At 40.3% G+C, this 57,671-nt stretch carries 58 protein-coding genes and 1 riboswitch (1 of these 59 running past the window's edge); of the genes, 23 read left to right on the top strand and 35 right to left on the bottom strand.

Features of this window, described 5'->3' with window-relative positions; genetic code table 11:
• The 17 genes from E4T71_RS00285 to E4T71_RS00210 all read left to right on the top strand — a co-directional run.
• Positions 1 to 8 carry the end of a V-type ATP synthase subunit A gene (locus E4T71_RS00285; RefSeq protein WP_135035125.1) on the top strand. The gene continues 1,774 nt to the left of window position 1, outside the view, so the window shows 8 of its 1,782 coding nt (coding positions 1,775-1,782); its start codon lies off the left edge, out of view; its stop codon occupies positions 6 to 8.
• On the top strand, positions 5 to 1,387 hold the full coding sequence (locus E4T71_RS00280; RefSeq protein ID WP_135035122.1) for a V-type ATP synthase subunit B: 1,383 nt from the start codon (positions 5 to 7) through the stop codon (positions 1,385 to 1,387). Before E4T71_RS00285 ends, E4T71_RS00280 begins: the two co-directional genes overlap by 4 nt.
• 19 nt (positions 1,388 to 1,406) lie before the next feature.
• Positions 1,407 to 2,024, top strand: a complete 618-nt coding sequence (locus tag E4T71_RS00275; RefSeq protein WP_135035119.1) for a V-type ATP synthase subunit D — start codon at positions 1,407 to 1,409, stop codon at positions 2,022 to 2,024.
• 663 nt (positions 2,025 to 2,687) lie between these two features.
• Positions 2,688 to 3,539: a ribosome biogenesis GTPase YlqF gene (ylqF, locus tag E4T71_RS00270; protein ID WP_135035116.1), complete on the top strand. Its 852-nt coding sequence runs from the start codon at positions 2,688 to 2,690 to the stop codon at positions 3,537 to 3,539.
• Entirely contained in the window at positions 3,526 to 4,284 is a 759-nt protein-coding gene (locus E4T71_RS00265; RefSeq protein WP_135035113.1) for a ribonuclease HII, read from the top strand. Before ylqF ends, E4T71_RS00265 begins: the two co-directional genes overlap by 14 nt.
• A gap of 42 nt (positions 4,285 to 4,326) precedes the next feature.
• A complete protein-coding gene (dprA, locus tag E4T71_RS00260) occupies positions 4,327 to 5,172 on the top strand; it encodes a DNA-processing protein DprA (RefSeq protein WP_135035110.1) in 846 nt (281 codons plus the stop codon).
• 82 nt (positions 5,173 to 5,254) lie between these two features.
• On the top strand, positions 5,255 to 7,348 hold the full coding sequence (topA, locus tag E4T71_RS00255; protein ID WP_135035107.1) for a type I DNA topoisomerase: 2,094 nt from the start codon (positions 5,255 to 5,257) through the stop codon (positions 7,346 to 7,348).
• The gene (gene trmFO, locus E4T71_RS00250) at positions 7,348 to 8,685 is read left to right on the top strand and encodes a methylenetetrahydrofolate--tRNA-(uracil(54)-C(5))-methyltransferase (FADH(2)-oxidizing) TrmFO (RefSeq protein WP_135035104.1); all 1,338 of its coding nucleotides are present in this window, start codon (positions 7,348 to 7,350) and stop codon (positions 8,683 to 8,685) included. The genes topA and trmFO overlap by 1 nt, the downstream gene beginning before the upstream one ends.
• A gap of 221 nt (positions 8,686 to 8,906) precedes the next feature.
• On the top strand, positions 8,907 to 9,737 hold the full coding sequence (locus tag E4T71_RS00245) for an alpha/beta hydrolase (protein WP_135035101.1): 831 nt from the start codon (positions 8,907 to 8,909) through the stop codon (positions 9,735 to 9,737).
• 15 nt (positions 9,738 to 9,752) lie between these two features.
• On the top strand, positions 9,753 to 10,493 hold the full coding sequence (locus tag E4T71_RS00240; RefSeq protein WP_135035098.1) for an esterase family protein: 741 nt from the start codon (positions 9,753 to 9,755) through the stop codon (positions 10,491 to 10,493).
• 14 nt (positions 10,494 to 10,507) lie between these two features.
• Positions 10,508 to 11,674 (top strand): acetyl-CoA carboxylase biotin carboxylase subunit family protein, encoded by a 1,167-nt coding sequence (locus tag E4T71_RS00235; protein WP_135035095.1) that lies wholly within the window; start codon positions 10,508 to 10,510, stop codon positions 11,672 to 11,674.
• A gap of 139 nt (positions 11,675 to 11,813) precedes the next feature.
• The gene (locus tag E4T71_RS00230; protein ID WP_135035092.1) at positions 11,814 to 12,782 is read left to right on the top strand and encodes a thiamine pyrophosphate-dependent dehydrogenase E1 component subunit alpha; all 969 of its coding nucleotides are present in this window, start codon (positions 11,814 to 11,816) and stop codon (positions 12,780 to 12,782) included.
• A gap of 16 nt (positions 12,783 to 12,798) precedes the next feature.
• On the top strand, positions 12,799 to 13,791 hold the full coding sequence (locus tag E4T71_RS09735) for an alpha-ketoacid dehydrogenase subunit beta (protein WP_167758447.1): 993 nt from the start codon (positions 12,799 to 12,801) through the stop codon (positions 13,789 to 13,791).
• Positions 13,792 to 13,800: 9 nt separating this feature from the next.
• Positions 13,801 to 14,844: a dihydrolipoamide acetyltransferase gene (locus E4T71_RS09730; protein WP_167758444.1), complete on the top strand. Its 1,044-nt coding sequence runs from the start codon at positions 13,801 to 13,803 to the stop codon at positions 14,842 to 14,844.
• Between the two features lie 12 nt (positions 14,845 to 14,856).
• Positions 14,857 to 16,557: a dihydrolipoyl dehydrogenase gene (lpdA, locus tag E4T71_RS00220; RefSeq protein ID WP_135035089.1), complete on the top strand. Its 1,701-nt coding sequence runs from the start codon at positions 14,857 to 14,859 to the stop codon at positions 16,555 to 16,557.
• Between the two features lie 8 nt (positions 16,558 to 16,565).
• On the top strand, positions 16,566 to 17,555 hold the full coding sequence (locus tag E4T71_RS00215) for a lipoate--protein ligase (RefSeq protein ID WP_135035086.1): 990 nt from the start codon (positions 16,566 to 16,568) through the stop codon (positions 17,553 to 17,555).
• Between the two features lie 82 nt (positions 17,556 to 17,637).
• A complete protein-coding gene (locus E4T71_RS00210) occupies positions 17,638 to 17,937 on the top strand; it encodes a bacteriocin immunity protein (protein WP_135035083.1) in 300 nt (99 codons plus the stop codon).
• A gap of 24 nt (positions 17,938 to 17,961) precedes the next feature.
• Here E4T71_RS00210 and xerS read toward each other — a convergent pair whose 3' ends face one another.
• The 8 genes from xerS to E4T71_RS00170 form a co-directional block, all read right to left on the bottom strand.
• Positions 17,962 to 19,032: a tyrosine recombinase XerS gene (gene xerS / locus E4T71_RS00205; protein ID WP_135035081.1), complete on the bottom strand. Its 1,071-nt coding sequence runs from the start codon at positions 19,030 to 19,032 to the stop codon at positions 17,962 to 17,964.
• Positions 19,033 to 19,374: 342 nt separating this feature from the next.
• The gene (locus E4T71_RS00200) at positions 19,375 to 20,199 is read right to left on the bottom strand and encodes a hypothetical protein (protein ID WP_135035078.1); all 825 of its coding nucleotides are present in this window, start codon (positions 20,197 to 20,199) and stop codon (positions 19,375 to 19,377) included.
• 134 nt (positions 20,200 to 20,333) lie between these two features.
• On the bottom strand, positions 20,334 to 21,086 hold the full coding sequence (gene ldcB, locus E4T71_RS00195) for an LD-carboxypeptidase LdcB/DacB (RefSeq protein ID WP_135035075.1): 753 nt from the start codon (positions 21,084 to 21,086) through the stop codon (positions 20,334 to 20,336).
• A 12-nt stretch (positions 21,087 to 21,098) separates the two neighbouring features.
• Positions 21,099 to 22,883, bottom strand: coding sequence for a hypothetical protein (locus tag E4T71_RS00190; RefSeq protein ID WP_135035072.1), 1,785 nt, complete (start codon positions 22,881 to 22,883; stop codon positions 21,099 to 21,101).
• Positions 22,884 to 23,108: 225 nt separating this feature from the next.
• Positions 23,109 to 23,804: a LemA family protein gene (locus E4T71_RS00185; protein ID WP_135035069.1), complete on the bottom strand. Its 696-nt coding sequence runs from the start codon at positions 23,802 to 23,804 to the stop codon at positions 23,109 to 23,111.
• Positions 23,805 to 23,817: 13 nt separating this feature from the next.
• Positions 23,818 to 25,383 (bottom strand): signal recognition particle protein, encoded by a 1,566-nt coding sequence (gene ffh, locus E4T71_RS00180; protein ID WP_135035066.1) that lies wholly within the window; start codon positions 25,381 to 25,383, stop codon positions 23,818 to 23,820.
• Positions 25,384 to 25,393: 10 nt separating this feature from the next.
• The gene (locus E4T71_RS00175; protein ID WP_135035063.1) at positions 25,394 to 25,726 is read right to left on the bottom strand and encodes a putative DNA-binding protein; all 333 of its coding nucleotides are present in this window, start codon (positions 25,724 to 25,726) and stop codon (positions 25,394 to 25,396) included.
• A gap of 96 nt (positions 25,727 to 25,822) precedes the next feature.
• Positions 25,823 to 26,521 carry a GntR family transcriptional regulator gene (locus tag E4T71_RS00170; protein ID WP_135035060.1) on the bottom strand — a complete coding sequence of 233 codons (699 nt, stop codon included), beginning with the start codon at positions 26,519 to 26,521 and terminating at the stop codon, positions 25,823 to 25,825.
• Positions 26,522 to 26,657: 136 nt separating this feature from the next.
• Here E4T71_RS00170 and guaA point away from each other — a divergent pair, with 136 nt between their 5' ends.
• A complete protein-coding gene (gene guaA, locus E4T71_RS00165; RefSeq protein ID WP_135035057.1) occupies positions 26,658 to 28,223 on the top strand; it encodes a glutamine-hydrolyzing GMP synthase in 1,566 nt (521 codons plus the stop codon).
• Positions 28,224 to 28,658: 435 nt separating this feature from the next.
• Here the strand turns inward: guaA and E4T71_RS00160 are convergent, their stop codons facing one another.
• The 27 genes from E4T71_RS00160 to E4T71_RS00030 form a co-directional block, all read right to left on the bottom strand.
• Positions 28,659 to 29,609: a HAMP domain-containing sensor histidine kinase gene (locus E4T71_RS00160; protein ID WP_135035055.1), complete on the bottom strand. Its 951-nt coding sequence runs from the start codon at positions 29,607 to 29,609 to the stop codon at positions 28,659 to 28,661.
• Complete coding sequence (locus E4T71_RS00155; RefSeq protein WP_135035052.1) at positions 29,606 to 30,271, bottom strand: response regulator transcription factor; 666 nt, start codon at positions 30,269 to 30,271, stop codon at positions 29,606 to 29,608. The genes E4T71_RS00160 and E4T71_RS00155 overlap by 4 nt, the downstream gene beginning before the upstream one ends.
• Positions 30,272 to 30,366: 95 nt before the next feature.
• Positions 30,367 to 32,313, bottom strand: coding sequence for an ABC transporter permease (locus tag E4T71_RS00150; RefSeq protein WP_135035049.1), 1,947 nt, complete (start codon positions 32,311 to 32,313; stop codon positions 30,367 to 30,369).
• Positions 32,314 to 33,066, bottom strand: coding sequence for an ABC transporter ATP-binding protein (locus tag E4T71_RS00145; RefSeq protein ID WP_135035046.1), 753 nt, complete (start codon positions 33,064 to 33,066; stop codon positions 32,314 to 32,316).
• 155 nt (positions 33,067 to 33,221) lie between these two features.
• Complete coding sequence (locus tag E4T71_RS00140) at positions 33,222 to 34,544, bottom strand: haloacid dehalogenase-like hydrolase (protein WP_135035043.1); 1,323 nt, start codon at positions 34,542 to 34,544, stop codon at positions 33,222 to 33,224.
• Between the two features lie 21 nt (positions 34,545 to 34,565).
• Positions 34,566 to 35,660, bottom strand: a complete 1,095-nt coding sequence (locus tag E4T71_RS00135) for an NADH-dependent flavin oxidoreductase (protein ID WP_135035040.1) — start codon at positions 35,658 to 35,660, stop codon at positions 34,566 to 34,568.
• A gap of 60 nt (positions 35,661 to 35,720) precedes the next feature.
• A complete protein-coding gene (locus E4T71_RS00130; RefSeq protein ID WP_135035037.1) occupies positions 35,721 to 36,173 on the bottom strand; it encodes an ethanolamine utilization protein EutQ in 453 nt (150 codons plus the stop codon).
• 3 nt (positions 36,174 to 36,176) lie between these two features.
• On the bottom strand, positions 36,177 to 37,280 hold the full coding sequence (locus E4T71_RS00125; RefSeq protein ID WP_135035034.1) for an ethanolamine utilization protein EutH: 1,104 nt from the start codon (positions 37,278 to 37,280) through the stop codon (positions 36,177 to 36,179).
• 12 nt (positions 37,281 to 37,292) lie between these two features.
• Positions 37,293 to 37,568 (bottom strand): EutN/CcmL family microcompartment protein, encoded by a 276-nt coding sequence (locus tag E4T71_RS00120; protein ID WP_135035031.1) that lies wholly within the window; start codon positions 37,566 to 37,568, stop codon positions 37,293 to 37,295.
• An 11-nt stretch (positions 37,569 to 37,579) separates the two neighbouring features.
• Complete coding sequence (locus E4T71_RS00115; protein ID WP_135035028.1) at positions 37,580 to 38,167, bottom strand: hypothetical protein; 588 nt, start codon at positions 38,165 to 38,167, stop codon at positions 37,580 to 37,582.
• Positions 38,168 to 38,177: 10 nt separating this feature from the next.
• A complete protein-coding gene (eutD, locus tag E4T71_RS00110) occupies positions 38,178 to 38,813 on the bottom strand; it encodes an ethanolamine utilization phosphate acetyltransferase EutD (RefSeq protein ID WP_135035025.1) in 636 nt (211 codons plus the stop codon).
• Positions 38,814 to 38,822: 9 nt separating this feature from the next.
• Positions 38,823 to 39,392, bottom strand: coding sequence for a hypothetical protein (locus tag E4T71_RS00105; RefSeq protein ID WP_135035022.1), 570 nt, complete (start codon positions 39,390 to 39,392; stop codon positions 38,823 to 38,825).
• A gap of 74 nt (positions 39,393 to 39,466) precedes the next feature.
• Entirely contained in the window at positions 39,467 to 39,739 is a 273-nt protein-coding gene (gene pduA, locus E4T71_RS00100) for a propanediol utilization microcompartment protein PduA (RefSeq protein WP_135035019.1), read from the bottom strand.
• Positions 39,740 to 39,753: 14 nt separating this feature from the next.
• Complete coding sequence (locus E4T71_RS00095) at positions 39,754 to 41,235, bottom strand: acetaldehyde dehydrogenase (acetylating) (RefSeq protein WP_135035016.1); 1,482 nt, start codon at positions 41,233 to 41,235, stop codon at positions 39,754 to 39,756.
• A gap of 6 nt (positions 41,236 to 41,241) precedes the next feature.
• Positions 41,242 to 41,763 (bottom strand): BMC domain-containing protein, encoded by a 522-nt coding sequence (locus E4T71_RS00090; protein ID WP_135035013.1) that lies wholly within the window; start codon positions 41,761 to 41,763, stop codon positions 41,242 to 41,244.
• Positions 41,764 to 41,779: 16 nt separating this feature from the next.
• The gene (gene eutL / locus E4T71_RS00085) at positions 41,780 to 42,436 is read right to left on the bottom strand and encodes an ethanolamine utilization microcompartment protein EutL (RefSeq protein ID WP_135035010.1); all 657 of its coding nucleotides are present in this window, start codon (positions 42,434 to 42,436) and stop codon (positions 41,780 to 41,782) included.
• Between the two features lie 12 nt (positions 42,437 to 42,448).
• Complete coding sequence (gene eutC / locus E4T71_RS00080) at positions 42,449 to 43,348, bottom strand: ethanolamine ammonia-lyase subunit EutC (protein ID WP_135035007.1); 900 nt, start codon at positions 43,346 to 43,348, stop codon at positions 42,449 to 42,451.
• A gap of 14 nt (positions 43,349 to 43,362) precedes the next feature.
• The gene (locus E4T71_RS00075; RefSeq protein ID WP_135035004.1) at positions 43,363 to 44,733 is read right to left on the bottom strand and encodes an ethanolamine ammonia-lyase subunit EutB; all 1,371 of its coding nucleotides are present in this window, start codon (positions 44,731 to 44,733) and stop codon (positions 43,363 to 43,365) included.
• 15 nt (positions 44,734 to 44,748) lie between these two features.
• On the bottom strand, positions 44,749 to 46,185 hold the full coding sequence (gene eutA / locus E4T71_RS00070; protein ID WP_135035001.1) for an ethanolamine ammonia-lyase reactivating factor EutA: 1,437 nt from the start codon (positions 46,183 to 46,185) through the stop codon (positions 44,749 to 44,751).
• 105 nt (positions 46,186 to 46,290) lie between these two features.
• A complete protein-coding gene (locus E4T71_RS00065) occupies positions 46,291 to 47,673 on the bottom strand; it encodes a sensor histidine kinase (protein ID WP_167758443.1) in 1,383 nt (460 codons plus the stop codon).
• A gap of 7 nt (positions 47,674 to 47,680) precedes the next feature.
• Positions 47,681 to 48,256, bottom strand: a complete 576-nt coding sequence (locus E4T71_RS00060; RefSeq protein ID WP_135034995.1) for an ANTAR domain-containing response regulator — start codon at positions 48,254 to 48,256, stop codon at positions 47,681 to 47,683.
• 18 nt (positions 48,257 to 48,274) lie between these two features.
• Positions 48,275 to 48,619, bottom strand: a complete 345-nt coding sequence (locus E4T71_RS00055; RefSeq protein ID WP_167758442.1) for a BMC domain-containing protein — start codon at positions 48,617 to 48,619, stop codon at positions 48,275 to 48,277.
• A 58-nt stretch (positions 48,620 to 48,677) separates the two neighbouring features.
• Entirely contained in the window at positions 48,678 to 49,814 is a 1,137-nt protein-coding gene (locus E4T71_RS00050; RefSeq protein ID WP_135034992.1) for a 1-propanol dehydrogenase PduQ, read from the bottom strand.
• A 242-nt stretch (positions 49,815 to 50,056) separates the two neighbouring features.
• Positions 50,057 to 50,202, top strand: a riboswitch (adenosylcobalamin (AdoCbl) riboswitch).
• Positions 50,203 to 50,384: 182 nt separating this feature from the next.
• Positions 50,385 to 50,981 carry a cob(I)yrinic acid a,c-diamide adenosyltransferase gene (locus E4T71_RS00045; RefSeq protein WP_135034989.1) on the bottom strand — a complete coding sequence of 199 codons (597 nt, stop codon included), beginning with the start codon at positions 50,979 to 50,981 and terminating at the stop codon, positions 50,385 to 50,387.
• Between the two features lies 1 nt (position 50,982).
• Positions 50,983 to 51,417: a EutP/PduV family microcompartment system protein gene (locus tag E4T71_RS00040; protein WP_135034986.1), complete on the bottom strand. Its 435-nt coding sequence runs from the start codon at positions 51,415 to 51,417 to the stop codon at positions 50,983 to 50,985.
• A 139-nt stretch (positions 51,418 to 51,556) separates the two neighbouring features.
• Positions 51,557 to 51,895: an ATP cone domain-containing protein gene (locus E4T71_RS00035; protein ID WP_135034983.1), complete on the bottom strand. Its 339-nt coding sequence runs from the start codon at positions 51,893 to 51,895 to the stop codon at positions 51,557 to 51,559.
• Between the two features lie 206 nt (positions 51,896 to 52,101).
• Positions 52,102 to 53,769: a formate--tetrahydrofolate ligase gene (locus E4T71_RS00030; protein ID WP_135034980.1), complete on the bottom strand. Its 1,668-nt coding sequence runs from the start codon at positions 53,767 to 53,769 to the stop codon at positions 52,102 to 52,104.
• 54 nt (positions 53,770 to 53,823) lie between these two features.
• On the opposite strand from E4T71_RS00030, the gene E4T71_RS00025 reads away from it, so the two are divergent.
• From E4T71_RS00025 to E4T71_RS00005, 5 genes are all read left to right on the top strand, one after another.
• Positions 53,824 to 54,510, top strand: a complete 687-nt coding sequence (locus tag E4T71_RS00025; protein ID WP_135034976.1) for a phosphopantothenate--cysteine ligase — start codon at positions 53,824 to 53,826, stop codon at positions 54,508 to 54,510.
• A gap of 1 nt (position 54,511) precedes the next feature.
• Positions 54,512 to 55,057 (top strand): phosphopantothenoylcysteine decarboxylase, encoded by a 546-nt coding sequence (gene coaC / locus E4T71_RS00020; protein WP_135034973.1) that lies wholly within the window; start codon positions 54,512 to 54,514, stop codon positions 55,055 to 55,057.
• Positions 55,050 to 55,613 (top strand): ECF transporter S component, encoded by a 564-nt coding sequence (locus E4T71_RS00015; protein WP_135034971.1) that lies wholly within the window; start codon positions 55,050 to 55,052, stop codon positions 55,611 to 55,613. Before coaC ends, E4T71_RS00015 begins: the two co-directional genes overlap by 8 nt.
• 43 nt (positions 55,614 to 55,656) lie before the next feature.
• A complete protein-coding gene (locus tag E4T71_RS00010) occupies positions 55,657 to 57,375 on the top strand; it encodes a phospho-sugar mutase (protein ID WP_135034968.1) in 1,719 nt (572 codons plus the stop codon).
• A gap of 82 nt (positions 57,376 to 57,457) precedes the next feature.
• A partial coding sequence (locus E4T71_RS00005; RefSeq protein WP_135034965.1) for a helix-turn-helix domain-containing protein occupies positions 57,458 to 57,671 on the top strand: 214 nt, incomplete at its 3' end.

Here is a 57,671-nt window from a genome sequence, read left to right as displayed (position 1 = left end):
CTGAATGAACGTTATCAAAGAATATCGAACAGTAAGTGAAGTTGTCGGTCCCTTAATGATTGTTGAAGATATTCAAGGTGTCCACTATAATGAACTAGTTACAATTCAGTTACAAACCGGAGAAATACGTAGAGGACAAGTTCTTGAGGTACATGAGGACAAAGCAGTTGTCCAATTATTTGAAGGTTCTAGTGGTATAAATCTTGATAAAACTAAAGTTAGATTTACAGGACACCCCCTTGAAATAGCAGTATCAGAAGATATGGTGGGACGTATTTTTAATGGGATGGGAAGAGTGATAGATGGTGGTCCAGAACTAATCCCTGAAAAATATCTTGATATTGATGGACAAGCAATTAATCCAGTTTCTCGTGACTACCCAGATGAATTTATTCAAACAGGCATATCGGCAATCGATCATTTGAATACTTTAGTACGTGGACAAAAGTTACCGGTTTTTTCTGGTTCAGGTTTACCTCACAATGAATTGGCTGCACAAATCGCTCGTCAGGCCACGGTATTGAATACTGATGAAAATTTTGCTGTTGTCTTTGCAGCTATGGGGATTACATTTGAGGAAGCAAATTTCTTCATGGAAGATTTACGAAAGACAGGTGCTATTGAACGTTCTGTTTTATTTATGAATTTAGCCAATGACCCTGCAATTGAGCGTATTGCGACACCAAGGATTGCATTAACAACTGCAGAATATTTAGCTTATGAAAAAGATATGCATGTCTTGGTCATCATGACAGATATGACAAATTATTGTGAGGCTTTACGTGAAGTTTCTGCCGCTAGACGCGAGGTACCTGGCAGACGTGGTTATCCGGGATATCTTTATACAAATTTATCAACACTTTATGAACGTGCAGGAAGACTAGTTGGTAAAAAAGGATCCGTCACACAAATTCCGATTCTGACAATGCCTGAAGATGATATCACTCATCCTATTCCTGATTTGACAGGTTATATAACAGAAGGACAGATTATTTTAGGACATGAATTATACCATAAAGGTTATCAACCTCCTATCAGTGTCCTACCTTCTCTATCCCGTCTAAAAGATAAAGGCTCTGGTGAAGGTAAGACCCGTGAAGACCATGCGGCTACTATGAATCAACTCTTTGCAGCCTATGCACAAGGTAAAAAAATAGAAGAACTAGCAGTAGTATTGGGTGATTCAGCATTATCAAATACTGACAAATTATATGTGAAATTTACTAAAGCATTTGAAGAGGAATATATAAATCAAGGTTTCTATACCAATAGAACAATTGAGGAAACGTTAGATTTAGGATGGCAGTTGCTATCTATTTTGCCAAAAACAGAACTGAAACGTATCAAAGATAACATGCTTGAGCGTTATCTGCCCAAAATAGAATAAATTCTGATAGGAGGCTCTTATGACACGTTTGAATGTTAAACCAACTCGTATGGAATTACATCATTTAAAAGAAAGATTAACTACACCTAAACGAGGGCATAAATTACTTAAAGATAAACGTGATGAATTGATGAGACGCTTTATCTGTTTAGTTCGAGAAAACTATCGTTTAAGAAAGGACGTAGAAAATTTTTTAGAGAATATAATGAAAGATTTCCTTCTTGCTAAAGCACAGTTGAATCCTCTTGTAGTAGATGAACTTTTTTTGACTTTTCCAGAGGAAATGACGTTTTATGCGGAACAGGATACAATTATGGGAGTTACAGTACCCAAGGTTTTTCCAACTATTCAGGAGAGTACTGCATTAGATACAAGGGAATACAGTTACCGTGCCTCGAATGCTGACATGGATGCTGTTTTTCAAAATATAAGTAATCATGTTGATAAATTATTACGTTTAGCAGAGATTGAAAAAAGTTGTCAGTTACTAGCAGATGATATTGAAAAAACACGACGTAGAGTTAACGGCTTAGAATATTCTATAATTCCAAACCTTGAAGAAACAATTCATTATATTGAGCTAAAGTTAGAAGAAGCTGAACGATCGAATTTAGTACGTATTATGAAAGTTAAATAATCCTAAGTAGATTACCTATTCGTAAAGGTAACAGATGATATTTGTAAGTGATAGCTTCTGATGCATCCCAAACGTTATATGAATACTAACGAAGGGATGCTTTTTAATGTTATTGGTTTTGGAATAAATAATACAAAACTAATCTCAAAATCAGACTACTAGAAACATTTCAAAAGATATTAAGGAAAGCTGATGTAGATAGTTCAACAGATCTGGTAGACCTGTTGAATATGCTCAATGAAGTGTACATCGTACGTAATCCATAGCTTCATCAAAGAGAATTGACAAAATCCGAATTTGAAATTTAATGAATATAAATGTAGAAGAAAGAAACCTTCAACTAAAATTAGATATCTAGATAATAAGGAAAAAATTTAGATAAGGCTAACAAAAATAGTCCTATTTCTCTAGAGAAGATTGATCCTTTAGATCCCTTGAAATACTGGTCACTAAGTTCAAGCTACATGATTCTTTCAACAGATTCCAGTAGAGATCATTTTTTAGAGGTTATTAAACAAATCGATCCACAAGAATGGCAACCTAGCTATTATAGGGTTGAAGAAAGACAGGGAATAGTGTATGCTAAATTTCATGTAAATGAAAAAGGAGTCTGGGCTAGTATCACCGATAAGCATTCAGATTCTATGAAGGAAAGGAACTCACATGGCAACAATTCAATGGTTCCCAGGACACATGTCCAAGGCAAGACGCCAGGTACAAGAAAGTTTAAAGTTTGTGGATTTTGTAACGGTTTTGGTGGATGCACGTTTGCCGCTATCCAGTCAAAATCCGATGTTGACAAAAATTGTTGGTGATAAGCCCCAATTACTGATCCTTAACAAGGCAGACTTAGCAGATCCACAGATCACACAAGAATGGCGATCTTATTTTGAGAAGCAAGGGAAAACCGTCTTGGCTCTGAATTCCAAAGAGGCTTCTAGTGTCAAAAAAGTTACTGAGGCAGCAAAATCCCTTATGGCTGCTAAATTAAAACGCCAAGAGGAACGAGGTATCCGCACACAAACTCTTCGAACGATGATTATCGGTATTCCTAATGCTGGAAAATCAACTTTAATGAATCGTTTGGCGGGTAAAAAAATAGCGGTAACAGGTAATAAACCCGGAGTTACCAAGGGACAACAGTGGTTGCGAACCAACAAGGACCTGGAAATTTTAGACACACCTGGGATTCTTTGGCCTAAGTTTGAAGATGATACTGTGGCCTTGAAATTAGCTTTAACAGGTGCTATCAAGGATCAATTGCTCCCCATGGATGAGGTCACTATTTTCGGTCTTAATTACTTTAAAACCTATTATCCTGAACGTTTACAGGAGCGATTTCCAAAACTTGATCTGGACTTAGAGACTCCCGAATATATCATGGATGGAACTAGTCTGTTAGGTTTCAGAGATGACTATGATCGCTTTTATCAACTTTTTGTCAAAGAAATTCGAGATGGAAAACTAGGCCGTTATACTCTAGATCGGGTGGGTGACTTAGATGGCGACGATTAAAGAAATTCAATCCTTATTACTCGGGGTGGACCGTTTGGACCACCCTCTTTTCCTGGATTTACAAAAAGATTCCCGGCAAGGAGTTCAAAAACTCCTCCTCCAAAAACGAAAGCAGTTGGAAGCAAAACGGATGGAGCAAGAGCGCCTGGAATCATTAATGAGTTTAGAGCAAGATTTATACTCCCAGGGATATCAGTGGATAGCAGGAGTAGACGAGGTTGGTCGTGGTCCCCTAGCTGGACCAGTCCTGGCAGCAGCAGTCATTTTACCCCAGACTAGTCGTATTCAAGGGATTAACGATTCTAAAAAATTGTCCAAAAAGAAATTATTGCAAATTTACGACATTATTAAAGAAGAAGCAGTGGCGATTGGTATTGGACGAGTCGACGCCGGAATTATTGACCAGGTCAATATTTATCAGGCAACTAAGATAGCCATGAAGGAGGCCATTCAAAATCTTGGACTAGTCCCAAATCACCTTTTAATTGATGCGATGGAGCTGGATTTACCACTCGCACAGACCAGCCTTATTAAGGGAGATGCGAGAAGTCAATCCATTGCTGCGGCAAGTATTATTGCCAAGGTAGAACGAGATCGTCTAATGGAGAACTATGACAAAGAATTTCCTGGTTATGATTTCGCTAAAAATGTAGGCTATGGAACCCCCAATCATTTAGTCGGTCTTCAACAATTCGGCCCTTGTCCGATCCATCGAATGACCTTCGCTCCTGTCAAAGACTTTTAAGGTTTCATCTCATTATACGAATAAGTAGATGAGGTGAAAAAAATGAAGCGATTTGACATATTTTATTTACGGAAATTAGGTTTAACCAATATTCAAATTCAGAAAATTATTGATTATGAGGTGGAAAAAGGAGAAGAAGAAATACTCCGCAATCGACTTGTAATCTCAGGTTGCAAAGAACCCTTTGACCGCTTGCAAAAAGCAAAAAAATGGGATCAAGAAGCCTTGCTTGAAGAATTTCAATCCTGTCCCTCAATTGGAATAGACGATTCAAGCTATCCAGTACATCTAAAAGAAATCTATGATCCCCCACTCATTCTCTTCTATCAAGGAAATATAAACCTTCTACAATTACCAGCACTGGCTGTAGTAGGTAGCCGTATGGCCAGCCCTTACGGACTCCAATCTGTTCGTAAAATCATCCAAGAGCTCAAGGGAAAACTAGTCATTATCAGTGGCCTAGCAAGGGGGATCGATACGGCAGCCCATCAAGCGGCTCTCAGAGAAGGTACGCCAACAATAGGAGTTTTAGGAACAGGCTTAAATCAATTTTACCCACCAGAAAACAAACGGCTCCAAGAATATATAGGCCATCATCAACTCTTGATAAGTGAATATGGACCAAATGAAACTGCTAAACCCTATCATTTTCCGAATCGTAACCGCATTATTGCAGGACTAGCAACAGCCGTTCTAGTAGCCGAAGCCAAGGCTCGCTCTGGAAGCCTTATAACAGTCGATCGAGCTCTTGAAGTGGGACGGGAAATTTACGCAATTCCAGGCTCCATCTTACTCGAAAGTCACGAAGGTTGTCATCAGCTATTGAAAGAGGGAGCCAGCTATATTTCATGCGGTTTAGACATTCTTAACGACTTAAATATAACTTAAAGTTCTCCTATAGGAAAACCTAATTTGTTGACAGAGATATGAAAATAGAGTAAACTTGTCCCAGTTTAAATTGAAGTGAAAGGTGAAGAGATTGGTTACAAAAACAAAGAGAAAAACCACTCCAAAGAAAAATCTAGTCATTGTCGAATCACCCGCCAAGGCTAAGACCATTGAAAAATACCTAGGTCGAAACTACAAGGTTATGGCGAGTGTCGGACATATTCGAGACCTTAAAAAGTCATCCATGTCCGTCGATTTTGAAAATAACTATGAACCTGAGTACATTAACATTCGTGGTAAAGGGCCGCTTATTAATGACCTAAAAAAAGAAGCCAAGAAAGCTAAGAACGTCTTTCTCGCTAGTGACCCGGATCGCGAAGGTGAAGCCATCTCTTGGCACTTGGCCCATATCCTAAAGTTGAATCTTGAGGACAACAATCGCGTAGTCTTCAATGAAATTACCAAAGATGCGGTTAAGAGTGCCTTTAAAGAACCTCGACAAATCAATATGGATTTGGTAGATGCCCAACAGGCACGTCGTGTTTTAGATCGTATTGTAGGATATTCTATCTCCCCAATCCTTTGGAAAAAAGTCAAAAAAGGATTATCAGCAGGTCGCGTTCAATCTGTTGCCCTAAAATTGATTATTGACCGTGAGGCTGAAATCAATGCTTTTATTCCAGAAGAATATTGGACTCTTGATTCAATCTTTAAAAAAGGAAACAAACAATTCCAAGCCTCATTTTATGGTATCAATGGGAAGAAGAAGGAGTTAAAAACCAACGAAGATGTTCAGGAAATCTTAAACCTACTCAAATCTGACGAATTTGATGTAACCAAGGTTGAAAAAAAGGAACGACGAAGAAATGCTCCCCTTCCTTACACAACCTCATCTCTTCAACAAGATGCCGCTAACAAACTGAATTTCCGTACACGAAAAACCATGTCAGTGGCACAGCAGTTGTACGAAGGAATAAAAATATCAGGTGGCGTTCAAGGTCTTATTACCTATATGCGTACCGATTCTACTCGAATCAGCCCAGTTGCTACCAATGAAGCTGCTAACTTTATCACGGAACGTTTTGGTGCTAACTATTCAAAGCACGGTAGTAAGGTAAAGAATTCCAGTTCAGCTCAAGATGCACACGAAGCGATTCGTCCTTCCAATGTACATTTGACCCCTGAATCCATCAGTAAGTATTTAGATAAAGATCAACTCAAGCTCTACACTCTTATTTGGAATCGCTTTGTAGCTAGTCAAATGGCAGCCGCTGTTTTTGATACGATGAAGGTCAATTTGGAACAGGCTGGTGTACGCTTTACGGCTAACGGAAGTCAGGTTAAGTTCGATGGTTATCTAGCTATTTACAACGATACCGACCGCAATAAGATGTTGCCAGAAATGGAAGTTGGAGATCTCGTAAAACGTGTTTCAAGTAAGCCTGAACAGCACTTCACACAACCACCTGCTCGTTACTCAGAAGCAACCTTAATTAAAACGCTAGAAGAAAATGGGGTAGGGCGTCCATCAACATATGCACCAACAATCGAAACGATTCAAAAACGCTACTATGTAAAATTAGTTGCCAAACGCTTTGAACCCACTGAACTGGGAGAAATTGTCAACAAACTAATTGTTGAATTCTTCCCAGATATTGTAGACGTCCATTTTACAGCCGATTTAGAAAAACGCTTAGATGATGTCGAAATTGGTCAAGAAGAATGGCAAAAAGTCATCGATCAATTCTACCAACCCTTCAAAAAGGAAATTGGTAAGGCTGAGGAAGAAATGGAAAAAATTCAAATCAAAGACGAACCTGCTGGTTTTGATTGTGATGTCTGTGGTAACCCCATGGTCATTAAACTAGGTCGCTATGGAAAGTTCTATGCTTGTAGTAATTTTCCAGATTGTCGGAACACCAAGGCTATCGTCAAAGAAATCGGTGTGGTCTGTCCTGAATGTCAAAAAGGGCAGGTCATCGAACGTAAAAGTAAGAAAAATCGACTTTTCTATGGCTGTGATCGCTATCCAGACTGTGAATTTACCAGCTGGGACAAACCTGTTGGACGAAGTTGTCCAAAATGCCAAGGAACGCTCGTCGAAAAGAAAGTCCGTGGTGGAGGTAAGCAGGTTATCTGTGTAAACGGAGACTATGAAGAAGCAAAGGTTAAATAATGTATAAAACGACTCATATCAATGTTATTGGAGCTGGTCTTGCCGGCAGTGAAGCAGCCTATCAGATTGCCAAACGTGGTATTCCAGTTCGACTTTATGAAATGCGAGGTCCTAAAAAGACTCCCCAACATAAAACGGATCAGTTTGCAGAATTGGTTTGTTCCAACTCTCTTAGAGGAGATTCCCTAACCAATGCGGTAGGACTTCTCAAAGAAGAAATGCGCCGTTTGGATTCAATTATCTTAAAAGCAGCTGAAGCTACCCGTGTTCCAGCTGGTGGAGCCTTGGCCGTCGACCGGGAAGGATTTTCACAATCTGTTACAGAGGAATTATCAAATCATCCACTTATTGAAGTCAATCGTGAAGAAATCCAAGAATTACCTGAAGATGAAATTACAATTATTGCAACAGGTCCTCTAACTAGCGATGCGTTAGCAGAAAAAATTCACGCGCTCAATGGGGGTACTGGTTTTTACTTCTATGATGCAGCCGCTCCTATTGTTGATGTCAGTACTATTGACCACAGCAAGGTTTATCTAAAATCTCGCTACGACAAAGGAGAAGCAGCCTATCTAAATGCCCCTATGACTAAAGAAGAATTCATGGCCTTTCATGATGCCCTTGTTCATGCGGAAGAAGCTCCTCTGAATTCTTTTGAAAAAGAAAAATATTTTGAAGGCTGTATGCCCATTGAAGTCATGGCTAAAAGAGGTATCAAAACCATGCTATACGGGCCAATGAAGCCTGTTGGACTGGAATACCCAGATGATTACAAAGGTCCACGAGACGGGGACTTCAAAACTCCTTATGCGGTAGTCCAACTCCGTCAGGACAATGCTGCCGGTAGTCTATATAATATCGTTGGTTTTCAGACCCATCTCAAATGGGGAGAGCAAAAACGAGTATTCCAAATGATCCCTGGATTAGAAAATGCTGAATTTGTCCGTTATGGGGTTATGCACCGTAATTCTTACATGGATTCTCCTAACCTCCTGACCTCTACCTACAGCTCCAAAAAACAACCAAATCTCTTTTTTGCTGGACAGATGACAGGTGTGGAAGGATATGTAGAGTCAGCAGCATCCGGCTTAGTAGCTGGAATTAATGCAGCTGCCCTCTTTAAAGGCGAAGCTGAGGTAGTTTTCCCTAGAACGACAGCCATTGGTAGTTTGCCACACTATATTACATCAACCGATAGCAAACATTTCCAACCCATGAATGTCAACTTTGGAATTATCAAAGAATTGGACGGTCCACGTATTCGTGATAAAAAAGAACGCTATGAAAAAATCGCAGAACGTGCCCTAAAAGATTTGATCCCTTATCTTGAGAAATAATCTCCTATAAAAAAACCCAAGTGTTACCCTTATCAAGACTATTTGCCATGCACTTGCTGACTATTTTTTGAGGATTGACGAATATTAAAATGCCGAGACTAAGTCTCGGTTTTTTGGCATACGGAAAGAAAATATTTTGAAAACCTTCAAAAATATATGTACAGTCCAAGGCATTTGTGGTATACTGATTTAAATTTTTGAATATAGAGAGTTTTCAGACAATGAATCAATCCTACTTTTATTTAGATATGCATACGCATGAACTAGAAGTACCTTATTCGGGTGAAGGTCGTCGAATTCGAGTTCTCCTCCCTAAAAACTACGAGCAAGATGTGGAGCGTTCCTATCCAGTGTCTTACTTCCATGATGGACAAAATGTTCTCTACAGTAAAGAAGCTTTTAGTGGCTATTCATGGAAAGTCATTCCAACTATTAAGCGAAATCCAGATATTGATCGGATGATTGTGGTTGCCATTGATAACGATGGGGAGAACCGCATGAATGAATACTCCGCTTGGAAGTTTCAAGGGGGGCTTATTCCAGGAATTAGCTTCGGTGGGAAGGGAATTGAATACGCCGAATTTGTTATGGAAGTCGTAAAACCTTTTATCGATGAACATTACCGTACCAAACCCCAAAGAGAATATACAGCTATGATTGGTAGTTCTCTTGGCGGGAATATCACCCAGTTTATGGGACTGGCTTATCAGGATCGGATTGGTTGTCTAGGAGTCTTCTCTTCCGCCAATTTCCTCCACCAAGAAGCCTTTAACCGTTATATTGAACGGATGCCAATGGAGGCTCCTCAACAAATTTACATTTATGTTGGAACCCAAGAAGATGATGAGGCAGATAAGAGTTTGATTGGTGGTAACATCAAACAAGCCTATGTGAGCTCTTCTATTCGCTACTTTAAGGATCTGATTCGAATGGGACATAATGTGGACAATCTGGAATTGGTGATTCAAACAGATGCAGAGCACAACGAAATTGCTTGGTCTGAACAATTGGGAGATTGCTTCCGATTCCTAAGTCGTTTTTGGTATGATTAGTAAAAGGAGACGTTTATGAATATCGAAAATCTTGTACATTGGAGTCACGAATTAGGACGTGACATGCATATGAACCACTACGGACATGCTGGTATCCCAGTTATTGTTTTTCCATCTTCAGGTGGAAGTCACAATGAATTTTACGATTTTGGTATGATTAATGCCTCTCAACGCTTTATCGATGAGGGGAAAGTACAATTCTTTACAGTTTCAAGTATTGATAATGAAAGTTGGGAAGCAAATTGGAAACATGGTCATGATCGTGCCTTGGCTCACTTGGCATACGAACGTTACATCATTCAAGAAGCTGTACCTTTTATCAAACACATCGCAAATTGGGAAGGACCTCTAATGACTTCGGGCTGTTCTATGGGAGCTTACCACGCGCTAAACTTCTTCTTGCAGCATCCGGACGTTTTCCAAAAAGTCATTGCCTTGAGTGGTGTCTATGATGCTCGTTTCTTTGTCGGCGAATATGGAGACGACAAAGAAATTTACCAAAATTCTCCAAGCGACTATATCTGGAATCAAAATGATCCATGGTTCCTAGATCATTACCGCTCTGCTGACATCATTGTCTGCACTGGGTTGGGGGCATGGGAACAAGATGGCTTGCCATCCTTCTATAGCTTAAAAACTGCCTTTGAGGAGAAACAAATCCCAGCTTGGTTTGATGTTTGGGGCTACGATGTGGCTCATGATTGGGATTGGTGGCGGATTCAAATGCCACATTTCTTAGAAGCACTTGATTTATAAAAAGGAGAGGGATTATGAATTATATTGTTATTTCACCTTATTACCCACAGAATTTCCAAAAATTCTCCATTGAGTTGGCTAAACAAGGAATAACTGTTCTCGGAATTGGTCAAGAACCTTATGATCAACTAGGTTCTGAGCTCCAGGGGGCTTTAACAGAATACTTCCGCGTCAATAATTTAGAAGACTTGGATGAAGTCAAGCGTGCAGTAGCTTTCCTTTTCTACAAACATGGTCCAATCAATCGTATTGAATCACAAAACGAGTACTGGTTGGAACTTGATGCAGAACTTCGCACGCAATTCAATGTTTTCGGTCCCAAAAATGAAGATATTGAAAAAACAAAGTATAAATCAAAAATGAAAGAAATTTTCCGCTCTGCTGGGGTTCCTGTTACACCAGGACGAGTGGTGACAACTGAAGATGAAGTACATGAAGCAGTAGAAGCTCTTGGTCTACCACTGATTGCGAAACCTGATAATGGAGTTGGAGCTGCGGCTACTTATAAGCTGGAAGAACCAAGATCTGTGCGTGAATTCATCGAAAATTGGGATCAAAGTATTGCCTATTTCTTAGAGCCTTTCGTAACTAGTACCGAAATTTGTACTTTTGACGGATTAGTAGATGCCAATGGCGAGATTGTATGGTCAACATCCTTTGATTACACAGACACTCCATTGAATATCCTTATCCAGCAAAAAGGAATTGCTTATTACACTCAGATGGAAGTAGATCCCCTACTTCGCAAATATGGAGAAGCTGCAGTCAAAGCATTTGGCATGAAAGAACGTTTCTTCCATATTGAGTTCTTCCGTAATGGAGACGACTATATCGCTATCGAATACAATAATCGTCCAGCTGGTGCCTTTGCTATGGATGTCTATAACTTTGGTTATTCGCGTGATCTTTTCCGTGATTATGCTAGTCTCGTTGCTGGTCATGGTTTCCCAGAAGCAGATGGTCCTCTCAACCATGCACTTGCAGCTACACGACGAGACGAGGTGAGCTATCAAGTATCCAAAGAAGAACTTCTTGAACGCTATGCTGCGTATCTAAAAGCCAATGTTCGTATGCCAGAAGCTTTTGCAGCTCTTCAAGGAAACGATATGTTTATTTTCACCTCTGATGATATTGAAGTCATTCACAATATCATTCGTGATATTGAAACTTTAGCAGATTAATTTTTCAATTGAAAAGTCCAGATAATGCTTTCTAAGCCTGACATCTGGGCTTTTTCAGTTGTTAGTTATCTTTTGACAGGGGTTTCAAGACAAGGTAAAATAGAAAGTGTAAGTTTGTGAAAAACAGAAAGGTGAATATATGGAAACACTAGACAAAAGCCTTTTACTGGATATGTTCCGTAAAATGGAAGAAATCCGTCGAATGGATTTAAAAATAGCCCAATTGGTAAAAAAAGGAAAAGTTCCTGGAATGACCCACTTTTCCGTTGGAGAAGAGGCTGCGAATGTTGGAGCCATGGCTGCTCTCAATCCAGATGACTTAATTACTTCTAATCACAGAGGACATGGACAAGCCATCGCAAAAGGGATTAATCTCAATGAAATGATGGCCGAAATTCTTGGAAAATACACTGGAACCTGTAAAGGAAAAGGTGGCTCCATGCATATTGCCGATTTAGACGCAGGAAACCTCGGAGCCAATGGTATTGTTGGAGGTGGAATGGGAATCGCAGTCGGAGCAGCCCTAACCCAGCAAATGAAAGGCACTGATAAGATTGTCGTCTGCTTCTTCGGAGACGGTGCCACCAACGAAGGTGTCTTCCATGAAGCTGTCAATATGGCCTCTATTTGGAAACTTCCTGTTATTTTTGCATGTATCAATAATGGTTATGGTATTTCAGCAGATATTAAAAAAATGACCAATGTAGAGCACATTTATCAACGAGCAACAGCCTATGGTATTCCAGGTATTTTTGTTGAAGATGGTAATAATATTTTGGATGTCTACAAAGGTTTTCAAGAAGCTGTCGAACATGTTCGTTCTGGAAAAGGTCCTGTACTCATTGAAAGTGTAACCTATCGCTGGTTAGGCCATTCCTCATCTGACCCTGGTAAATACCGGACACGAGAGGAAGTAGAAGAATGGAAGAAAAAAGATCCAATAGAGAATTTCCGTCATTATTTGGTTGAAAATCAGATTGCTAGCGCGGAAGAATTAGATCAAATCCAGGCAGAAGTTAAAGAAGCAGTGGAAGAGTCTGTACGCTTTGCAGAGAATAGTCCCCTGCCACCACTAGAATCAGCCTTTGAAGATATTTATGCGGAATAAGAGAGGTCAGTCACAAATGGAAACTAAATTAATGTCATTTCGAGATACGATTATCCTAGCTATGTCTGAAGAAATGCGCCGTGATCCAGATGTTTTTCTTATGGGAGAAGATGTAGGTGTCTTTGGCGGAGACTTCGGAACGTCAGTAGGAATGTTGGAAGAATTTGGTCCAGAGCGGGTTCGGGATGCTCCCATCTCAGAAGCTGCTATTTCGGGAGCTGCAGCTGGTGCTGCCATGACCGGTCTTCGCCCGATTGTGGATATGACCTTCATGGATTTCTCTGTTATTGCCATGGACGCCATTGTAAACCAGGCTGCTAAAACCCGATATATGTTTGGTGGGAAAGGCCAAGTTCCGATGACTGTACGCTGTGCTGCCGGTAATGGAGTTGGTTCTGCAGCCCAACATTCCCAATCCCTTGAAAGCTGGTTTACTCATATTCCAGGCCTTAAAGTTGTTGCTCCTGGAACCCCCGCAGATATGAAGGGACTCCTTAAAGCCTCAATTCGTGATAACAATCCGGTTATTATTTTAGAGTACAAATCCGAATTTAATCAAAAAGGTGAGGTACCCGTTGATCCAGATTATGTAATTCCTTTAGGCAAAGGTGAAATTAAAAGAGAGGGTACGGATGTCACAGTTGTGACCTATGGTAAAATGTTGCGTCGTGTACTCCAGGCTGCGGAAGAATTAGCAGAAACCGGAATTTCTGTCGAAGTTGTTGACCCACGGACTCTAGTACCACTAGATAAGGAAATCATCATTAATTCTGTCAAGAAAACAGGGAAAGTCGTTCTTGTAAACGATGCTCACAAAACAAGCGGTTTTATTGGAGAAATCTCAGCCATTATAGCTGAATCAGAAGCCTTTGATTATTTAGACGCACCAATTCGCCGCTGTGCGGGTGAGGATGTTCCAATGCCTTATGCCGCAAATCTTGAAAATGCGATGATTCCAACAGTCGAAAGTATTAAAGAGACGATTCTCAAAACTGTAAACAAAGAATAAGGAGAAGCAATGTCTGACAAAAAACTAAGAGCAACTCCTGCGGCTCGTAAATTGGCGGATCAATTAGGGATTAACCTTTATAATGTTAGTGGTTCGGGAGCTAAAGGACGGGTTCATAAAGAAGATGTAGATCAGCATAAAGACACGCATGTCGTTCGAATTTCGCCTTTGGCTAAACGTATTGCCCTAGAGCACAACATTGCTTGGCAAGAAATTCAAGGTACAGGGATTAATGGAAAAATTATGAAGAAGGATGTTTTAGCCCTTCTCCCTGAAAATCTTGAAACTGGAACCACTAAGTCTCCAGCTCAAATTGAAAAAGTTGAAGAAGTTCCAGATAACCAAACCGAATGGGGAACTATTGAGCGGATTCCAATGACTCCAATGCGGAAAGTCATTGCCCAACGCATGGTGGATTCGTATCTAACCGCGCCAACCTTTACCCTCAATTATGAAGTCGACATGACGGAAATGCTGGCACTACGGAAGAAGGTCCTAGATCCAATCATGGCAGAAACTGGGAAAAAAGTCACTGTTACGGATTTGATTTCACTTGCAGTCATCAAAACCTTGATGAAGCATCCTTATATCAATTCAAGTTTAACTGAAGATGGCCAAACGATTATTACCCATGATTATGTGAACCTCGCCATGGCTGTCGGAATGGACGGTGGTTTATTGACACCTGTTGTCTTTAATGCTGAAAAAATGTCCCTTTCCCAACTGGTCGTAGCATTTAAGGATGTAATTGGCCGTGCTTTAGATATGAAATTGGCACCGAGTGAATTACAAAATTCAACATTCACGATTAGTAATTTGGGAATGTTTGGAGTACAATCTTTTGGCCCTATCATCAATCAACCTAACTCAGCCATCCTTGGTGTCAGTGCAACTATTGAGAAACCAGTAGCTTTAAATGGTGAAATCGTCATCCGTCCTATGATGAGTCTTGGTCTCACAATTGACCATCGAGTTGTCGATGGAATGGCTGGTGCGAAATTTATGAAAGATTTGAAAGATCTCATTGAAAACCCAATTTCAATGTTAATTTAGAAGGAGTAGAGAATGGCCTTAGAAGTAATTATGCCTAAAGCCGGTGTCGATATGACCGAGGGTCAAATCGTTCAGTGGAATAAAAAAGTCGGAGAATTTGTGAAAGAAGGAGAAGTTCTTCTTGAAATTATGACCGATAAAGTTAGTATGGAACTAGAAGCAGAAGAAGATGGCTACCTGATTGCGATCTTAAAAGGAGACGGAGAAACAGTTCCTGTTACAGAAATTATCGGCTATCTTGGTGCAGAAGGAGAAAACATCCCAACCGCTTCTACAGAAGCACCAGTTGCTGAAAGTCCAATTGCCCCACTAACTCAAGAGGACTCTGGTAAGAGTGATGATGCCTATGATGTCGTCGTTATCGGTGGTGGTCCAGCGGGTTATGTAGCAGCTATCAAGGCTTCTCAATTAGGTGGTAAAGTGGCTATTGTTGAAAAAACAGCCCTTGGAGGAACCTGTCTCAACCGTGGATGTATCCCGACCAAAACTTACCTTCACAATGCGGAAATCATTGAAAGCCTGGGGCATGCAGCAGATCGTGGAATCATGGTCGAAAATCCAAGCTTTACGGTTGATATGGATAAAGTTGTTGCTACAAAAGACAAGGTTGTTGCCACTCTTGTAGGAGGTGTCGGAGGCTTAATGCGTTCTTATGGTATTGATGTTCATATGGGAATAGGAACAATTACCAAAGATAAAAATGTCCTCGTTGATAGTCAAACCCTTCTCGAAACAAAGAAAATTATTCTTGCAGGTGGATCAAAAGTTAGCAAAATCAATGTTCCAGGTATGGAATCTGATTTAGTCATGACAAGTGATGATATCCTCAACCTCAAAGAAGTTCCAGAACATCTAGTGGTTATTGGTGGTGGGGTTGTCGGAATCGAACTTGGTCAAGCCTTTATGACCTACGGTTCAAAAGTCACGGTTATTGAAATGACAGACCGTATTGTTCCAGCAATGGATAAAGAGGTTTCTAAAAACCTTCGTCTCATTCTTGAACGAAAAGGAATGACCATTCATACAGAAACCAAGCTAGAAGAGATTATTGAAGAGAATGGTAAACTACGTATTAAAGTTTCTGGTCAAGAAGATATTCTAGCTGATAAAGCCCTTCTTTCAATTGGTCGAGTTCCAGATTTAGAAGGTATGGGTGAAGTAGCCTTTGAACTTGAAAATGGTCGTATCAAGGTGAATGAGTATATGGAAACATCTGTTCCAGGCATCTACGCCCCAGGTGATATCAATGGAACTAAAATGTTAGCTCATGCAGCCTTCCGTATGGGTGAAGTAGCAGCCGAGAATGCTTTAAAAGGCAACCATGCAGTGGCGAAACTCAATCTTACCCCAGCTGCTATCTACACCTTACCAGAAGTAGCCGCTGTTGGTTTAACAGAAGAACAGGCGCGTGAACAGTATGATGTAGCAATTGGAAAATTCAATTTCGCAGCCAATGGTCGTGCTATCGCTTCCGATGCTGCCCAAGGATTTGTGAAAGTCATCGCTGATAAGAAATATGGTGAAGTACTCGGTGTCCATATTATTGGACCTGCTGCAGCAGAATTAATTAATGAGGCTTCAACTATTATTGAAATGGAAATTACAGTTGAAGAAGTTCTCAAAACAATCCATGGTCACCCGACTTACTCAGAAGTCATGTATGAAGCCTTTGCAGATGTCCTAAATCTCGCTGTGCATGCACCCAAGAAATAGGAGACTTCATGAAATACATTATTAATGACAGCAACGATACAGCTTTTAACATCGCACTTGAAGAATATGCTTTCAAGCAAATGCTTGATGAGGATATGATTTTCATTCTCTGGATCAATAAACCCTCCATTATCGTAGGTCGTCATCAAAATACGATTGAAGAAATTAACCGAGATTATGTTCGAGACAATGGTATTGAAGTCGTTCGCCGTATCAGTGGAGGCGGTGCAGTCTACCATGACTACAATAATCTTAACTACACCATTATTTCAAATGAGAATCAAGACAAACTCTTTGATTTCAAGAGCTTTTCAATTCCAGTTATCAATACTTTAGCCGCTCTCGGGGTTAAGGCTGAATTTACCGGCCGTAATGATTTAGAAATTGATGGTAAGAAATTTGGAGGGAACGCCCAAGCCTATATCAATGGACGAATTATGCATCACGGTGCATTACTCTTTGATGTTGATTTATCTGTCTTGGCAAAAGCACTTCAAGTTTCCAAGCACAAAATTGAATCGAAAGGTGTCAAGTCTGTTCGAGCCCGTGTAACGAATATCGTTGATGAATTAGATGAGAAAATTTCCGTTCTAGAATTTCGTGATCTCTTACTAGATTATATGAAAAAAGAATATCCAGAGATGACTGAATACACCTTCTCAGATTCTGAATTAGAAGAAATTCGCCAAATTCGCGATGCTAAATTCGGAAACTGGGATTGGAATTATGGAAAATCACCTGAATACAATATCCGTCGAACCATCAAATTCCCAAGCGGATTAATAGATGCCTATGTCAATGTTGTAGAATCTCGGATTGATACCTTGAAAATTTACGGAGACTTCTTCGGAATCGAGGATGTTGCTGCAGTAGAAGAGTCCCTAGTGGGTCTTGCCTATGAACGAGAAGCAGTCGAGCAAAAACTAGCTGAACTAGACTTGTCACGCTACTTCGCAGGAATTTCAGCACAAGAAATTGCAGAAGCTATTGTAGAATAACACTAGTCTATATAAATAAGACCACTGGATTTGTTATTCTAGTGGTCTTATAACATTAGTAATCATTATCTAAATCTGAATCATGAAAGAAAAAGAAGATCTAATCAGAGAAATTGACAAAATCTTAGGAATCCCTGAAATGACAACAGATATTGAATTAAAAAAGATTTTTTCAGCATCTAAAATAGCCATTGAAGAGAATCAAGTTCAAGCGATTAGTCAACTAAGCCATAGCTTATCCCTCTATTTAATGACACATCACTATAAAGCTCCCAAAAATGTAATCGAATTCGCTACAAAAATAGCAAATAAATACCATCGGGAACGTGGTAAAATCTCTACTTTAAACATGTTAGCTATGAGTTTACAGACTTTAAAATAGGATGAGCTTAAGAAGTAAAACGCTCTAGAGTTGATCTAGGGCGTTTTTTTGTTCTTCATCGACAATATGGGTATAAAGATCTGTAACCTGTGTACTTGCATGGCCTAGTTGATGACTAACCAATACTTGTGATTTAGTCGCATCGTAAAGACGAGTTGCAAGAGTGTGACGTAATTTATGAGGTGTAACTCGAATTTTGAAAGATTCAGAATACTTAGCGACCATTTTTTCAATACTGGAGGCATCCATGCGATTTGCCTTGCCTCTGTATTCACTTAAAAACAAGGCAAGATTGTGTTTCTCAGGTTTATAACGTTTATCTCGGATTTCTAAATAATGTAAAAGATAGGGCTTAGCAAAGCTAGCAATAGGAACAGCATCACGACGGCCTCCTTTACGAGTAACTTCCGCAATCATCATTTGTGTGTTCACATCTCTGACATCAAGGTTCACTGCTTCAGATAAGCGAATTCCTGAAGCTAGGAGTAGTGCAATCAAGGCCAAATCACGTTCCTTGTTTTTCTCATAGGAGCTGAGAGCACGGTTGGAAAGCTGTTTGGGATAGTCATCTTCAATGTGACGTAAAAACCCCTCGGTTTCATCCCCTAAAAAAAGTTTCTGCTTAATGGTTTCAGCCCTTGCAGCTAAAGTCTCCTTTTTCTTTTTTGTTGAAACCTTTTTCATAACATTACGGTAAAAATAGGGTTCCCCCTGTTCATTCTCAACTTCCTCAGTTAAAAATTTAAAGAGACTCGAGAGTGCTGATAGAGTCCGATTAATAGTTGTTTGCGACAGACCGGTTTTCGTTGAATTCGTATTTAACAAAGGACGTTCTCGTAAATATAAAATAAAAGATTCAATATCTTTCTTAGAAAGATGTTCTAAGGTTTCAATAGAAATCTCTTTAATTTCAGTAACTTGAACAAGATCTGTATCCATCAACCAATTAAAAAAACGCTGGTATTCTTTCAAGTATTCATACAAGGTGGGAAAACTATAAGGGACAGCTAATTTGGATTGATAGTATTCTAAAACATACCAAGGCATAATTGCTTTCAAATCTTCAATTTTTTCTAGTAACAATTCACGACGCATAAATACCTCCAAATTCTCTAATAGTAGTGTACCAAACACACAAACTTTTTTCAAGAAAATTACAGTTTTTCGGAAAGATGTTGTTGGAGATATTCCTAATGATTTTTGAGGTATATCGTATAATTACTTCCTAGACTGCCATCATCATCCTTTACTTATAACAAATAAAATAGCTAGTTCTACTAGCCGTTAGCGAATACATTATTAAACAAAAAATAGCTTTTACCAAAAACTTGGGATTCTATTTGATATTAATGATTAAATAATTTCGATGAAATTAATTTATGTTAAACATATGCTAGCAAAAAAGCTGGAATTCCCAGCTTTTTAACATATGATTTATTATTCTTTGATAACTTCACCTGAATTATAATCAATTTTCAAATTCTTTTGAGCATTTGGGATAAAAACATTGAATCCAGATTCGAAAATGGGATGTTTTTCATCATTTGAAGTTAAAAAATTTCCACCATTTCTTACTCTAGCTTCCATTATAATCCCTCGTGGAAGCTTTTCGTAATTTTGCTGTTCATTCTTTGAGTCTAGTTTTTTTAAAACTGGTGTAATACGATAATCAATTTCTATGTGTTCTTTGTTTCTATAATAAAAATCTAAAGTCTGTAACAGGATATTTTCAAAATAAAACATACCACAGGATTTATTGTTGTCAGTGTATGTATTAGCCCTATTACACCAATCTGTAATCATAACAAAATTCTCCCACTTATAATGTTTAAATATCTTGGAATATTCTATGAGCTGACAGCCGATTAAGTGTCCTCTGTGAAAAAAATCCTTATTAGTAGCATTACAATCGTAAACTTTTTCAGGTCGCTTCTTCCAATTTAAATCTGTAGTTGAAGGATAATATTTTTGTGAAAGTTTAGTCTCAATTTGTTTAAGAATAGGCTTTCTTTCCAGAGTAAGATTTGTATTTGTACCATTTTCTATCTCAAACTTGAAAAAACTATTAGTATATTTCTTATACCAGTCCTTAAACCAATCTTCATCAAACCACTTTCCCTCATTTAAAATATAAAAACCAGCCTCAGGCTTGTTTGAAGAAGGAGCAATCAACTCCTTTAACTCGTCAAAACCTTCATAGGTTCTTTCAATATCTTTCTTAGAAGGTTTAATTTTTACAGTATGTTTTTTAGTATCTCCCATTTAGAAATTTCCTCTCGCATTTATTTATTGCAACAATTATAACATGTCTACTGTAATAATTCATTTTTATAAAAAATTATTTATGTTAAACGTATGCTGGGAGAAAAAGCTGGAATTTCCAGCTTCTCCATTTACTAATCCTCATAATCTCCACCAGGTACACCAAAGTATTCTTCTAGTGTTAATCCTGATTTCGCTATATCCGCAGCTTCTGACCCAATATAGCGAACATGCCAACTTTCTGCTGTGTAACCAGTAATATCTTCCTTGTCTTCAGTATAGCGAACAATGAAACCATAGTCTGCCGCATGCTCTCGTAACCATTTGCTGGCTTCTTTATCTGTCAGAAGATTTCCCGAGCTATCGATTAAGTCGTAAGCAAGACCAGTTTGGTGCTCACTATACCCAGCTCTAGCGGAATAACGATCGGCATTAGCTTGACCATCTCGATCAACATAGGATTGGTACAAACCAGCCTGTGTTTCATAAGAACGATACCCGCTGTACTGGTTGCTAACAGCAAAACCTTTATCTTGCATATCCGCAATCAGTTGCATAAAGGCAGATTGAGCCTGAGGATTTTCCCCTGGTGCATAGTTTGCATTTAGTGGATGCTTCTTATTAACAATAATAATTTCTTGTCCATCAGACCCTTTGACACTATAGTAATCACCATTATAAGTAGCCTTAGTATCCGTTTTAGATTCTTTTTGTTGACTATTAGACTTGGATGATGAGCTTTGAGCAGAATTCTCATCTGAATTGTTTTTGACTGTCTGATTTGATTCAGTATTGCCTTTGTTTCCTTGAGTAGTTGCTGATTCTTGGCCACAAGCTGCTAAAGCTAGAGTCATGAGAATCAATCCAAACCATTTTTTTGATTTCATAGGGTCCCTTTCTTAATACTCGCTAATAGAGTAAATTTTAAAACTTCCATTTTCTGGACGAAGCATAAAGACTTGATTTTTATGAACGGTATCAGATTTACCGTTTGTATAGACTTCTTTAAAGCTGTTGCTGACTGTGACTTTATAGTCATTTCCTTCTTTAGCAACATCGGTAACAGTATATTCCAGCGTTGTTTGATAATCAATTCGTGCTGCAGCAACACCACCGTTTGCTACATAATTATACATAACTTGATAGGCTTCACTATTGGTATCATAATAGTCCGTAAAACCGACTGAACGATTACGAATGGAGTTGCGCATAGCATTAATGTAAGAGGACATAAAATTACTGATGACAACTTTGTCTTCTTCCAATTTCCGCTTTGCATCTTCTTCCTGTTTCGCTTTCTCTTCTTTAGCTTTTCTAGCATCCGCAATTTTTTGCTGAATATCAGAGGAAAGCTGAAGGTCAACTACAAGGGATTCTTCGCCTGGTTTTACAACTAGTTTACTTTTTTCAGTTGTATAAGTATTCTCTTCGAATTTAAACTGAGCATGAACATCAATTGTTTGATTTTCAATCAATTTAAGTTTCTTCGTTAATTCCTTAGCGACCTCTTTGTTATTCACATACAATTTAATATCACTTGCCCCTTGCACGTCACTAGGGAGTGAAGCTTGTAAATTCTTATCTACATTTGAAATGGAAAGAGTAAGGCTATTCTCCTTAGCTTCCGAAAGTTCTGCTCTAATATCCGTATGTAGATCTCCAGCATCCGTTTTTCCCTTAGCTGCAAAGGAATGGGGAGCAAATGAAAAATCTCCTAAAGCTAATTCTTTATCTTTCTCTACCTTCTGTTCATTCAAACTTAAGGTGTCCAAGTTTGTTTTGGCAGTAATTGTCAATGGAAAAGTCTTAACCTCATAAACAGGAAATAGCCCCAGTTTCTTTGTAGTCTCCTCTAAGCCTAGTAACTGATTACCATTTTCATCTTTAATAATATAAGAAGGATCAGCCTCTAACTTCGACAACTCACTCTCTAACTTTCCATCTTTATTTAGATATTGAACGAAATTCTTAGCATCTTCTGCAGACCAGTTCACATTTTTCGAATCAGCATCACTAAAGGATTCCGCAAGTTGTTGGAATTTGCTATTTTCAATTTGTTTAGAAAATTGATCAACGGCTAAATCCGTCCCAGACTCCTTGTCAAAATAGTAATAACCACCGCCCAAAGCGATAAGAACTAAACCAATGGCAGCACCTGTAAGTACCTGTTTACGACTAAGCTTTAATCTCTTCTCTTTCTTAACAGGAGCTGGACTTTCATCCGCTTGTACAGGTGCTACAACAACGGATTCAGCTACTGTTTCAACTGATGATAGATCAGGTAAATAATCTACATCAAAGTCTGTTTCCTTAGCAAGAGCGACCTCCTGCGGTCCAGGTCGACGACCGTGAGCCGCTTCAAAAGCTTGAACCCAAAGTGCTTTTGGATCCTGAACCTTCTCCCTATCTTGTGAGCTTATCTCAACTTCTTGTAGTGAATTTTCTTCTTGTTTTGAAGAGGATTCAGATTGATTAATTGGAAATCCTTGTTTCTTAGCAGCCATATATTCAGCAGGGCTAGGTTTTCGCTGATTTAAGGTCTCAAAAGCTGCAGCCCAGCGATTAGCTAAATCATCTTCTACCAAGGGAAAGCCCGCTTCCTTAGCAATAACAAACTCTTGTGGACTGGGCTTTCTCCCCTCACGTGCTTCAAATTCTTTGAGCCATTGATCCTTTTTTTCCATATTAATTTCACCTAACTTTATTCTTTTTACTATTATAAGTTTAGTAGAAAGACTGAAACCTGTCAATGATTTTATCGGTAACTTTTAACATAAATTAATTTAGTGAAATTTATTCTGAAAGTCAAAAATATCTCTAAATAGAGCTCAACATAGAAATATACGCTAAATGTTTTATATAAATAGACCCAACAAACCGTTAATCGCTTGCTGGGTCTATTCATATTTTTAAAGTCCCAATAACTCGTCTGGGAATTCGTCTTCGATATCAAGCACATAGTACTCTTTGGGTTGATACCATTTTTTTAGAAAATTTAAAGGAAATGCTTTAATTTTTGTATTATAGTGAGCTACAAACTCGTTGTAAGCTCTTTGATAGTTTGCTAGCTGTTCCTCACTCTTAAATAGTTCATCAAAGAGCCGTGAGACTGCTTGCGACATATTTAAATCAGGAATCTCATCCAATATTTGGGCGAACTCTCGCGAAGTTTCAACTTTGGAAGAGCGATGTTTCTCTGTCAAGCTAGACTTCATCCGATCTTTTACAGTAGTTGATTGTTCTGAAACAAGAATTCCCTGAGTTAATTCTTTTAAGTTATCTTTTTCACGTTCCTGATGCTTGTCTACAAATCGATTAGCTTTGGATAAAAGTTGACGATTTCGTTCCTCGGTAATACGGATATTACTTGATAATTGAGAACAGCTTTCCGAGAGACGGTTGGCCTCACTAATTGTAAGGAAACTATAAATCACCAAAATCGTCAACATCCCTAGTACAAAACTAGCGCCAGGGAAGGGTTCAACAACGATCTCGACTTCTGCTGGAGTTATCGTCATAGCAAATATGAGTCCCCACAATAGAGTCGAAAGAATTGTAAAACCGAACAGACTAAGCAGGTTGACAAAAATTGATTTTTGTTTCATAGCACACCATTCATCACTTCTTCCGTTTTTTCTTAGCTTTTTTCAATTGTTTGTTCATACGGTTCATGGCTTGTTTAGTAGCAAACTGACCGAGTTTTCCTTTAAGCCCTCCACCAAATAGTTGGCTCATATCCATATCAGCACCCAAGGCTGATAAATCGGGCATACCATTTGGCCCCATCATTCCTTCTAAGGCGGACATATCCATATCACCCATATTTGGCATGTTCTTAGGAAGTTGATTAGGGTTCATTCCCATTTGTTTCATCATCTTGTTCATGTCACCAGACATAACCCCTTGCATCATTTGTTTAGCTTGGTTAAAATCTTTGATGAATTTGTTCACTTCCACAAAACTATTTCCTGAACCAGCCGCAATCCGACGGCGGCGTGATGGGGTGAGGAGGTCTGGGTTTTCCCGCTCGGCAGAAGTCATGGAGTAGATAATCGCCTTACGGCGAGCAACTGCTTTTTCATCAACCTTGAGATTTTTCAGAGCTGGATTGCTAGCCATCCCTGGAATCATCTTGAGAAGATCTTCCATTGGTCCCATATTCTGAACCTGGTCCAATTGATCAAGGAAATCATTGAAATCAAAGGTGTTTTCCCGCATCTTTTCAGCAATTTCCAGGCTCTTTTGTTGGTCATACTCTTGAGAGGCCTTCTCAATAAGAGTCAAAAGGTCACCCATGCCCAGAATTCTACCAGCCATGCGGTCAGGATAGAAGGCCTCAATATCTGTAATCTTTTCACCTGTTCCGGTGAATTTAATAGGTTTTCCAGTAATTTGACGGACAGATAAAGCAGCTCCCCCACGAGTGTCTCCGTCCATTTTTGTTAGGATAACTCCCGTCACTTCCAATTGCTGGTTAAACTCACGCGCAATATTAGCAGCCTCTTGACCAATCATGGCATCAACTACCAAAAGGATTTCATTAGGTTGCGCAAACTCTTTAATATCCTTTAGCTCTTGCATAAGGAGCTGATCAATCTGTAAGCGACCCGCTGTATCAATCAAAACGTAGTCGTTTTTATTTTCCCGAGCTTGTTCCAAACCTGCTTTAACAATGTCCAAAGCTGGAACTTCAGTCCCCATAGAGAAAACAGGTACATCAATTTGTTGACCCAGTGTTTTTAATTGCTCAATAGCAGCAGGTCGATAAATATCTGCTGCTATCATTAAGGGACGAGCATTCTCTTCTTTTTTCAGTTTATTGGCTAATTTTCCAGCAAAAGTTGTTTTACCAGCTCCTTGGAGACCTACCATCATAATAATTGTTGGAATTTTAGAAGATTTTTCAATTTCAGAGCGGTCTGAACCCAATAAACGAGTCAATTCCTCATTAACAATTTTTATCACTTGTTGGGCGGGATTCAAGGTATCGATAACCTCTTGTCCCAAAGCACGTTCTCGAATTTGCTTGATGAAATCTTTCACAACAGGTAAAGCAACGTCTGCTTCTAGCAGAGCCATCCGGATTTCTTTGGTGGCCTCCTGAATATCTTTTTCGTCAATTTTACCTTTTTTACGTAGATTTTTAAAAACAGATTGTAAACGCTCTGTTAGACTTTCGAACATTCTTTTCTCCTCATTCTCGATTGTCAATGCTTGTTAATAATTGAATCTTATCGGTTAAAAAGCTGTCTTGGGGATAAGCCTCCAAAATTTCTTCAAATACCTGATTGCGAACAATATAATCAGAATACATATGAAGCTTCCGTTCATAATCTTCCAAAATTCGTTCAGTTCTCTTGATGTTATCATAGACAGCCTGGCGGCTGACCTGGTATTCTTCCGCAATTTCAGCCAAGGAATAATCATCAGCGTAGTAAAGTTCAATGTAGTTCATCTGTTTATCCGTCAAAAGAGCTGCATAAAACTCAAACAAAGCATTCATGCGATTGGTTTTTTCAATTTCCATAACAGTCCTATTATATCAGAAAAGAGGCTGGACTCAAGCTTCAACCTCAGAATCTTAGTTCGTGATAATCTACACTCCTAGTATAAACCGTCTTTTCTACTCATTCTCAAAATAAAATTCGAATCGATCCGCTGCATATTGGCTTTTTACATATTCAAAAGCTGGACCATCTTCCAGATAAGATAACTGTGTTAACGTAAGAACTGCCTGACCTTTTGGAATATCTAGATAATGAGCAATACGCTCTCCTGCGAGTTTTGCACTAATCGTTTGACTTGATTTACCAATCCGATATCCCTGTTCCTCTAAGCTTTTAAAGAAATGGCTAGTTACTTGTTCTTTGGGCAAGTCCTTAATAAACTTTTCAGGAATACTTGCAATCTCATAAACAACTGGCACTTCATCTGCATACCGAACCCTCTCCATTCGAATAATGTTATCTTCTCGAGAAATACCTAAAATATCCACTTCTTTTTGACTCGGAAGAGTCCGACGATAGGAGATAACTTGACTAGATGGTTCTTTACCTTGGGAGTGAATGATATCTGTAAAAGAGGTGGTTCCACGCATTTTTTCTTGTACCCGAGTCGATGCAACAAAGGTCCCACTCCCAATCCGACGTTCCAATACTCCCTCTTCCACTAGAAGAGTAATAGCCTGGCGCAAAGTCATACGACTAACTTGGTAATGCTCCGCCAAATCGCGTTCACTTGGCAAGCGCTGGCCAATCTCCCACTTACCTTGATCAATAGCAGTTTTAATATCATCGTGTATTTCCAAATAGGCTGGTCGCATGGCTTCTCCCCCTTTATTTACTCCTATTTTAGAAGTCTCTGAGACAAAAGTCAAATTAATTTAGCTTCCTTGGCAAGGAGCAAGCACTATGATACAATGGAATCTATAAAAAATCTATTTATAGGAAAGGGATTAGATGACTACAATCACTCCTGACATGAAAGATGTCGAAAAAATTATTGTTCTGGATTATGGTAGCCAATACAACCAGTTGATTTCACGTCGTGTGCGTGAAATGGGTGTGTTCTCTGAACTAAAAAGCCATAAACTCAGTGCTCAAGAAGTGAAAGAAATGAATCCAATTGGAATTATTCTTTCTGGTGGTCCAAACTCCGTTTATGAAGAAGGATCCTTCGATATTGATCCAGAAATCTTCGAGTTGGGAATCCCTGTACTTGGAATTTGTTACGGTATGCAACTGATGACTCATAAATTGGGTGGTAAGGTTGTTCCCGCTGGCGAAGCAGGAAATCGTGAATATGGTCAATCTCCATTAACCCATACTCCTGAAAGTCGTCTCTTTGCAAGTACACCAGAAGAACAGCTTGTCTTAATGAGTCATGGAGATGCTGTAACTGAAATCCCAGATCAGTTTGTTCGGACAGGGACTTCTGCAGACTGTCCTTTCGCTGCCATTGAAAACGCTGATAAAAACCTATACGGAATTCAGTTCCACCCAGAAGTTCGTCACTCTGTCTATGGCTTTAATCTCTTGAAAAACTTCGTCTTTAACATTTGTGGTGCTAAAGGCGATTGGACTATGAATAACTTTATTGAGATGGAAATCAAGAAAATCCGTGAAACCGTAGGAGATCGTAAAGTACTTCTTGGTCTCTCAGGGGGCGTTGATTCTTCTGTTGTAGGTGTCCTTCTCCAAAAAGCCATCGGAGACCAACTTATCTGTATCTTTGTGGATCATGGATTACTACGTAAAGGCGAAGCTGATCAAGTTATGGAGATGCTTGGAGGCAAATTCGGCCTTAACATCGTCAAAGCTGATGCTTCTGAACGCTTCCTTTCTAAACTTGCTGGAGTATCAGATCCAGAACAAAAACGGAAAATCATTGGGAACGAATTCGTTTATGTCTTCGATGACGAGGCTCGCAAATTAGACGGTGTCGATTTCTTAGCCCAAGGCACCCTTTATACAGATATTATCGAATCTGGAACAGATACCGCACAAACTATCAAATCTCACCACAACGTAGGCGGTCTACCTGAAGACCTTCAATTTGAATTGATCGAACCACTTAACACACTCTTCAAAGACGAAGTCCGTGCCCTTGGAACAGAGCTTGGTATGCCAGACGAAGTCGTATGGCGTCAACCATTCCCAGGACCAGGTCTTGCAATCCGTGTAATGGGTGAAATTACTGAAGAAAAACTCCAAACCGTTCGTGAATCCGATGCCATCCTCCGTGAAGAAATCCAAAAAGCAGGACTCGACCGCGACGTATGGCAATACTTCACAGTTAACACAGGTGTCCGCTCCGTCGGAGTTATGGGAGACGGCCGTACCTATGACTACACACTAGCCATCCGTGCTATCACTTCTATCGATGGAATGACAGCAGACTTCGCCCAACTTCCATGGGATGTTCTGAAGAAAATCTCTGTCCGCATCGTCAACGAAGTCGACCACGTTAACCGCATCGTCTACGACATCACCAGCAAACCACCCGCAACAGTTGAGTGGGAATAACAAGGTCCTGCGGACCTTGTTATCCCGAGCCTAGAAATTCAAAAGCGAGGCGGGACTGCGGACCTTGTTATCCCGAGCCTAGAAATTCAAAAGCGAGGAGGGGACTGCGGACCTTGTTATCCCGAGCTTAGAAATTCAAAAGCGAGCAATTTCTGGCTTCACTTGAAATTTTATTGGATAAAAACAGCTTAGAATCAACGTTTTTAATGACGTAATTCTAAGCTGTTTTCTATTTAGCTAATAATATCTGCTAGTATTTAAAGAGTCATTTCCTTTAGAAAGTTTTGGAGAAACAAAATGGATTTTCTGTGATATTAGCCCTAGACTTTTTAACGAAAGTCCAGTTTATGAAAATAGAATTTCGGACTATTTGGTAAAAAAGTTCTGCAAGATCGCTACAATCCGAGGTTCGGTCTTCCCTAATTAGTATTTCTTTTACGTCCAATCCTCCTTCCTTCTCACCACTACTTGAGTTCCTTGATCCACCTGACTAGTAACTTCAATCGCTAGTTCTAGCTGGTCAAGCACGCGCTTGGCTAGGTAGAGGCCAAAGCCGCTGGCTTTTTGGTGTTCGCGGCCATTAAAGCCGGTGAAGCCTTGGTCAAAGAGGCGGGGGATGTCTTCTGGCAGAATACCTATGCCTTGGTCACTAATGCGAACACCCTCATCCAATTGAATCTGGACTGAACCTCTTTCCTGACTATATTTGATGGCATTATCCAGGATTTGAGAGAGGGCAAAGGAGAGCCATTTTCGATCAGATTTAAGTTTCCATTCTCCTTCTATACTAACAGCAATTTGTTTATGTAAAAAGTGGGTGCGGTATTTCTTCACTAAGTCAACCATGACTTGACGTACCTCTACTTCTTCAAAGCGGAAATCGCTGCTCTGGTTGCTAAGTTTTAGATAGTTCAGGAGGTTAGCTTGATAATTGTCTAATCTTAAGAGCTGATTGTCCACGCCTTGAGGATCTAGCTGTTTGGTCTGAGTCATCAGAGAAAGAGCTGCGAGAGGCACCTTCATTTGGTGAGACCATAACTTGATCACCGCTTGAAGATCTTCTTCCCTTTTTTTATAGGACAAGAGTTCTTGCCGAGCCTCATTCTTCTCCTTTTCAAGCAACATTAAATAAGCTCGATCAATGGGCTTATTTAAAATATGGAGATCAACATCATGAATTCCATCTTGTAAGGCTTTTATTCGATGAAAAAATTTCCAAAAAAGGCTTAGCATAAGAATCATGAAGATTGTGCAAGATAAAAAGATGGATTGCAGAAAGAAAGGCCAGGGAAGTTGGTAGAGATAGAATAAAATCAAAAAAGAGCTTGCAAGCAAAAAATAAGCGAAAAAGAATACTCTGTATTCTCGGAGAAAAGAGCGTATCATTTAATCAAGTACCCCACTCCCCGTACAGTATGAATACGATCAAAACCCACTTCTGCTGCCTTTTTCCGCAAGCGAGTCATATTCACATTGAGAGTATTCTGGTCAATAAAATCTTCATTTTCCCATAAATCCTTGAGCAACTCTTCTTTGCTGATCACTTGTCCCTGCCCCTTAAAGAGGGCTTTCAAGATTCGTGTTTCCGTTGGGGTAAGCTGTACCTGCTCTTGTCCCCGTCGCAAGCGCCCCTCCAAACTCAGATGAAAATCATCCACACTATAATCTTGAACAGGTGCAAATTGATGAACCCGCCGTAAAAAAGCCCCAATTTTGGCATCTAGAATTTCCAAGGAGAATGGCTTGGTTACAAAATCATCCCCGCCCATATTCATAGCCATCACCGCATTCATTTCGTCATCACTAGATGATATAAAAATAATAGGCATAGTCATACTTTTACGAATCTCCGTAGTCCAGTAAAAACCGTTATAGTAAGGTAAACTAATATCCATCAAAATAATATCTGGCTGGATTTCTGCAACTTCTTGGCTCACTGCACGAAAATTCTTCACACTCATAACTTGGTGATTCTGACCTAAATGTTGCCTGAGAAGATCGACAATGAAGGTATCATCCTCAACAATGTATACGACACTTTGTTTCATATTGACATTCTAACACCTTTTATCAGAAAAACAAAAAGATAACCGAAAATTCACCCTTAAAAAAGCCAGAGACAAAACATCTCCGACTTTTCAGTTTATCGTTCAATAATGCGGTAGTAGGTGCGGCTGGTTAGCTTATAAATGACATAGTACAGGATACCAATGGACAAAAGAGTCACCGCACTAACCGTATAAATCAGGCTTGAAGAATTCACTTCGAATAGAGCCAGCATTTGTTTCAGCATGACCAAGGAGGCTATAAAATGTAGGGTTGCCATTCCGAGTGGCATAAAGAATACCAGTAAGACTTGTGAATTGATGGTCTTTTTAACAGCCGTCTGGCTCATACCAACTTCCTGTAAGATCTTATAAGATTTCTTATCTTCGTGACCTTCAGAGTATTGTTTGTAATAAATAATCAAAGCTGCCCCTAGTAGAAAACTAATTCCAAGTAGAAATCCCGTAAAGAGGAAACCACCTGTAAAACCTAATAGCATATTGGAAAAATCTTGTATATGAAAGACTTCTGCGGTCCACTTACCAGATTCATCTTGAACAAGTGCTACATCACCTGCTTTTTCAGCTACTGCATCAATCTCTGCTTTACTAATATCAGCAAAGACACGATAGGTTAAAGGCAATTTATAAAAATCTTTGAAAGTGTTTAAAACTTCATCATTCGGGACAACAAGTACCATACCGTTTAAAGTATTCGATAATCCTGGAAATTTAGGTTCCAAAGGACCTGCTATCGTTTCAAAAACCTGTTCTTCTAATTTGACTCTCTTCAAGTTTTGTTCTTGACTAGTTTGAATAACAGCTACTTGATTTGAATCTAAATTTGAAAGTTCGTTTCCTAGTTTTCTAAAGTCATCTTGAGTAATCACATAGGTATAGTATGGATTGCTAATGCTTGAATTGGCAATACTTCCTTCTGTAATTGCAATCTCTTCACCACCATCATAAATTATCGAAGTTTGGAAGAACAGCAAGTCCTCAACATTTCTAGCAGAGTCTGGGAAATTAGCAAGAACTGTTTGTTGATAGGCTTCCTTAGCTTCCTCACGACTTTCAACAATAAGGTTAAGACTCGCTTCTCTTGGATAAAGATTATCCGTAATTCCTTGCATCCCTGTGTAGAGTGAGGTTGTGGTAGCTATAGTTACAAAAGACATTACCGCTAGAAGTGTAATGTTGGCTAGACCTGTTGCATGCTGTTTCATTCGGAAAATCATTTGAGAGGTGGTAATAAAATGTTCTGGTTGATAGAAATACCGTTTATTTTTCCGACGTCTCTTGAGTAACCATGTCATAAAGCTAATATAAAATAAATAGGTTCCAGCAATTACTAATAAAACAGCCAGGAAAAAGAGATAAATAATTCCAACTCCTGTCTCTTTGGAACTGAGGGAAAGGTAGTAACCTGTCCCCAAACTTAGAATCCCCAAAGCAGCCAGTAAGATATTTCCCTTTGGCTCCTTCTCGCCTTTTTCACTACTGCGGAATAGAATCAATGGATTTGTTTTTCCGATTTTTCGAATGGCCAAGAATTCCAAAACAAGGAAAATCCCTCCAAATAAGAAAGCTGAGTAAACAAACGCTAAGGGATCAACACTAAAGTGAAGCTCACTGTAACCCACCAAATTAACAAAAATTAAATAAAGGACATTGGAAAAAACGATCCCCAGAACTGATCCTAATAATAGGATCGCCAAGAAAAGTAGTATTAGCTCTATACTGGCAATCAGAGCAACCTTTTTCTTATTCATCCCAAGCATATTATAGAGACCGAATTCTCTTGACCTTTGTTGCATTAGGAAATTATAACTATAAATTTCCATAATTAAACTGAAAATAGTCAACACAAAGAGCCCTAAACCTAGGATAACTGCTCCAGATCCCATTGATGTCATCACAGGGCTAAACATAAGTCCAAACATGGAGGAGATAATCGTAAAGAGAACTAAACTGGCAAGGACAAATGGAGCAAAAACACGAATGGAATTACGAATATTTTGAAGGGCAAGTTTGAGGTAGAACATCTACTCACCTCCTAACAAGGCAGACATATTCAAGGATATTTCTTTAGCAAAATCTTGATTGCTCTTTCCAGCCTTATAAAGTTGATGGAAAATTCGACCATCCTTGATAAAAAGCACGCGCTTAGCATGACTAGCGGCATTAGCTGAGTGGGTTACCATAAGGATGGTCTGGCCAGCCTCATTAATAGCCTCAAATAGATGGAGTAAATCTTCAGAATTCCGATAATCAAGAGCAGCTGTTGGCTCATCGGCTAAGACGAGCTGTGGTTGGGTAATCAAACTGCGAGCAATGGCTACCCGCTGCTTCTGACCTCCTGAAAGCTCAAACGGACGCTTTTGTAATAAGTCTTGAATCCCTAGCTGTGGAGCCAAATGAGCTAAGCCTTGCTCCATTTCAGAAAACTTCTTGCGCGCTAACACTAGTGGGAGGAAAATATTATCCTGAACCGTTAAGGTATCTAAGAGATTGAAATCTTGAAAGACAAAGCCGAGATTTTGGAGACGAAAATCTGCCAATTTACCTTCTTTAATCTGGGTAATATCCTGGTTATTGAGTACCACCGAACCACGGGTTGGTTTGTCTAAGGTTGCAAGAATATTGAGCAAGGTTGTCTTACCAGACCCACTTTCTCCCATAATGGCAATAAACTCCCCTTCTTCGACTTTGAAGTCAACATCCTGAAGGGCGCGTGTTTCTTCTTTGGAAAAACGAGTTCGATAAACCTTTTCTAAATGATTAATTTCTAATAACATAAAACTTCCTCTTTCATCTTTCGTTACTATCATTATAGAACAAAGTATAAGAGAGGATTCTTACAAAAATTCCTACTTTCTTACAAAGCTGTAAGAAAGTTTCTCATAACAATTGTTAAAAAGACCAGAATATGAACCCTGGTCTTTTCCTCCGTCTAATCTTTTAATAATTCAGCTTCATCTTTACCTAATTTAATGGTTTTCTGACCTGAAATTAAAACTCCCTTATTCTCGTCACGGCCTTGCAAGTAATAAAGTGGTTGGTCTTTATCATAATCTGCTGCAGCTTCTTTGGCTAACAAACCAATCCCTTTTTCAGGATTACGTAAGAGGTTGAAAATTAAGCCCATTCTTAATTCTGGGAAATCACTAAGCATCGCATGGTCCCCATTACTATCTCCAGCAATCAAGATCGGTTGGCTATCCCCTTGTTTTGGAGCTATAAACTGGTTAATTGTCTCAGTCTTACCACTTCCCTGCGTTTGCGGATACGCTGAATCTAATTCAGGAAGAATCTTACCATCCTCTGTTTTAGAAAGACGCATCGCAAAAATTTGTTCTTCTGGGACACCGTATCCGTATTCTTTAGAAGTTGCAAACGGTATAATCACATCATAGTAAGAAGCTGAATTGACATAAACATCAATTCCATTTTTCATCAATGTTTGGTAAAGGTCTTGGACTTCTTTGACCGTCCGAATACCACGCTTAAATTCAATTTCGACCTGTCCTGCTTGCCCTTTGTGACTTGCTGGGCTCTCCCAAGTTTCAAACACTAACTCATCGTTTAATGATTTAGTAATGGATTCCTTCGATAGCTTTTGAACTTCCTCGGATGTCATCCCTGCATAGAAATAAGTCACCCATGGATAAGAAATATCTGAGCTAAACGTATCCCCAATCGCTTCATATAAGAAGAGAAGTTTAGCTCTGAAATCCTTGTACTGATCTGTTTTTTGGACTTCTTCTAAATTTTTCCCACCTTCAAAACCTTTGTATTCTTGATAAAGATATTGGTAATCCGCTTCTAGGTCAGCTCCAATTTCTGTAATGGAAATGGATTGATCTGCTTTGTTCTGATAATCCTCACTGAAAACTTCCTCTGGAACCTGTGTTCGAATAATCGCCCCAAATTCTTCAGGAGTTGCTTTAAAGGCCAAGTTCTCAATTTGATAAACAAAAGTGGCTTCACCAATATCATTAATGATAGTTGTATTATCCCAGTCAAAGACTGCGTAAGGTCGAGCCTCCTCTGAATAGTTTGGAGAGTCCTTCCCATACTCTTGAATAATCTGTGTTAGACGTGCATGGGCTTTGGAATCCCAATTTCCAGTCATCAAAATCTCTTGACCTTTTTGACGCGTTTGAGATTGCTCCACCTTATCAGATTTCGTTTCTTCCTTTTTCATGTCCGCCTGACAAGCACCTAAAAGCAGGCTAGCTCCGCATAATAAAACAGCTGTTGTTTTCCAATTCATAATATTCTCCTTTTGATGCTGCTAAGGTTTTGAATAGTAACTTCCATAGTCCCTGACAAAGTTTTGAGGTAAAGCTAAATCTGCCAGATTTTCCTCATCCAAGTAAGTCCGAATCTCTGATTCCGCTTTTGATCGATAGAGTTCTAGCCAGTCCGGTTCCAACAATAAGCTCGTTCCCATGGATAGAAGGGGAATGCCCGACTTCAATGCCTCTTTATAATCCTCAGCATTCCTCACTTTACCGACCCCGATAAGAGGTACACGTCCATTTATCTTGTCGCGAATGGCTAAGATGACAGGAGTATTTTCCTCTGTTTTTCGCAAGGAAGATTGCCATAAATGATCCATTGACACATGGAGATAATCAATTCCTAAACGAATCAACTGATCAATCAATGCTAAACTATCCTTGAGTTCAATCCCTGGAACTTCAATTTCTTCTGGAGAGAAACGATACCCCAATAAAAAGGAATTCGGACTCTCTTGGTCAATCAATTGCCGTGCCCGCTTAACGAGGGTTTTGGCAAATCGCATGCGATTATTTAAAGTCCCTCCCCATTTATCTTGTCGACGGTTCGAATGAGGCGATAAAAATTGTTGGATTAAATAAGTATTGGCTCCATGAAGTTCCACACCATCAAAACCTGCTACCATGGCACGACGAATCGCAGCCAAGAAATCTTGCAGCAGTTCCTCGATTTGAGTATTGCTTAGAGATTTAGGAACCGTTACTTCCCCATGTTCAGCAGCAACCGCACTTGGTGCAACTGGTTGTGACTCGATAAGAGTAGCTGGAACCATCCGTCCCCCATGATAAATTTGCAGAATCGCCAGATTCCCTTGAGATTTCATAGCCTCGGCGAGTTTTGCTAGACCTGGAATCTTATCATCGTCAGCTACACTAAAGCTGTCCGCATAAGCCTGTCCTAGAGGATGGACATAGGCACTACCTGTAATCAGTAAACCTGCACTACCAGCACGTCGCCGATAAAAAGCTGCATCTTCATCTGACACAATTCCACCCGCTAAACTGGCGCTAATAGTCAGAGGGGCTAAAACTAGGCGATTGTTTGTTCGCATACCATTTGGAAAAGGGTAAGAGCTCTCTAATTGCATCTTGTCCTCCTTCTAAAAAAGACGGATTCACCATATGCCTGAGGAGAATCCGTACTTCTTTTAACTATTCTGCCAGTCAGCGGGATATGTAATGTAAACAAAGCGGGCCTTTCCTTTTACAGAAAATTGAATGTCACTCCCTTTCGGAATGAAGAGGGCTTGTCCCGGTCCTGCTGACATAACCTCATCCCCAACAATAATATCTAATTGACCGTCAATAATATAGTCAACTTCATCATAATCCAGATGCCAAGGGAAAGTAGTGTCTTCCATGGTCATGAGGCCAAAGCCCAAGCGTGGACTTTCTTCCAAACTTACTAAATCTCTCGTATAAACCTGATCTTGAGCGTTTCCAGTGTCTAGTCGATCTTCCGGTCTTACATCTATTTGATTAACTGCTAGGGAAATAACCCCTGCTTTACTGACTTTCTTATCAGATGGCTCTGTTGCTAATTCTTCGAGAATAATCTGACGAACCAGTTTTTCTAACATATCACGGTTAACAGAACTCATAGGTTACCCTTCTTTCTTCATAGATTTTGTCAAAATAAAGGCTAGAATAACAGCAGTCACTCCTCCTACAATTTTTCCAACCATCATTGGGAAAATCATATCTGGGCTTTGTCCTGCTGTAAAACCAAGATGGTCTCCAATTACAAAAGAAGCAGATACTGCAAAGGCCACATTAATAATTTTTCCACGGTTATCCATATCTTTCATCATTTGGAACATGGCAATATTATTGGCCAAGGACGCAACCAAACCTGCAGCTGCGACATCGTTGACACCCAGAGATTGACCAACCTTTGCTAAAGGTTTGCTGGCTACTTTAGTAAAGACTGCTACCAAGCCAAAGGCTCCCGCTAAGGTAACCGCAATTGTTCCGACAACTTCAAAGGCTTCTACCAAGGTCTCCGCTCCACTCGGATAAAGACTCAAAAGCCATTCATTTCCTGTTAAGAGTTGCGCTGCTCCAAAAGCTAAACCAAGAGTTGCAATGGTCACAATAATTTGTCCAAAAACCTCAAATCCCTTAATCATTTTTTCAGGTGCCATAACTAGACCAAGGAAAATTAGTGCGGATACGATAATAATTGGAATTAAATTAATCAGTAGTGTGCCAAAGCCCAATCCTGGTACTAAAAGACCTCCAATTAAACAACCGATAGGAACCGTAACCAAACCATAGAGAATACCACGTGCTAATAAAGGGCGATCTTCTTTTTCAATGATTCCAAGAGAAACTGGAATTGTGAACACCAAAGTTGGACCCATCATAGAGCCAAGAACATAGGCCGCAAATTTTCCGACCTCTTCATTCTCTGCCAAACTCAAAGCCAAGGGAGCACCTCCCATATCATTGGCAATAAAAGTTGTCGCAAAAATAGAGGGATCCGCACCAACCAATCCATAAATTGGAACAATAATTGGCTTTAATAAATCAGCTAATAGAGGAGCTACGACCATAATCCCAGCCATAGATAAAGCCAAGGCACCCATGGCCATAATCCCTTCTTCAAACTGCTCACTCAGTCCCAATTTTCCACCGATACACTTATCAACTGCTCCAATCAGTAGAAAAAGGACCATTACATAAATGATTATCTCATTGATACTCATTTGCTTTCCTTTCTAATTATCATCTTCATAAGCTACCTTATCGATGATTCCAACAACCAGCATATCAATTGGCACATCGGTCCTATCCAGGGCCACACGGGCACTACTTCCTGTCGTAACCAATACCATGTCACCTTGGCCAGCCCCAATTAAATCTGCCGCAATCACATGAGCGGGATCTGTTTGCTGGTCATTTAATTGGCGTTCAACAACTAAAAACTTCAAACCATTCAAGGCTTCCTCTTTTCGAGTAGCCCATAGGCTACCCTTGACTTTACCGACAAACATCTCCCCACTCCTTATTCATCTATCCTAATCCTATTTCGACGTAAAAAATCACGAGCTAACGGAGTAATAAGCCAGTTTTTGGCATCCAGGTAATCACCCGGTAATAAGCCAAGGGATTGGGCTTTCTCCTCTGTTAACAATCTACGTTTTCCATTTTTAGGTGTGACTTCTTTCCGCTGTAAAAATTCTTTCAAACCCTCAACATCTGTAAATCGTAATCCAAATGAACAAACTGTTTGATTCGCGTTTCCAATACTAGTCCGCAGAGCCTTAGTAGAGCCTTGCACAGTCGGCATAGCCCCTAAAACAAAAACCGCTTTTCCCTGCTGCAGAGCCTGCAAAATCCATTCTTCTAAGGTTGTCAGTGGACAAAGATTCGCCAAACGGAAAACGGCTGCATCTGCTAAAGATTCAATAACCAAAACCTTCCCTTGTTGGGCATCTTCTACCACTTCAAAACCCAAATTTTGAATCTGACGCTTACAGTCCTCTGAGCCAAAAACATAAACCTTTTCTGACTCCTTACTGGCAGTTTCTACAGTCAATTTTTCTAAGAGGCGGTCTGTCACAGCTTGAATAAGATCTTCAATTTGCGTCATAAGCCATCTCCTATGTTTCTGAAATCTTTACGATACGACCACGCATACCTTTAACAAATCCTGCAGCATTGGCTTCATCATAATCTATATGCATGTAAGTCGCAAATTGTGGACTAACCCGAACCACCACATCATCAAAAATAAGCGGGCGTTGTCCCTCTGCTCGAACTTGGACAATTTCATGATTTGAAACACCCAAGCGTTCTGCATCCTCTGGTGTCATATGGATATGCCTCTTGGCAACAATCAATCCTTTGTCCAAAGAAACTGTGCGATTTCCATTCACAAGAACAATTCCAGGTGTGCCTTCAATATCACCACTCTCTCTCACAGGTGCTTGAATTCCCAATTGCAAACAGTCTGTCGCAGAAACTTCTACTTGTGATTCCTTCCGAACAGGTCCTAAAATGACTACATTTCGAAAGATACCTTTCGGACCAATAAGGGTCACTCTTTCTTGTGCTGCATATTGACCTGGTTGGGATAAGTCCTTCATCTTCGTTAATTCATATCCTGGTCCAAAAAGACTCTCCAAATCTTTCTGGCTCAGATGGACATGACGGCCACTGGCTTCAATTTCAAAACTAGAATCTAGTTGCTCTTGAACCCGTTCAGCTACTTTTTCAATCAATGTTTCTAATTTCATTGTATTTCCTCACTCCACAATCAAGCTTTGAATTCCACCCACTATTTTTTTTAACTGTCTCAAAAATTGTTCATGCCGATTTTGGGATTCGGTTGACCAAGCTAATTCATATTCACAATAAATTTGATTCAACTCTATCGATAATTGATAGAGCTCCAACGCCCAGATTGGCTTCTCCAAAACTTGATTCATGAGTCGATCAGCACTGTCATCTGCGAAAATTACAGAAATTTCTAGTTCTAATTCTTTCCCTTTTCTCAATGTTTGAAGTTGATGGAAATAATGAATCAATTTTTCTTCTTTATCAAGCAAATAATACTGCCTTAAGACTTTTTGAGCTTTTAAAAAATAAGGATAGACTTTTTCCAAGCGAAACAAAGTGTCTGTGGGTAGAGATAGAAAATCCGTTTTTTCCGAAGAGTTAGCTTCTTTCCATGAAACGTTCATGCGACGGTCTCTGAGGAAGCTTTTAGCAGAAGGAGTCAAAATGGATCCCGCTTCTAAGAGCAACTGCCCTGAAGCTTCCAAATCTAATTCCCGCATCATTTTGCGAATTCGTGCTTCTGTATACAGAGTCATACAGTCACTTCCTTTCCTACCCTCAAGGGAACATGAAGGGACCAGTTTCTATTCCGGTCCCTCCCCCTTGCTTCCTATTTTGGAAGGATAACTTCTACTTCAGAGTGTGGACGTGGAATAACGTGTACAGAGATTAATTCCCCTACATTTTCTGCTGCTGCTGCTCCTGCATCTGTCGCAGCCTTAACTGCACCAACATCCCCACGAACCATAACCGTTACCAAACCAGCACCAATTTGTTCTTTTCCAACCAACGTTACATTAGCTGCTTTGACCATCGCATCTGCTGCTTCAATTGCGCCTACAAGTCCTTTTGTTTCTACCATTCCAAGTGCATTTGCATTCATCTTCTATTCTCCTTTTATGTTAATTTTTCTAAAACTTTTGCAACGAGGGTTTCGATTAAGGCCTCATCGCTGAATGAGCTTTCAGATTTAAGTTCCTTCACAACCTCTACTACTTGATTTTCAGTCTTCCGTAAATCGGCTAAATTCCGCTGTCCACTAGCAATGCGGCGGATATTAATCAAATTCATAGGACTGATATTATCAGAAGTTGAACTTCCTCCTATCGCTCCACACCCTAAAGTGAAGGATGGGAACAAGGCGGTTGTGGCACCAACTCCACCAAGGGCAGATCCAGTATTAACTAAAAGTCTAGATACCGGAGTCCGTAAGCTAAACTCACGAATAATATCCTGATTTTGACTATGAATGGCAAAAGTATGACCTGCACCTTCATTGTTCAAGATACGATTGGCTAAATCACTAGCTTCTTCCCAATCTTTAACGGTGTAAAAACCAAGAACCGGCCCAAGTTTTTCCAAGGAGAATGGATGACCTTTACCAACCCCAGTTTCTTCTGCAATCAAGACCCGTGCATCTGCTGGTACCGATATTCCAGCCATTTCCCCAATTAGAGGTGCTGGCTTCCCAACCATTTTTGGATTCATCATCCCATTTGGCTGAATAACAAAGGCTCCTAATTTTTTAGCATCTTCTGCAGGAACAAAATAAGCTCCTTGACGTTTAAATTCTGCAATGACAGCTTCTTTATTAGACTCTTCAACAATCACAGATTGTTCAGAAGCACAAATCACTCCATTATCAAAGGTTTTTGAATCCAAGATTTGTTGGACTGCATGAGAGATATCTGCAGTTGACTCAATATAGGCTGGCCCATTTCCTGGTCCTACTCCAATTGCTGGTGTACCAGAAGAGTAGGCTGCTCGTACCATGGCTGTTCCACCTGTTGCTAAAATAAGGTTAGTATCCTTATGACGCATCAATTCATTCGTTGCCGGAATAGAGACACGGTGAATGGATGAGACGGCTCCTGGTGGACAACCAACTGATTTAGCTGCCTCTTGAATAATCTCAACGGTTGCCTCAATACTCTTAAGGGCATTGGGATGCGGAGAAAAGATAATACTATTCCCTGTTTTAAGAGCTAACAATGCCTTATAGATAACGGTGGAGGTTGGATTTGTAGAAGGGATTAGCCCTGCAATAACTCCAACTGGTACAGCTACTTCTGTTAGTCCCGTTTTAGCATCTTCTGATAAAATACCAACTGTTCTTTGATGCTTAATTTCTTCGTATACTCCTTGAGAAGCCAAGGCATTTTTTAAAACCTTATCTTCCCAACGACCAAAACCAGTCTCTTGAGCAGCTAGTTTAGCTAGATATTCTCGTTTATCATAGCAGGCCTTGGTGACGACTTTTACCAGGGTATCAATCTGTTCTTGATTCCATTGGGCCAACTCTTTCTGAGCCTTCTTTGCCGTCCGGATCAGATTTCTTACTTCCTGGATTGACGCCAAGTCCTTATCTTCAATATACATAGACGCCTACTCCTTTTCTATTTTTTCTAAAGCTTCTAGTAAGATTGCTTTATGGGCGAATTTTATCTCTTTTTTAGTGAGCCCAATAGCCGGCTCCTGGTAGGCTAGGCTACGCAACTTAACCACCGTCATACCCTCTAGCTTCAAGCGTTCGTATTTGGGAACTCTTTGTTGAGTCTCTTCGTGTTCTGTTACTGCTATAGGAGTCTCCTCTAAAACGACCGTTTCTTCTTCAACATCCTGACCTTCTACTGGATGCGAGAATAACAATTGCTCTGTTTGAGAATCCATACGGGCAATGACATGACTCGAAATAAAGTAAGGTTCTTGCCCTAACTCGGATTTCACCGTCTCAATGGCCGCCTTTACGGCTCCCACATCTCCCATAATCTGGACATTTTTCAATCCAGCCTTAACAGTTTCCGCTTGAATCAAACGAACATCAGCCGTTTTTAGAGCAAGATCAGCCGCCACAACCGCACCTAAGAAGCCTTCTACTTCAATTAAGCCAAGTGCTTTTTGTGTCATACAAATCTCCCCTTATCTAGTAGGTTTTTGGATTATCCGCAATCTGCTCGACAACTCTCGCAAAAGCATCACAAGCAGCCCGGCAAGCAGACTGACTGCCGACCAATAATCCACCTGCAAAGTTTGTTTCACTTGGTGGTCCATAAAAAGCCCCAATTTGAACATCTGCTGCTTTTAGAGCTGCATCCAAACCAACTACCGCTTCAGCTGGAGGAGCAATCAAATAAGCAATTGCCGTTCCTTCCTCAGCATTCGCTGCTTGAGAAAGATAAGAGCCTGATCGTGCAATACAGTGAGCAAAATAAGGAATGCTGTTATCTTCATTGGCACTGTAGAAGCTTGCTCCATTTTCAATCTCATAGACAATCACATCCAAAGCACTACGAACTTCTTCTGGATTTGGTCCAGCAATAATGCCAATAACTTCCCCAGCCAGTTTTGTAGAAGCATTTCCAGCTCCTGCATACATGCTTTTCGCATAGACGATTTCAACATCCACTGCCTTGGTTGCTTCATCCAAAGCCACATAGGTAACATCATCACAATCAGAGGTCACAACCCCCACACTCCGATGATGAGGTTTAAGCTCCAAAGAGGCTGCTAAGGCTGCATCAACATTCGGAATTAGCAACGATGTCAATACATTAACTCCTAACCGTTCCTGTTTGACCATTCTATTCTCCTTCTATCCTTTTAAATCAACACCTGATTTTTTATGATCCAAAATCTTCTTAATGATTTCTGCTACATAAGCTCCAGCTTCTACAGCCGGTGTTCCTCCTTTATGGATATTAGACAAAACAGTCCGCTTAGCTTCTGGCATTCCAATCCAAGGTTTATAAGCAATATATGCACTCATGGATTCAGCTGTTACAAGACCAGGACGTTCTCCAACAAGCATACATACAACTTCTGCTCCCGTTAACTCTGCGATATGATCCATCGCCCCAACTCTGGCATGTTTAATGAAGAGAACCTCTGAAAAATCCAAACCAAACATGGTTAGTCCTTGCTTCAAAGCTGGTAAAAAATCTTTAAGATTTGCTTCAATAGCCGAGGAACTTAGACCATCCCCTACAATAATCTGAACTTTGGGATTTCGTTTGCATTTTTCCTGAATAATAGCTTGCTGATCCTCTGGAAAAATCCGTCCCAAATCTGGGCGTGTTAAGTACTCATCTTTACTAGAAGCAGATGTGTGAACCGGAATAAAGCCCATTTCTTCAACAAAGTCTGGAGACACGTATGAAAAGACTGCATCTTGCGCTGCCGCATGATCTGCCCGAAAACGTAGGACAGATTGTGTCTTATACCGAGTCCCTGCCCGCCACAAACCAAGTCGTGCTGGTGTGAATTTTTTAATCTTACGGTAGGCCTCTTCATTAACAGCATTTGGAACCAAAAATTGCTCTTGAATATCTACTTCTGTGATATCATCAATAAACCCATCCTCAACTTGACTCTCAATAGAGACTGTCTCTGTCTGCTTTAGAGGCTCTGCTTGAATCGGAGTCTCTTCCTTATCTGAATCAACCATCTCACTCAAGAGAGTTCGAATCATTTCCTTTAATTGTAGTTCGTCCACTCTTCTACCTCCTCTTACTTGCTTTGCATAAAGACAGACCCATCACCACCCAAGGCAGTTAGGCGACCATTTTCCATGAGACCCATTTTTTCCATCCACTCTTCGAATTCCTTAATTGGTCGTTTATCTAATAAGTCGCGCATAGTAGCTGTCTCATGATAACCAGTTGTTTGATAATTCAACATGATGTCATCGCCATGTGGGATAGCCATAATGTAGTTAACATTTGCTGCTCCCAAAAGTACAAGAAGGTTTTCCGCATCATTTTGGTCAGCCTTCATATGATTGGTATAACAGATATCACATCCCATCGAGATACCAGACAATTTACCCATAAAATGGTCTTCTAAACCAGCACGAATAACTTGTTTAGAATCATATAAGTACTCAGGTCCGATAAAACCAACAACTGTATTCACAAGGAAAGGATCATAATGCTTCGCAAAACCATAACAACGAGCTTCCATAGTCACCTGATCGGCATCATAATGAGCATCTGATGACAACTCAGAACCTTGTCCAGTCTCAAAATACATGACATTAGGACCTGCGGCAGAACCAACTTTAAGAGCTGTATCACGCGCTTCTTGAATCGTTTTAGCATCAAAACCAAAAGCGGTATTCCCTTTCTCAGATCCAGCAATAGACTGGAATACCAATCCTGTCGGAGCTCCCTGATTCATAGCTTCAATTTGAGTCGTAACGTGAGCTAGGACACAGTGCTGAGTTGGAATTTGATATTCCTCAATAAAGTCATTAAATTTATGGAGAACCCGTTTGGTACTTTCAACTGAATCATCAACTGGGTTCAATCCTAACAAGGCATCCCCACAACCATAAGCAAATCCTTCCATAGTAGAAGCCATGATTCCATCTGGATCATCCGTTGTATGGTTGGGCTGCAGGCGGGAAGAAAATGTACCCGGAACTCCAATAGTTGTATTGGCTGTTTTGGTAATCACAATTTTCTTAGCTGCTACAATCAAATCAAGATTGGTCATCAATTTTGCAACAGCAGCCACCATTTCCGATGTTAAACCACGAGAAATCCATTGAATGTCGACATTCTTCGTATTTGTATCTAAAATCCACTCCCGTAATTCTTCAACAGTCCAATGTTTAATTTTTTCATAAGTACGAAGGTTGACATCATCAATAATAATCCGTGTGACCTCATCTTCTTCATAAGGAACAACAGGATTGTTAAATAAATCTGCAAGCGTTAATTGTGCCAGAACAACCTTAGCCGCTACACGCTCTTCCGCAGATTGTGCAGCCACACCTGCTAACTGGTCCCCTGACTTATACTCATTAGCCTTGGCTAGAACTTCTTTCACTGACGAAAATTCATAGACACGACCAAATAATTTTGTTTTTAAAATCATGAATCGCTTCCTCCTTTAGGAATCAAATACTAGTGTCTTCACAATAACTGGGAGAACAGAGCCCTCCACAATAGGTCTTCCAATATCTAGGTAGTCTCCATTTTGGACATCAACCGAATCAATACAGACAAAAGGGTAATCTTGGGGAAGCCGAGCATAGAGACATTGTCCCAACACCTTCGCCATATCTTCTCTTACAACAACAATTAGAGGATAACCTTCCTCAATACTGGCTGCCATCCCTTCAACAATCGCATCTGCATAGGCTTCAACCTCTACAAAAGTTGGACTTTTCTTGCCCTTAAAAGCTAGCGCAATTTGTTGAACCTGATTTTCCAGTTGGAACCATTGTAATTTTTCACGAATCCGGATTCCCAATTGTCCCTGATCACAAGCTTCATCCTCATCAGACATCTTCAAAACAGGCATATTTTTTAGTGGTAAAACATCAGCTATATAAGTAATCGTACTTCCACTAACATCTGTTGTGTGACTACCTGCCCCGACTACAGTAGCCCGAATCGTCTCTGCTGATTGAACAATTTCTTTTTCTTTAAAAATAGCCGACTGGGCAATCGCTCGTCCTAGCAAGATACCAATATCTCCGTATAAAAAGTCATCGATTTCTTGCTCAGCAAGAGCAATCGCATCCGCGACACCTCCTGAAAAAGATACACAACTAATCTCTTGTCCTTTTTTTAAGCCATGATTGGTCACCAATAGATCAAAATAAGGACTCCGACCTGGAAGACCAACAGATTCCTCCATCACTTCGACCAAAATTCCCAATAAGCGATCGAGATCTGCACGATTCAGCGGTTGACCGACTGTCAGTTGCAACTGTTCCTGCTTGATAATTTCTTGCAATTTCGGTGCAATGTAATGAATGATCAGACTGTTCGGATCCAGCTTTATTAATCGACCACCAATATCAAAACATGCAGTGTCCTGAACTTCTCCTTCTCGAAAGAGAGCATAATTAGAAGTTCCCCCACCAATGTCAATATTTACCACCGATGTGTGATGGGTTTCTGAGTATAGATGACTACATGCTCCTTTTCCAGCAATAATACTTTCCAAATCTGGACCTGCCGTGGCTACAACAAAGTCCCCAGCATAGCCACTCAAGGCTTCTAACACTTGACTCGCATTATCCTTACGTGCCGATTCCCCTGTAATAATAACAGCTCCCATTTGAATATCTTCGCGGCTAATCCCTGCACGCTTGTATTCTTTTTGAACAAAAGTCTTGATTTGTTCGGCTTCTATCAAATGGTTATCCAATAGAGGAGTGAACATAATCTCACTTTTGTGTAACACCTCTTTGTCTGTAATATACACACGAGGAATCGTAAAAACTGAGGCTATGTTTTCAATCGTTAATTGGGATAGAACTAGTTGTGTTGTAGCTGTCCCAATATCTAACCCGACACTCAGTATTTTTTCTGACATGGAATACCTCCAAAAAAAGACACTTAAAGAACTAGGTCCATAAATGGATCTATTCTCTAAGCGTCTTTGCTTCTTACCGTCCCTACACCATTGTAGAGAGTTATCTTATTCATGAAAAGTGATGCGTGTCCTTGTCCCACGGGGACTTGATTGAACGTCCAATCTACCGGACAACTTATCTTCAACAAAGCGTTTTACCAAAATGAGACCAAGATGGCCTTCTGCAAAACCTTGCTTGACATTGTAACCGCTACCATTGTCAGTTATCAATAACTTAATAATACCATCTTTCCTAGATAAATGCAACCGAATTTGCGAATTCAATTGTTTTTTTGGAAAGGCATGCTCATATGAATTTTGCAATAATTCATTCACAATCAAGGCTAAAGCCGTCGCTCGACTTGAATCGAGTTCATAATCTGGATCTACTTGCCACACTACTTGGATAAATTCCTGACCAAAAGACCGTCGAACTGTCTCCAAGACCCGTAACAACAGGGGACGAACGGCCATTTGATTTCCCTTTTCTGCTGATAGGAGGTCATGAATATTGGCTATTGATAAAATTCTGTGAACACTCTGCTCCAATGCCTGTTCCACAAGAACATTATCTGTCTGATGAGCCTGTAAACGCAACAAGGATACCAAAGTTTGTAAGTTGTTTTTGACACGGTGGTTAATCTCTCGTAAGCTCATCTGTTGCTCTTCAATTTGTTTTTGAAGCTGCCAAATTTCACTCACATCTCGACACTCCATTAATAGAAATCCATTGGACATGAACTGACGTCTTAATTGAAAGAAATACCCCCCATACGGAACACGAACTTCCTCGATTTCCAAACCTTGAACTTGGTTATGAAACAACAAATCCTCAAAAGTCAATGTATCCAGCACTAAATTATCATAATGCATTCCCGGGAGAGGATCCTTGTAGCCCAAATGCCCCGCATACAGATGACGAGCTTTAGCATTCGCAAAAATCAAGGTTCCCTCTCCGTTAAATACAAAGATTAGATTGTCCAAATGTTCTAAAAATCCTGGGAGTTCTTCTTCCCAAGGAACCTGTGAAGATTCCTGCATTGGAAATGAAGATGGGAGTGGGGGCGGTGGCATTTCAATAATTAAAGTCCCTATAACTCGTCCCTCCCAAGTAATCGGATAGACAGTCTGATAAATCATCAGTCCCTCTTGGGATAGGGCGGTCAAGCCTACGGAAGCTAGACCAGTTTCTAAGGTACGAATCACCCCTGGTTCATTGCTTAAATCGGCCAAATCACCAACCACCTCGTCTTTATAGAGACTAGGTTGGCTAACCGGTTTTTTATGGTAGATTACCAAAGCTTGATTAGCCTGCCCCAAGCTTCGCACATCAATAAAGACATCTTCCTGCTGATATTGTTGCCGTTTTTCTAATTGCTCAGCCTGTTGAATAAGGTAAGAGACTGCTGCGGGTTCAAGATCGGTTTGCTCCTCGCAGAGAATCTTCATTTTTTCTCTATAATTCATCATGCATCAATAGCAATTTCGCAATTTCAATCATCGGCACGCGTTTTTGCATACTGATTGTACGAATTTGCTTAAAGGCCTCCGGTTCAGATAAATGGTTCTGCTGCATCAAAAGTCCCTTCGCTTTTTCAATTAAAATCCGATCTTCAATTTTTTTCGCTAATTTTTGGGTTTCTTCTTTTAATGCATAGGATTCGCGGCCTTTTTCTAAACAGACTTCCACCATTGGAATGAGCGATTTTGCATCTAGAGGTTTAACTAGATAAGCACTTGTTCCACATTGTTTAGCCTTTTGAACATAGTGCTCATCTGTAAAACCAGACAAAAGAATAACACTATAGGTCAATCCATCATCTAATATTTTTTTACTAGCTGTCAAACCATCCAACAATGGCAATTGGATATCCATCATCACTAAATCTGGATGGAATTTTTGACAAACTTCAATCGCTTCAAAGCCATCTTTGGCTTCTGCAACTACCTGGTAATCTTCCTTTTCCAAGATATGTCGAATATCAAGGCGAACAATAGGGTCATCATCGACGATTACAATTTTACTTTTCATGCGCTCACTCTTTCACAACTAAGTCTTGGTTACCACAGTACTGGTAAACCCAAGGATAGCTTTAAGACCATCTAACACTGCTACTAAAGCTGTTTCAACAGAGGATACATCCCCTGTCATCACTACCGATCCACTAAAGCGGTCCACAAAACCAATCTGCACACCGGCAGCTTTGGTCGCTAAATCCACCGCAATAATCGCCGCTTCACTAGGCGTGATTGTTAATATTCCAATAGCTCCCTGTTCCTTAGCCTGCAAACCCAATTTCTCAAAAATCACTGGATCTGGGTTTGCAATTAAATGTGCCAAAGTAACCTGCTTCCCCGGCACATATTCTTGAATCATTCTTTGTTTCTCAGCCATTTTTTCTCCTGACTCTATTCGTTATTTTATCATAACAATTTTTCTTATTTTTTCAAAATTAATAAAGATTCTCAAGAATAGTCACTAAATCATCTGGATTAGGTTGACGTGGGTTGGTCAATGTACATGGATCCTGAATAGCCGAAGCAGCAATCGTCTCTTTCTTCTCATCAAATAAAGCCCGATCTACTCCATATTTAGCAAACGTTAATGGTAGATCCAACTTTCTCTGCAAACTTTTCAGAGCTTGCAAAAATTGTTTCACTCCTAATCCTGGATTAGAGGCTGAACAGCCTAATAAGCGAGCCAAGCGTTGGTAGCGTTTAGCTGTTTCCACATGCTCCCGATCCAAGCGAACACCGTCCAAACCTGCATTAAAGGCAATCACTTGCGGTAAGAGAATACTATTGAGACGGCCATGAGGAATGTGAAAAACTGCGCCTGCCGCATGAGATAGACTATGGGTAATTCCAAGTGATGTTGAATTAAAAGCCATTCCTGCCATCGTGGAGGCTACATGCATCTTTTCGCGGGCTTCAAGATCCTGACCATTCCGATAGGCACGAGGTAAATACTCAAATACGAGTTGAACAGTCTTTTCCACTAACGCATCCGAAAAATCACTAGCCTTTGGAGAAACATAGGCTTCCAACACATGTGTCAAAACATCCATTCCTGTATCTGCTGTAATTGAACGCGGCAAACTTTTCACCAATTCTGCATCTAGTATCGCAACATCAGGCAGCAGACTTCGATCTACAATTGGATATTTGCGGCCTAATTCAGCATCTGTAATCACGGAAAAGTCCGTTACCTCCGATCCCGTTCCACTAGTGGTCGGAATCGCAACCAATTCTACCTCTTTAAATCGTCCTTGCTTCTTACCAAAATAGTAAATCGCTTTTGCTGCATCTAGGGCTGATCCACCTCCAATCGCTAAGATCAAATCCACTCCATCTTCAGGACAAGCCTGAATTCCTGCAATAACAACCTCAATCGGTGGATCTGGCTGAATCTCACTAAAAATGGTCACTTGATTACTAGCAGGTAAATAGGCTAAAATCTCCTCTAATTGACCTGTCTTTTCCAAAAAGGGATCTGCAACAACTAGAATTGTTTGTTGTTGATATTTCTCCAATCCCCGTAAAGCTCCTGCCCCGACTAAGAGCTCTGTTTTATAACAAATCTGATACATAGGCACTCCTTTAATACAAAATAAGCCACATGAAAAGACCTACAACTCCTACGTCCTAGTCCTCTCCTGTAGCTTCATTGCTTGTTTCATTCGATGTACGCCATTGTACTTATACCTAGTGTAACATAAAAGCGCTTCCGTCTCAAGTAAAGATAGGAATAGGATATTTAAAAAAATTCTTATCCAACCGAAAGCTTTTACTTGCCTTTTCTAAAAATAAAGAATAAACTAGGATTAGAAGAAATTGATTATTGTACTCTTAGATTCATGGAAGTTTGGTGTAAATCCAACACGGTCCCGCCACTGTGATAAGCCTAGCTTTAAGTCAGATCTTTGAATCTAAGTTTTAGTAGAAGTCGAGTTTCGATGTAAAGCTTCGACCTCATGAATACCCATTCATTTTCATTCTACGATTAGTACCATCATTTTCTTGGACTTAGTCCAGCTGCAGAGTCGCAGTCCTTAGAAGGCTATACTAATCAATGAAGCTTAGTGGGAACTACAAAGTAGTAGATTAGCTTTCAATAACAAACAAGAGGTTGGGAAATTCCCAACCTCTTCTTGCTATGCTCAATTTTTACGAGACCAACGTTCTACATCTTCTTTTGTAATAGCATGGAAGACCTTACTGCCTCGTTCGTAAGGGATATCTTTTTCACCCATTTTGTCATTCACAAAACGAGCCAAAGCAAAGAAATAATCCGATAACCGATTCACAAAAACCAAAACATTTTGATTGATATCTGTTGACCACATGGCTGCAACGATATGTCTTTCAGCACGACGCGCAATCGTTCTAGCCACATGAAGTGAAGCTGCCAACGGATGTCCCCCTGGTAATATAAAGGTTTCCAAAGCTGGAGGAATAGGAGCATACAAATCAATCCGCTCCTCAATCCAATCCACAAGACTTTGATCCACCTTATAAGGATAAACACCTTGTGGAGTCGATAAATCCGAACCACAATCAAACAAATAGTGCTGCAACTCTAATAACTCTTCACGAAGAACATCTTCCTGACTCAAATCACAGATCAAATAACCAATCCAAGAATTCAGTTCATCAATGGTCCCATAGGCTTGAACCCGCTCTGAATCTTTAGCAACACTTTGACCACCTACTAATTTTGTTAAACCCTTATCACCTGTTTTTGTATATAGTTGCATCTTAGTCCTCCTGTAGAAATTCTAAAAGATCTGATAAACCGCGATCGTCTACTGCTGAAAGTTCAAAAATTCGTTGGCAGCCCGCCTCCTGAAGCTGGCAATAAGCCCAATCCATAGATTGCCCCTCCTCAATCAGATCCATCTTGGTAATCAGCCCCACCATCTCTTTGGTAAATAAATTTGAAAAACCTTGTGGAAAAAACTGTTCTTCCTTGCTAGCATCTAGCATCAAACCAATCACATCAGCTTGCATAGCCGTCACATTTAAAGCATGGTAGTATTGCCTGTGCTGTAGAAATTCACCAGGTGTATCAATGATATCCTCATGAAATTGAACCACCTGGGTCTTTTGGTAAGCCAAGTCCAAGCCATGTAAGCGTTGGGTCAAGCTCGTTTTTCCCACACCAATAGGCCCAATAAGCATTATTTTTTTCATCGTTTACTCCTAAAAAGGCAAAGGAATCCCGTTCCAAATAATATCGCTTCATCGCGATTGGAAACAGGCCCCTTTGCCTTGGTTATTCTTATGTAAGCAATTTCATTTTACGCTAATAACAGTTATAAATCAAGTCTTATTACTTCAATTGTTCAAATTTTAGATGAACACTAATGCGGTCTTCATAGCCATTCCGTTCCAAATCTCGCTGCAAACGGTAAGAAATATAATGCTCAGCAATATTGATGTAGCCAGCGTCTAGAAGACGATTTTCAACCATAGATTGAATCATACTAATAGTTGCTTTTTCAATCTGGGTTTCTTCCAAATCCATAACCACTTTCTTGGTTACTTGGGCAAGATTTTGTCGTAAAGAATCATCCAAGACATAAACAGACCGGGCTGCTTTTAAAATCGCCTGGTAGATTTTTTCAGGGTTAAATTCCGTTACTTGTCCATCACGTTTAATGACTCGCATATGATTCCTCCATTTCCTTACAAAAAAATCCCTCACTCAAAAAGAGGAGGGATCCGAAAGGCACTTCCGTGTGATGAGCAGGTTCACACAACTCATCAAGGTCCGCTCCTGCGATATGACCTCCTATGCTTGATGGGTAGTCTCTACTACCAATCGACTCATCGCATACTCACATTCTAACAGATTGAAATCACATTGTCAACTTTCTAGAAAAGACCGAAAGCATGACCATCTGCATCCAATCCCATTTTCAATGCTGCTGGCTGTTTCGGTAAACCAGGCATTGTTAAGACATTTCCAGCCAAAGCCACGATAAAGCCGGCTCCATGACGCACCTGAAATTCACGGATGGTGATTCGGAAATCCTGAGGTCGGCCTCCTAAGCTCGGATTATCAGATAGGGAGTAGGGTGTTTTGGCCATACAAATTGGAAAGTGATCCCAACCCTGACGCTGAAACTCCTTCAGCTGTTTCACCGCTTTCGGGGTCAAATCCACACCTTGGGCACCATAGGCCTTCTGAACTAGGGACTCTAGTTTTTCCATGAAACTTCCTTGACGGTCGTAATACGAGGTAAAGTCTTTTTCTTCTGATAAGTAAGGTAGGAGAAGCTCAACTAATTCTTGGCCTCCCAGAGGCCCTTTTTCCCAAACTTCTGTAAGAGCAATGGGAATGGAAGCGTTCAGACAAAGGTGCTTGAGCAGCTCTAATTCTGCACTTGTATCGCCAGAGAAACGGTTGAGGGCGACAACAACAGGTTTTCCAGTTGATGCTAGAGTCTGAACATGGTGGTGGAGATTCGCAAATCCAGCTTCAAGGGCTGTCAAATCCTCCTGTGTCAATTCCTGTTTAGGTAGGCCTCCATGCATCTTCAGAGCACGAATGGTTGCAACCACTACAATCGCATCAGGAGCTTTACGCAAGTGGGGAACTTTAATATCTAAGAATTTCTCCGCTCCTAAATCAGCTCCAAATCCAGCTTCGGTGACAGTAATATCAGCCAAAGACAAGGCTGTCTCCGTAGCAACTACCGAATTACATCCATGAGCGATATTGGCAAAAGGCCCCCCATGAACTAGAGCTGGAGTTCCATAAATGGTTTGCACCAAATTCGGTTTTAAGGCATCTTTGAGCAATAACGTTAGCGCTCCTGCTGCCCCCAAATCTTTCACAAAGACAGGACTTCCATCCCGTTTATAACCAATTAAAATATTGGACAAGCGCTGTTCCAAATCTTGAAGATCCTGAGCCAAACAGAGTATCGCCATCATTTCACTAGCAACAGTAATGTCAAACCCATCTTCTCGAGGCTGACCGTTGATAGGTCCACCCAGTCCAATCACAATCTGACGTAAGCTCCGGTCATTAATATCTAGGACACGCTTCCAAACAATGCGACTTGGATCCAAGTCCAAGTCATTCCCTTGATGAAGGTGGTTGTCAATAAGAGCAGACAAAGTGTTATGGGCAGAAGTCAGGGCATGCATATCCCCCGTGAAATGAAGATTAATATCTTCCATTGGAAGAACCTGAGCATAACCCCCACCAGCAGCTCCTCCTTTCAAGCCCATAACTGGGCCAAGGGAGGGTTCTCTAAGTGCAATCATGGTTTTATGACCTGCAGCAGCAAGACTATCTGCCAGTCCAATAGTCACTGTCGATTTGCCTTCTCCGGCTGGAGTAGGATTAATAGCCGTCACCAAAATCAATTTACCAGCTTCTTCTTGTTTCAAACGTGAAAGAGTCTCATAGGCAATTTTTCCTTTATAAGGACCGTATTGTTCAATAGAGCTTGACTCTAGGCCGAGGCTTGCTGCAATCTCTATGATTGGTTTCAAGGAACTTTCTTGTGCAATTTGAATATCAGTTTTCATGACCAATCCTCCTCTTCACTCCTCATTATACAGCAAAAGGTGTATAATGAGCATATGAAAATTTTAATCACATCCGGCGGGACTAGCGAACCTATTGATCAGGTCCGGGCCATTACCAATCAATCCACTGGTCGATTGGGGCGTCAAATTGCCCAAACTTTTTTGGAAGCTGGATTTGCAGTCACTTTGATTACAACCCCCAATGCGATGAAGCCTCAAGCTCATCCAAAGCTCCAACAAATTCTCATCAAAACTACCAGTGACTTAGAATCGGCCCTCCAAGAGCAAGTACCCAACCATCATGTTCTCATTCACAGTATGGCAGTTTCAGACTACCGTCCTTTGCAAATGGTACCTCTAGAAAAACTTCAAGAAGTCCCCACTTATCAGGTCTTTTTAGAACCAGAACAAAAAGGGGGGAAACATTCCTCTACAGCCAAGCACCAAGTGATTTTCTTAGAGAAAACGCCTAAGCTGATCCAAAAAATCAAAGATTGGAATCCTGCTATTCGCCTGATTGGCTTCAAACTACTGGTTTCTGTCAGCTCGGAAGAACTCATCTCTATAGCACAGGCTTCCTTGAAAAAAAACCGTGCTGATTTAATTGTCGCCAATGATTTGTCACAAATTGACCAAGAGCAACATCCAGCTTTCTTAGTTGGTCCTGAACAAATTGATCAAGCCCATACAAAACAAGAAATCGCTCATAAACTTCTTGATTTTGTTAGAAAGGAATCCTAGCATGGCTACCATTACATTAGCAGTAACCGGAAGTATCTCGGCCTATAAAGCCGCTGATCTGGTTAGCCAATTCGGTAAAAATGGTCACCAGGTCCACGTTTTGATGACTGAATCAGCACAGGCATTCATAACTCCCTTGACCTTACAGGTTCTCTCTAAGAATCGTGTCCATCTGGATACCATGGATGAACCAGATCCCACTAAGGTTAATCATATTCAATTAGCTAAGGAGACAGATCTATTCCTAGTCGCCCCTGCTTCTGCCAATACTTTAGCCAAATTAGCCCATGGCTTGGCAGATAACATCGTAACTGCCACAGCCTTGGCTTTACCACCCGCTACTCCAAAATTACTGGCTCCGGCCATGAATACCAATATGTATCTACACCCAGCAACCCAAAAGAATATTGCTAGATTGCATGATTACGGCTATCAGATTGTCTCACCTCGGGAATCCCTTTTAGCCTGTGGTGATCAAGGCGTTGGTGCCCTAGCAGAGATTCCAACTATTTTAAAACGTGTGAAGGAGGTTCTCGATCTTGCGTAAATCCAATTCAACTGCAGCCCTAGCTATTTTCCTAGCCGCTATGCTTGTCATTCACTGGCTAAGTGGATTCGTATTCAACATCTTCCCCTTTGTCATTCGTCCAACCTTAATTCATATTCCTGTCATTATCGCTTCCATTCGCTATGGACCTAAAACTGGAATGATACTTGGTTTTTTTATGGGACTAATCTCCATGGTAACCAATACTATTTTTATTCAGCCTACTAGCTATCTCTTTACCCCCTTCGTGGAGAATGGTAACTGGGCTTCGCTTGTAATTGCCTTTATTCCTCGAATTCTAATCGGCCTCTTTCCTTACTTCATTTATCGCTGGCTTCCCAACCGCTTTGGATTAGGCCTAGCTGGTATTCTAGGTTCCTTAACTAATACTTTCTTTGTTCTTTCAGGAATTTTCTTATTATTTCCTGCAATTTACCAAGGGAACTTGCAACCTTTCTTAGCTGCCATTCTCACAACTAACTCTTTTGCCGAAATGCTTCTAGCTGGATTTATTACAGCTGCTGCTTTTCCTATTTTAAAAATAAAAGAAAAGTGATATAATGTAAGCGATTGCGATTATAATAAAAGGAGATTAGACTATGACCTATTTAGAATCTTATCAGAACTGGCTTGAGCAAGAAAATCTTCCAGCTTACTTACGCGAAGAATTGGAAGCTATGGATGACAAGCAAAAAGAAGATGCCTTTTATACCAACCTAGAATTCGGAACCGCAGGTATGCGTGGGATTATCGGTGCTGGTACGAATCGCATTAATATCTTTGTGGTCCGCCAAGCAACTGAAGGTTTAGCGCGGCTAATTGAACATAAAGGGGATGAATTCAAAGCGCGTGGTGTAGCTATTGCTTATGATAGCCGTCACTTCTCTCCTGAGTTTGCAATGGAAGCTGCAGCTGTTTTGGCTCAACATGGCATTAAGTCTTATGTGTTTGAAAGCCTTCGCCCAACTCCGGAATTGTCCTTTGCTGTTCGCCACCTCAATGCTTTCGCTGGAATTATGATTACAGCTTCACACAACCCTGCACCATTCAATGGCTACAAGGTTTACGGTGAAGATGGCGGCCAAATGCCACCAGCAGATGCTGATGCCTTGACAGATTTCATTCGTGAAATCTCAGATCCATTTAGCATTGAAGTTGCTGATGCAGAAGCTGCCCAAGCAAGTAACCTCATTGAAATCATTGGTGAGGCAGTCGATGTGGAGTACCTCAAGGAAGTTCAAACCGTTACTATCAATCCTAAATTGATTGAAGAGTATGGTAAGGATATGAAGATTGTCTACACACCACTGCATGGAACCGGTGAAATGTTGGCTCGTCGTGCTCTAGCTCAAGCAGGATTTGAGTCTGTACAATTAGTTGAAAGCCAATTAACAGCTGACCCTGACTTCTCTACTGTCAAATCACCAAACCCGGAAAGTCAAGCTGCCTTTGCTCTTGCAGAAGAATTAGGCCGTGAAGTTGGTGCCGATGTTCTGATTGCAACAGACCCAGATGCAGACCGGCTTGGTGTTGAAGTCTTGCAAGCCGATGGCTCCTATAAAAATCTTTCTGGTAATCAAATTGGTGCCATCATCGCCAAATACATCTTGGAAGCTCATAAATCAGCTGGTACCCTTCCAAGCAATGCAGCATTAGCTAAATCTATCGTATCAACAGATCTTGTCACTAAGATTGCTGAGAGCTATGGAGCAACCATGTTCAATGTCTTGACTGGTTTCAAATTTATTGCTGAAAAGATTCAAGAATTTGAAGACACTGGTAGCCATACTTACCTCTTCGGTTTTGAAGAAAGCTTCGGTTACCTCATTAAGCCATTTGTTCGTGATAAAGACGCTATTCAAGCTGTTCTAATCGTAGCTGAAATTGCAGCCTATTTCCGTTCTCGTGGACTAACTTTGGCTGATGGAATTGAAGAAATCTACAAAGAATATGGCTACTATTCTGAAAAAACTCTCTCTGTTACCCTTTCTGGTGTAGATGGTGCTGCTCAAATCAAAGCCATTATGAGTAAATTCCGTGAGCATGCTCCATCGAACTTCAACCAAAGTCCAGTAGTTCTAACCGAAGACTTCAAAGAATTAACCGCAACAGATGCTCAAGGTCAGGTCACTACTCTTACAACTCCACCAAGTGACGTGCTCAAGTACACCTTGGAAGACGGCTCCTGGATTGCTGTCCGTCCTTCAGGTACAGAACCAAAAATTAAATTCTACTTGGCAGTCGTTGGAGAATCTAATGAAGATGCTGAAGCAAAAATCGCAGCTATCGAAGCTGAAATCAATGCCTTTATTGAATAAGGTTAAAAGCCCTGGAGAAATGAACTCCATGGGCTTTTTCTTATACTTAACAAAAAACAAAAATAGCTGTATACTATAAGGTATGAAAGTCGAACTAAATGAATATCAAATTAGCGAATTGAAGCAAGCCCTGAAAGATAAAAAGAATGCACAGCACCATAGGAAAATTCAAGCTCTCATTCTCTACTCTGAATGTCAGAATTTAACAGCAGTAGCTAAATCAGTAGGTTTTGTTCATCAAACTGTACGAAACTTATTGAACCGTTATCTAGAAGGAGGTTTAGAGGCACTCCTTA

The organism is Streptococcus sp. WM07 (assembly GCF_004570525.1).
Lineage (GTDB): Bacteria > Bacillota > Bacilli > Lactobacillales > Streptococcaceae > Streptococcus.
The sequence above is the reverse complement of the archived record's forward strand: the minus strand, read 5'-3'. Positions and strand labels throughout refer to the sequence as shown.

Excerpts from the sequence above, each read along its gene's own strand:
- pduA (WP_135035019.1), bottom strand. The coding sequence starts at position 39,739 with ATGAATGCAAATGCACTTGGAATGGTAGAAACAAAAGGACTTGTAGGC.
- ldcB (WP_135035075.1), bottom strand. The coding sequence starts at position 21,086 with ATGAAATCAAAAAAATGGTTTGGATTGATTCTCATGACTCTAGCTTTA.
- E4T71_RS00035 (WP_135034983.1), bottom strand. The coding sequence starts at position 51,895 with ATGCGAGTCATTAAACGTGATGGACAAGTAACGGAATTTAACCCTGAA.
- E4T71_RS00090 (WP_135035013.1), bottom strand. The coding sequence starts at position 41,763 with ATGACACAAAAAGCACTTGGCTTAATTGAAGTAGAAGGCTTCTTAGGT.
- ffh (WP_135035066.1), bottom strand. The coding sequence starts at position 25,383 with ATGTTCGAAAGTCTAACAGAGCGTTTACAATCTGTTTTTAAAAATCTA.
- E4T71_RS00210 (WP_135035083.1), top strand. The coding sequence starts at position 17,638 with ATGAAAGAAAAAGAAGATCTAATCAGAGAAATTGACAAAATCTTAGGA.
- E4T71_RS00115 (WP_135035028.1), bottom strand. The coding sequence starts at position 38,167 with ATGACGCAAATTGAAGATCTTATTCAAGCTGTGACAGACCGCCTCTTA.
- E4T71_RS00060 (WP_135034995.1), bottom strand. The coding sequence starts at position 48,256 with ATGAAAAGTAAAATTGTAATCGTCGATGATGACCCTATTGTTCGCCTT.
- E4T71_RS00280 (WP_135035122.1), top strand. The coding sequence starts at position 5 with ATGAACGTTATCAAAGAATATCGAACAGTAAGTGAAGTTGTCGGTCCC.
- E4T71_RS00170 (WP_135035060.1), bottom strand. The coding sequence starts at position 26,521 with ATGCGACCAGCCTATTTGGAAATACACGATGATATTAAAACTGCTATT.
- E4T71_RS00275 (WP_135035119.1), top strand. The coding sequence starts at position 1,407 with ATGACACGTTTGAATGTTAAACCAACTCGTATGGAATTACATCATTTA.
- E4T71_RS00010 (WP_135034968.1), top strand. The coding sequence starts at position 55,657 with ATGACCTATTTAGAATCTTATCAGAACTGGCTTGAGCAAGAAAATCTT.
- E4T71_RS00245 (WP_135035101.1), top strand. The coding sequence starts at position 8,907 with ATGAATCAATCCTACTTTTATTTAGATATGCATACGCATGAACTAGAA.
- E4T71_RS00240 (WP_135035098.1), top strand. The coding sequence starts at position 9,753 with ATGAATATCGAAAATCTTGTACATTGGAGTCACGAATTAGGACGTGAC.
- E4T71_RS00265 (WP_135035113.1), top strand. The coding sequence starts at position 3,526 with ATGGCGACGATTAAAGAAATTCAATCCTTATTACTCGGGGTGGACCGT.
- dprA (WP_135035110.1), top strand. The coding sequence starts at position 4,327 with ATGAAGCGATTTGACATATTTTATTTACGGAAATTAGGTTTAACCAAT.
- E4T71_RS00200 (WP_135035078.1), bottom strand. The coding sequence starts at position 20,199 with ATGGGAGATACTAAAAAACATACTGTAAAAATTAAACCTTCTAAGAAA.
- guaA (WP_135035057.1), top strand. The coding sequence starts at position 26,658 with ATGACTACAATCACTCCTGACATGAAAGATGTCGAAAAAATTATTGTT.
- E4T71_RS00030 (WP_135034980.1), bottom strand. The coding sequence starts at position 53,769 with ATGAAAACTGATATTCAAATTGCACAAGAAAGTTCCTTGAAACCAATC.
- E4T71_RS00190 (WP_135035072.1), bottom strand. The coding sequence starts at position 22,883 with ATGGAAAAAAAGGATCAATGGCTCAAAGAATTTGAAGCACGTGAGGGG.
- E4T71_RS09735 (WP_167758447.1), top strand. The coding sequence starts at position 12,799 with ATGGAAACTAAATTAATGTCATTTCGAGATACGATTATCCTAGCTATG.
- lpdA (WP_135035089.1), top strand. The coding sequence starts at position 14,857 with ATGGCCTTAGAAGTAATTATGCCTAAAGCCGGTGTCGATATGACCGAG.
- E4T71_RS00185 (WP_135035069.1), bottom strand. The coding sequence starts at position 23,804 with ATGAAACAAAAATCAATTTTTGTCAACCTGCTTAGTCTGTTCGGTTTT.
- E4T71_RS00230 (WP_135035092.1), top strand. The coding sequence starts at position 11,814 with ATGGAAACACTAGACAAAAGCCTTTTACTGGATATGTTCCGTAAAATG.
- E4T71_RS00105 (WP_135035022.1), bottom strand. The coding sequence starts at position 39,392 with ATGACTCTGTATACAGAAGCACGAATTCGCAAAATGATGCGGGAATTA.
- eutA (WP_135035001.1), bottom strand. The coding sequence starts at position 46,185 with ATGTCAGAAAAAATACTGAGTGTCGGGTTAGATATTGGGACAGCTACA.
- coaC (WP_135034973.1), top strand. The coding sequence starts at position 54,512 with ATGGCTACCATTACATTAGCAGTAACCGGAAGTATCTCGGCCTATAAA.
- E4T71_RS00065 (WP_167758443.1), bottom strand. The coding sequence starts at position 47,673 with ATGAAGATTCTCTGCGAGGAGCAAACCGATCTTGAACCCGCAGCAGTC.
- E4T71_RS00135 (WP_135035040.1), bottom strand. The coding sequence starts at position 35,660 with ATGCAATTAGAGAGCTCTTACCCTTTTCCAAATGGTATGCGAACAAAC.
- E4T71_RS00140 (WP_135035043.1), bottom strand. The coding sequence starts at position 34,544 with ATGAATTGGAAAACAACAGCTGTTTTATTATGCGGAGCTAGCCTGCTT.
- E4T71_RS00145 (WP_135035046.1), bottom strand. The coding sequence starts at position 33,066 with ATGTTATTAGAAATTAATCATTTAGAAAAGGTTTATCGAACTCGTTTT.
- E4T71_RS09730 (WP_167758444.1), top strand. The coding sequence starts at position 13,801 with ATGTCTGACAAAAAACTAAGAGCAACTCCTGCGGCTCGTAAATTGGCG.
- E4T71_RS00130 (WP_135035037.1), bottom strand. The coding sequence starts at position 36,173 with ATGAGTTCTGTTAACCGTGATATGTTAGAAAAACTGGTTCGTCAGATT.
- E4T71_RS00120 (WP_135035031.1), bottom strand. The coding sequence starts at position 37,568 with ATGTTTGTCGGTAAAGTCAAGGGTAGCCTATGGGCTACTCGAAAAGAG.
- ylqF (WP_135035116.1), top strand. The coding sequence starts at position 2,688 with ATGGCAACAATTCAATGGTTCCCAGGACACATGTCCAAGGCAAGACGC.
- E4T71_RS00050 (WP_135034992.1), bottom strand. The coding sequence starts at position 49,814 with ATGTATCAGATTTGTTATAAAACAGAGCTCTTAGTCGGGGCAGGAGCT.
- E4T71_RS00055 (WP_167758442.1), bottom strand. The coding sequence starts at position 48,619 with ATGGCTGAGAAACAAAGAATGATTCAAGAATATGTGCCGGGGAAGCAG.
- E4T71_RS00215 (WP_135035086.1), top strand. The coding sequence starts at position 16,566 with ATGAAATACATTATTAATGACAGCAACGATACAGCTTTTAACATCGCA.
- E4T71_RS00040 (WP_135034986.1), bottom strand. The coding sequence starts at position 51,417 with ATGAAAAAAATAATGCTTATTGGGCCTATTGGTGTGGGAAAAACGAGC.
- E4T71_RS00155 (WP_135035052.1), bottom strand. The coding sequence starts at position 30,271 with ATGAAACAAAGTGTCGTATACATTGTTGAGGATGATACCTTCATTGTC.
- E4T71_RS00025 (WP_135034976.1), top strand. The coding sequence starts at position 53,824 with ATGAAAATTTTAATCACATCCGGCGGGACTAGCGAACCTATTGATCAG.
- E4T71_RS00095 (WP_135035016.1), bottom strand. The coding sequence starts at position 41,235 with ATGTATATTGAAGATAAGGACTTGGCGTCAATCCAGGAAGTAAGAAAT.
- trmFO (WP_135035104.1), top strand. The coding sequence starts at position 7,348 with ATGTATAAAACGACTCATATCAATGTTATTGGAGCTGGTCTTGCCGGC.
- E4T71_RS00125 (WP_135035034.1), bottom strand. The coding sequence starts at position 37,280 with ATGAGTATCAATGAGATAATCATTTATGTAATGGTCCTTTTTCTACTG.
- eutD (WP_135035025.1), bottom strand. The coding sequence starts at position 38,813 with ATGAAATTAGAAACATTGATTGAAAAAGTAGCTGAACGGGTTCAAGAG.
- E4T71_RS00175 (WP_135035063.1), bottom strand. The coding sequence starts at position 25,726 with ATGGAAATTGAAAAAACCAATCGCATGAATGCTTTGTTTGAGTTTTAT.
- E4T71_RS00235 (WP_135035095.1), top strand. The coding sequence starts at position 10,508 with ATGAATTATATTGTTATTTCACCTTATTACCCACAGAATTTCCAAAAA.
- E4T71_RS00150 (WP_135035049.1), bottom strand. The coding sequence starts at position 32,313 with ATGTTCTACCTCAAACTTGCCCTTCAAAATATTCGTAATTCCATTCGT.
- eutL (WP_135035010.1), bottom strand. The coding sequence starts at position 42,436 with ATGGTCAAACAGGAACGGTTAGGAGTTAATGTATTGACATCGTTGCTA.
- E4T71_RS00075 (WP_135035004.1), bottom strand. The coding sequence starts at position 44,733 with ATGATTTTAAAAACAAAATTATTTGGTCGTGTCTATGAATTTTCGTCA.
- E4T71_RS00160 (WP_135035055.1), bottom strand. The coding sequence starts at position 29,609 with ATGATACGCTCTTTTCTCCGAGAATACAGAGTATTCTTTTTCGCTTAT.
- E4T71_RS00045 (WP_135034989.1), bottom strand. The coding sequence starts at position 50,981 with ATGCAACTATATACAAAAACAGGTGATAAGGGTTTAACAAAATTAGTA.
- xerS (WP_135035081.1), bottom strand. The coding sequence starts at position 19,032 with ATGCGTCGTGAATTGTTACTAGAAAAAATTGAAGATTTGAAAGCAATT.